50 protein-coding genes and 1 pseudogene are annotated in these 57,671 nt (G+C 61.3%); 22 read left to right on the forward strand and 29 right to left on the reverse strand.

Going from position 1 to position 57,671, the window contains the following annotated elements:
- Positions 1-26: 26 nt before the first annotated feature.
- Positions 27-1,247 carry an acyl-CoA dehydrogenase family protein gene (locus tag FNL14_RS14530; protein ID WP_181762648.1) on the reverse strand — a complete coding sequence of 407 codons (1,221 nt, stop codon included), beginning with the start codon at positions 1,245-1,247 and terminating at the stop codon, positions 27-29.
- 228 nt (positions 1,248-1,475) lie between these two features.
- Here FNL14_RS14530 and FNL14_RS14535 point away from each other — a divergent pair, with 228 nt between their 5' ends.
- Positions 1,476-3,893, forward strand: a complete 2,418-nt coding sequence (locus FNL14_RS14535; RefSeq protein WP_142061159.1) for a LuxR C-terminal-related transcriptional regulator — start codon at positions 1,476-1,478, stop codon at positions 3,891-3,893.
- Positions 3,894-4,032: 139 nt separating this feature from the next.
- Here FNL14_RS14535 and FNL14_RS14540 read toward each other — a convergent pair whose 3' ends face one another.
- Positions 4,033-4,449, reverse strand: a complete 417-nt coding sequence (locus FNL14_RS14540; RefSeq protein ID WP_255470861.1) for a nuclear transport factor 2 family protein — start codon at positions 4,447-4,449, stop codon at positions 4,033-4,035.
- A gap of 180 nt (positions 4,450-4,629) precedes the next feature.
- Between FNL14_RS14540 and istA the strand changes: the two genes are divergently transcribed.
- From istA to FNL14_RS14560, 4 genes are all read left to right on the forward strand, one after another.
- The gene (gene istA, locus FNL14_RS14545; RefSeq protein ID WP_142061163.1) at positions 4,630-5,847 is read left to right on the forward strand and encodes an IS21 family transposase; all 1,218 of its coding nucleotides are present in this window, start codon (positions 4,630-4,632) and stop codon (positions 5,845-5,847) included.
- Entirely contained in the window at positions 5,847-6,635 is a 789-nt protein-coding gene (gene istB, locus FNL14_RS14550; protein ID WP_142061165.1) for an IS21-like element helper ATPase IstB, read from the forward strand. Before istA ends, istB begins: the two co-directional genes overlap by 1 nt.
- Before the next feature lie 300 nt (positions 6,636-6,935).
- Positions 6,936-7,562 (forward strand): carboxymuconolactone decarboxylase family protein, encoded by a 627-nt coding sequence (locus FNL14_RS14555; protein ID WP_181762650.1) that lies wholly within the window; start codon positions 6,936-6,938, stop codon positions 7,560-7,562.
- 952 nt (positions 7,563-8,514) lie between these two features.
- Entirely contained in the window at positions 8,515-9,003 is a 489-nt protein-coding gene (locus FNL14_RS14560) for a thioesterase family protein (protein WP_255470851.1), read from the forward strand.
- Between the two features lie 200 nt (positions 9,004-9,203).
- On the opposite strand, the gene FNL14_RS14565 is transcribed toward FNL14_RS14560, so the two are convergent.
- The 7 genes from FNL14_RS14565 to FNL14_RS14595 all read right to left on the reverse strand — a co-directional run bounded on the left by FNL14_RS14565 (position 9,204) and on the right by FNL14_RS14595 (position 17,830).
- Positions 9,204-9,776 (reverse strand): adenylate kinase, encoded by a 573-nt coding sequence (locus FNL14_RS14565; protein ID WP_181762665.1) that lies wholly within the window; start codon positions 9,774-9,776, stop codon positions 9,204-9,206.
- Positions 9,777-10,127: 351 nt separating this feature from the next.
- Positions 10,128-11,501, reverse strand: coding sequence for an aromatic acid/H+ symport family MFS transporter (locus tag FNL14_RS14570; RefSeq protein ID WP_255470852.1), 1,374 nt, complete (start codon positions 11,499-11,501; stop codon positions 10,128-10,130).
- Between the two features lie 2 nt (positions 11,502-11,503).
- Complete coding sequence (locus FNL14_RS14575) at positions 11,504-13,894, reverse strand: bifunctional salicylyl-CoA 5-hydroxylase/oxidoreductase (protein ID WP_142061172.1); 2,391 nt, start codon at positions 13,892-13,894, stop codon at positions 11,504-11,506.
- 13 nt (positions 13,895-13,907) lie between these two features.
- Positions 13,908-15,566, reverse strand: a complete 1,659-nt coding sequence (locus FNL14_RS14580; protein ID WP_142061174.1) for an AMP-binding protein — start codon at positions 15,564-15,566, stop codon at positions 13,908-13,910.
- Positions 15,567-15,615: 49 nt separating this feature from the next.
- Positions 15,616-16,488, reverse strand: a complete 873-nt coding sequence (locus tag FNL14_RS14585; protein ID WP_142061176.1) for an acyl-CoA thioesterase II — start codon at positions 16,486-16,488, stop codon at positions 15,616-15,618.
- 5 nt (positions 16,489-16,493) lie between these two features.
- On the reverse strand, positions 16,494-16,976 hold the full coding sequence (locus FNL14_RS14590) for a cupin domain-containing protein (RefSeq protein ID WP_142061178.1): 483 nt from the start codon (positions 16,974-16,976) through the stop codon (positions 16,494-16,496).
- Positions 16,977-16,981: 5 nt separating this feature from the next.
- On the reverse strand, positions 16,982-17,830 hold the full coding sequence (locus tag FNL14_RS14595; protein WP_142061180.1) for a fumarylacetoacetate hydrolase family protein: 849 nt from the start codon (positions 17,828-17,830) through the stop codon (positions 16,982-16,984).
- A 133-nt stretch (positions 17,831-17,963) separates the two neighbouring features.
- Between FNL14_RS14595 and FNL14_RS14600 the strand changes: the two genes are divergently transcribed.
- On the forward strand, positions 17,964-18,362 hold the full coding sequence (locus tag FNL14_RS14600; protein ID WP_142061182.1) for a RidA family protein: 399 nt from the start codon (positions 17,964-17,966) through the stop codon (positions 18,360-18,362).
- 76 nt (positions 18,363-18,438) lie between these two features.
- On the opposite strand, the gene FNL14_RS14605 is transcribed toward FNL14_RS14600, so the two are convergent.
- The 8 genes and pseudogenes from FNL14_RS14605 to FNL14_RS14635 form a co-directional block, all read right to left on the reverse strand.
- The gene (locus FNL14_RS14605; RefSeq protein WP_142061184.1) at positions 18,439-19,314 is read right to left on the reverse strand and encodes a PaaX family transcriptional regulator C-terminal domain-containing protein; all 876 of its coding nucleotides are present in this window, start codon (positions 19,312-19,314) and stop codon (positions 18,439-18,441) included.
- Between the two features lie 70 nt (positions 19,315-19,384).
- Positions 19,385-21,103, reverse strand: a complete 1,719-nt coding sequence (locus FNL14_RS14610) for a thiamine pyrophosphate-binding protein (RefSeq protein WP_142061186.1) — start codon at positions 21,101-21,103, stop codon at positions 19,385-19,387.
- Between the two features lie 145 nt (positions 21,104-21,248).
- Complete coding sequence (locus FNL14_RS14615) at positions 21,249-21,974, reverse strand: LysR substrate-binding domain-containing protein (protein ID WP_255470862.1); 726 nt, start codon at positions 21,972-21,974, stop codon at positions 21,249-21,251.
- A gap of 48 nt (positions 21,975-22,022) precedes the next feature.
- Positions 22,023-22,226, reverse strand: a pseudogene (locus FNL14_RS23660) (LysR family transcriptional regulator); the annotation flags it as partial.
- Between the two features lie 32 nt (positions 22,227-22,258).
- Complete coding sequence (locus FNL14_RS14620; protein WP_255470853.1) at positions 22,259-23,854, reverse strand: ATP-dependent acyl-CoA ligase; 1,596 nt, start codon at positions 23,852-23,854, stop codon at positions 22,259-22,261.
- A complete protein-coding gene (locus tag FNL14_RS14625; RefSeq protein WP_142061191.1) occupies positions 23,851-24,168 on the reverse strand; it encodes a Zn-ribbon domain-containing OB-fold protein in 318 nt (105 codons plus the stop codon). Before FNL14_RS14625 ends, FNL14_RS14620 begins: the two co-directional genes overlap by 4 nt.
- Positions 24,165-25,304, reverse strand: a complete 1,140-nt coding sequence (locus FNL14_RS14630; protein WP_142061193.1) for a thiolase family protein — start codon at positions 25,302-25,304, stop codon at positions 24,165-24,167. The genes FNL14_RS14625 and FNL14_RS14630 overlap by 4 nt, the downstream gene beginning before the upstream one ends.
- A gap of 51 nt (positions 25,305-25,355) precedes the next feature.
- Positions 25,356-26,690, reverse strand: coding sequence for an MFS transporter (locus tag FNL14_RS14635; protein WP_142061195.1), 1,335 nt, complete (start codon positions 26,688-26,690; stop codon positions 25,356-25,358).
- A 344-nt stretch (positions 26,691-27,034) separates the two neighbouring features.
- Here FNL14_RS14635 and FNL14_RS14640 point away from each other — a divergent pair, with 344 nt between their 5' ends.
- On the forward strand, positions 27,035-27,853 hold the full coding sequence (locus tag FNL14_RS14640) for a cyclase family protein (protein WP_142061197.1): 819 nt from the start codon (positions 27,035-27,037) through the stop codon (positions 27,851-27,853).
- Between the two features lie 39 nt (positions 27,854-27,892).
- Positions 27,893-28,216 carry a hypothetical protein gene (locus FNL14_RS14645; protein WP_142061199.1) on the forward strand — a complete coding sequence of 108 codons (324 nt, stop codon included), beginning with the start codon at positions 27,893-27,895 and terminating at the stop codon, positions 28,214-28,216.
- Between the two features lie 340 nt (positions 28,217-28,556).
- On the opposite strand, the gene FNL14_RS14650 is transcribed toward FNL14_RS14645, so the two are convergent.
- The 4 genes from FNL14_RS14650 to FNL14_RS14660 form a co-directional block, all read right to left on the reverse strand.
- The gene (locus tag FNL14_RS14650; RefSeq protein WP_181762651.1) at positions 28,557-29,084 is read right to left on the reverse strand and encodes a shikimate dehydrogenase; all 528 of its coding nucleotides are present in this window, start codon (positions 29,082-29,084) and stop codon (positions 28,557-28,559) included.
- A 512-nt stretch (positions 29,085-29,596) separates the two neighbouring features.
- Positions 29,597-30,598: a malic enzyme-like NAD(P)-binding protein gene (locus FNL14_RS14655; RefSeq protein WP_220126182.1), complete on the reverse strand. Its 1,002-nt coding sequence runs from the start codon at positions 30,596-30,598 to the stop codon at positions 29,597-29,599.
- A 64-nt stretch (positions 30,599-30,662) separates the two neighbouring features.
- Positions 30,663-30,869, reverse strand: coding sequence for a hypothetical protein (locus tag FNL14_RS23335; RefSeq protein WP_181762653.1), 207 nt, complete (start codon positions 30,867-30,869; stop codon positions 30,663-30,665).
- A gap of 77 nt (positions 30,870-30,946) precedes the next feature.
- Positions 30,947-31,813: an alpha/beta fold hydrolase gene (locus FNL14_RS14660; RefSeq protein ID WP_220126183.1), complete on the reverse strand. Its 867-nt coding sequence runs from the start codon at positions 31,811-31,813 to the stop codon at positions 30,947-30,949.
- Positions 31,814-31,943: 130 nt separating this feature from the next.
- On the opposite strand from FNL14_RS14660, the gene FNL14_RS23840 reads away from it, so the two are divergent.
- Entirely contained in the window at positions 31,944-32,771 is an 828-nt protein-coding gene (locus tag FNL14_RS23840) for an IclR family transcriptional regulator (RefSeq protein WP_142061205.1), read from the forward strand.
- 80 nt (positions 32,772-32,851) lie between these two features.
- Positions 32,852-33,454 carry a nuclear transport factor 2 family protein gene (locus tag FNL14_RS14670; protein WP_142061207.1) on the forward strand — a complete coding sequence of 201 codons (603 nt, stop codon included), beginning with the start codon at positions 32,852-32,854 and terminating at the stop codon, positions 33,452-33,454.
- 341 nt (positions 33,455-33,795) lie between these two features.
- Here the strand turns inward: FNL14_RS14670 and FNL14_RS14675 are convergent, their stop codons facing one another.
- Both FNL14_RS14675 and FNL14_RS14680 read right to left on the reverse strand, forming a co-directional pair.
- The gene (locus FNL14_RS14675; RefSeq protein WP_142061209.1) at positions 33,796-35,031 is read right to left on the reverse strand and encodes an amidase; all 1,236 of its coding nucleotides are present in this window, start codon (positions 35,029-35,031) and stop codon (positions 33,796-33,798) included.
- Entirely contained in the window at positions 35,028-35,297 is a 270-nt protein-coding gene (locus FNL14_RS14680; protein ID WP_142061211.1) for a hypothetical protein, read from the reverse strand. The genes FNL14_RS14675 and FNL14_RS14680 overlap by 4 nt, the downstream gene beginning before the upstream one ends.
- A gap of 127 nt (positions 35,298-35,424) precedes the next feature.
- On the opposite strand from FNL14_RS14680, the gene FNL14_RS14685 reads away from it, so the two are divergent.
- The 6 genes from FNL14_RS14685 to FNL14_RS14710 all read left to right on the forward strand — a co-directional run bounded on the left by FNL14_RS14685 (position 35,425) and on the right by FNL14_RS14710 (position 41,391).
- The gene (locus tag FNL14_RS14685) at positions 35,425-36,561 is read left to right on the forward strand and encodes an acyl-CoA dehydrogenase family protein (protein ID WP_220126185.1); all 1,137 of its coding nucleotides are present in this window, start codon (positions 35,425-35,427) and stop codon (positions 36,559-36,561) included.
- Between the two features lie 48 nt (positions 36,562-36,609).
- Entirely contained in the window at positions 36,610-37,908 is a 1,299-nt protein-coding gene (locus FNL14_RS14690) for an aromatic ring-hydroxylating dioxygenase subunit alpha (protein WP_142061213.1), read from the forward strand.
- A complete protein-coding gene (locus FNL14_RS14695) occupies positions 37,901-38,425 on the forward strand; it encodes an aromatic-ring-hydroxylating dioxygenase subunit beta (RefSeq protein ID WP_142061215.1) in 525 nt (174 codons plus the stop codon). Before FNL14_RS14690 ends, FNL14_RS14695 begins: the two co-directional genes overlap by 8 nt.
- On the forward strand, positions 38,422-39,381 hold the full coding sequence (locus FNL14_RS14700) for a PDR/VanB family oxidoreductase (RefSeq protein ID WP_142061217.1): 960 nt from the start codon (positions 38,422-38,424) through the stop codon (positions 39,379-39,381). The genes FNL14_RS14695 and FNL14_RS14700 overlap by 4 nt, the downstream gene beginning before the upstream one ends.
- Positions 39,382-39,406: 25 nt before the next feature.
- Positions 39,407-40,612 (forward strand): flavin reductase family protein, encoded by a 1,206-nt coding sequence (locus FNL14_RS14705; RefSeq protein ID WP_142061219.1) that lies wholly within the window; start codon positions 39,407-39,409, stop codon positions 40,610-40,612.
- 254 nt (positions 40,613-40,866) lie between these two features.
- Positions 40,867-41,391, forward strand: a complete 525-nt coding sequence (locus FNL14_RS14710) for a glutathione peroxidase (protein ID WP_142061221.1) — start codon at positions 40,867-40,869, stop codon at positions 41,389-41,391.
- Positions 41,392-42,495: 1,104 nt separating this feature from the next.
- Here the strand turns inward: FNL14_RS14710 and catC are convergent.
- From catC to FNL14_RS14740, 6 genes are all read right to left on the reverse strand, one after another.
- On the reverse strand, positions 42,496-42,774 hold the full coding sequence (gene catC, locus FNL14_RS14715) for a muconolactone Delta-isomerase (RefSeq protein ID WP_142061347.1): 279 nt from the start codon (positions 42,772-42,774) through the stop codon (positions 42,496-42,498).
- Between the two features lie 16 nt (positions 42,775-42,790).
- Complete coding sequence (locus FNL14_RS14720; protein ID WP_142061223.1) at positions 42,791-43,894, reverse strand: mandelate racemase/muconate lactonizing enzyme family protein; 1,104 nt, start codon at positions 43,892-43,894, stop codon at positions 42,791-42,793.
- Between the two features lie 189 nt (positions 43,895-44,083).
- Positions 44,084-44,932, reverse strand: a complete 849-nt coding sequence (catA, locus tag FNL14_RS14725) for a catechol 1,2-dioxygenase (RefSeq protein ID WP_142061225.1) — start codon at positions 44,930-44,932, stop codon at positions 44,084-44,086.
- 225 nt (positions 44,933-45,157) lie between these two features.
- On the reverse strand, positions 45,158-45,973 hold the full coding sequence (locus tag FNL14_RS14730; protein ID WP_142061227.1) for an ABC transporter permease: 816 nt from the start codon (positions 45,971-45,973) through the stop codon (positions 45,158-45,160).
- Positions 45,970-46,791, reverse strand: a complete 822-nt coding sequence (locus FNL14_RS14735) for an ABC transporter ATP-binding protein (protein WP_220126186.1) — start codon at positions 46,789-46,791, stop codon at positions 45,970-45,972. Before FNL14_RS14735 ends, FNL14_RS14730 begins: the two co-directional genes overlap by 4 nt.
- An 11-nt stretch (positions 46,792-46,802) precedes the next feature.
- Entirely contained in the window at positions 46,803-47,780 is a 978-nt protein-coding gene (locus FNL14_RS14740) for an ABC transporter substrate-binding protein (protein WP_181762655.1), read from the reverse strand.
- Between the two features lie 275 nt (positions 47,781-48,055).
- Between FNL14_RS14740 and FNL14_RS14745 the strand changes: the two genes are divergently transcribed.
- The 6 genes from FNL14_RS14745 (at position 48,056) to mobF (ending at position 57,184) form a co-directional block, all read left to right on the forward strand.
- Positions 48,056-49,000: a zinc-binding dehydrogenase gene (locus tag FNL14_RS14745; protein WP_142061231.1), complete on the forward strand. Its 945-nt coding sequence runs from the start codon at positions 48,056-48,058 to the stop codon at positions 48,998-49,000.
- A gap of 898 nt (positions 49,001-49,898) precedes the next feature.
- Complete coding sequence (locus tag FNL14_RS14750; protein ID WP_142061234.1) at positions 49,899-50,429, forward strand: SRPBCC family protein; 531 nt, start codon at positions 49,899-49,901, stop codon at positions 50,427-50,429.
- Between the two features lie 101 nt (positions 50,430-50,530).
- Positions 50,531-51,424: an oxygenase MpaB family protein gene (locus tag FNL14_RS14755; protein ID WP_142061236.1), complete on the forward strand. Its 894-nt coding sequence runs from the start codon at positions 50,531-50,533 to the stop codon at positions 51,422-51,424.
- Complete coding sequence (locus FNL14_RS14760) at positions 51,411-51,893, forward strand: hypothetical protein (protein ID WP_142061238.1); 483 nt, start codon at positions 51,411-51,413, stop codon at positions 51,891-51,893. The genes FNL14_RS14755 and FNL14_RS14760 overlap by 14 nt, the downstream gene beginning before the upstream one ends.
- Before the next feature lie 98 nt (positions 51,894-51,991).
- Positions 51,992-52,903 (forward strand): DUF6545 domain-containing protein, encoded by a 912-nt coding sequence (locus FNL14_RS14765; protein WP_142061240.1) that lies wholly within the window; start codon positions 51,992-51,994, stop codon positions 52,901-52,903.
- Positions 52,904-53,584: 681 nt separating this feature from the next.
- Positions 53,585-57,184: a MobF family relaxase gene (mobF, locus tag FNL14_RS14775; RefSeq protein WP_142061242.1), complete on the forward strand. Its 3,600-nt coding sequence runs from the start codon at positions 53,585-53,587 to the stop codon at positions 57,182-57,184.
- Positions 57,185-57,671 lie beyond the last annotated feature (487 nt).

Raw genomic sequence — 57,671 nt, forward strand, 5'->3', positions numbered from 1 at the left:
TCGTGCTGAACTGCAGGACGTGTGCATCAGACCATCCGCCGGTTGTCCAGTGTTTGCATGCCCAAGAGGTACTCCCCGTGCATCTCGAAGCCGGCTTCGCCCAGCACTCCATGCGCCAGGATGGTGTTGATGTCGCGCAGGAGGCGTGAAAGAACGGACGTGTCCGCAATGGCCTCCGCACCAGCGTGACGGAAGGCTCGGGTGATGACTTGGTTGGCCGTCTTTCCAGCGAATGATGCGGAAGTCTGCATAAGATCAAGCAGTTCCAATTCAAGCTGGCCGCCTTGTGACACTGCGTCACGCCCGGCTTCGAGAGCCTCATGCACACGGCGATTTACGTCAAGGGCAAAGGCGCGGGCGGCACTCAGCTGGGCGTCCAACTCTCCGATTTCCCGCTGGAACCATGACGACTCCGCCAAGCTCTTAGGGGTGCCGATGTTGATACGGCTGCCTCGGCGCTTGTTGGGGGCCATCCTGATGATTTCATTTAAGGCTCGTCGGGCCGCGCCCAACACCATTCCCGGGTGCATCTGCAGGACATAGGGGACCATACCCAGCCGGGCAAGTGGTGTGTCCGTGCGCGGCGCGCTTGTCATCGGGTTAAAGACCATCGTGTCGGGAACAAATACTCCCTCGACCCTGAACGCCGTCGAACCGGTGGCCTTCATCCCCAATACGTTCCATTGGTCGAGGATCTGGACCTGGGCGACGGGGACCAATGCAGTCCGGCGTTCCACTGCATTGTCGGCGCCGTTTACCAGAAAAGCCGCGGAAACGAAGTCGGCATGGTGGATTCCGCTGACAAAGTCCCACTGGCCGGTGATTACGTACCCGCCTTCAGTCCTTTCAGCTGTCCCGGGGCGAAGCGACCCTGCTTTCAACGCCAGTGAGGAACTGAAGAGGTCCGTTGCCTGATCCGGGCTCAATTGGGTCGCCAACTGTCCGGCACCTTCCAGAAGAATGGCAGCCGTCCAAGCAGTGCTGGGGTCAATCATGCCAATCTGTTCGATGATTTCGTAGGCTGTCACGGGATCAACAACGTTGCCGCCGAGATCGTCGGGCGTCATGATTCCCAGAACACCTGCCTCCCGGAGTGCTCGGACGGCGTCAGGGGCCAGGTAGCCGAGTTGCTGGGATTCCGCAACGCTGTCTTCAAGCCTTTGGCGGATCTCCTCCACCTGAACCAGCGCGTGCTCCCGACGCTCCTGTTTTCCCGTCGGCCAACTTGTCCGGCTGGTTGCAGACATCGCAGTCATGCTGTGCCCTCTTTCGTTTATTTGTGTCTTTTCTGGACTACTTCAAATACTCCGCCGGGTGTGATGTGTATCGCATCACTGAAAGTCCGTATCTTTGGCAAATGAGTTCGCTGCAGCGGTGCTCCATGTCACAGTTGGATTGAACCGCGGACGAGAGATACGCGAGAGGCGCCCCAGGTGCCGATTCCTGACCACGCGGTTTTGCCTAGGAGAGGTGACATGCGTTTCAACGACTGGACCGTACGCGGCAGGGAAGCCGAAGTGAAGACGGTTCTTGAACTATTTGCCAGCGGGGCCCGACTGGTCTCGTTGGTTGGTCCCGGTGGCGTTGGTAAAACCGCTGTTGCCAGACGCGTTCTGGAATCAGCGGATGTGCAGCAGGGAGCGGCAACTTTCTGGTTCGACGCCGAACTCCATGCCGATAAGGAACTCGTTGCGCAGGTCGATATGATCGCCAACCTGTTCAAAGACTCTCCTGCAGTGGCAGGAGTGCCACTGCTTTTGGTATTGGATGGTGCCCCCTCCCCGTCGGATCGGCGTGAACAACGCTTGGGGGAGCTGGCAAGAGAGTTGTTGGATTCAAACGAGGATCTCCGAATCGTGACGACAAGCCGACGAGTCCTCAGGCTTCCGTTTGCACGTCCTGTTGAGATCCGTCCGTTCACCGTTCCTGCTGATCCAGCAGACTTGAACAGCGCCTTGGCCCTCGTTCAAGGCGAAGCCGCGCTGGCCATCTTTGCTGACCGTGCTACGGCTGTCGCACCGAGGTTCATGATGGATCTGCCGACAGTGATCTCCCTGCTCGCGATTTGCAGGAAGCTTGGCGGGTTGCCGTTGGCCATCCATCTAGCCTCACTGCGAAGTTCCGCATTGCCTCCGGAGGCAATCCTCGACGAACTGGACGATCCGTTCCCCCTTCTGGCGGATGACTACTCGCTTGTGGCGCCGGCACGACACCATTCGATGCAGGCCTGCATCGAATCAAATTTGGAGGCCCTCTTACCTGAGGAAGAGTCCATCCTGACAGCAATAGCTTCCTTTCCTGGTGGATGCACACTGGATACTCTTCGCGACGTTCGAATTCCTCGTAGCGACAGTGTCGACGAACAACCGATTCTCCGGATAGTTTCGGCACTTGCAGAGTGGCACTTGGTTCGACCCTCGCCGGCAAGACCATCTGGAACCCGATTCACCACCGATCCCCTGATCCAAGCCTTCGTGTCCGCGCACCGGCAATCCCCCATCACGCTCATGCGGCAGATCACGCCTAAACTCTCGGAGCAATTTGATGCACACGTCGCAGTCAAGGGTTCCGGCTGGGACGATGCAAGTGCATGGGTGGAGGATGAATATTTGAACCTTCTGAAGCTCATCCAGGATGCGCTGTTGATCAATGACACGCATTCCTCCGCCCGCGTTGTCCACGGACTCTGCCGGTACTGGCGCCATCGAGGTTTGCTGAGGGAAGGTCTCATCACTGCAGAGCATGTGTTGGCTGCTGGGGACCTGGCCGTTGAGGACGAAGCAAGGGTAATTGGTGTGGTGGGTGGCCTCCGAGCGCATGTCTCGTCCTACACGAGCGCTTACACAGAATTGGCCCGGTCGGTGGAGCTTTGGCGCCGGGTGGATGATCCGGGAAATCTTGCGGCGGCGTTGGTGACGTTTTCCGCGGCAGCGCAGGAAGTTGACGGCATTGATTCAGCCAGGGCCGCACTAGAGGAGGCAATGTCCCTCTTCGAAAAAGTGGGAGACAGATGGTCCTATGCACGCACCCTTGGACTGTTGGGTGCCGTCATGGCGAACGATCCGAAGGAGCTCGATTTTGCACGGAAGTGCCTGGAAGAAACGTCAGCGTTGCTGCTGGCTCTTGGCGACCGTGGCGCAGCTAGTTTGCCAATGGAACACCTTGGTCGGATGCTGATTGAGAGTGGGGATCTCGACCAAGCCTTTCCCGTGCTTGAATACGGGCTTAGCGAAAGCCGCAGCCTGAGAGATTCCCTTCATACGTCGGCCTACCTTAATCTCCTGGCATGGGGAGAATCCCTTATGGACCGCCCCGGCCGGGCAGCCAGCCGCTATCTGGAGAGTCTGGAGATTGCCGTGCACCTTGGCCTGAAGGCCAGAGCGGTATGGTGCTTGGAAGGACTGGAAGAAGTCTTGGGGGCCCTCCGTTCCAGCGAACTCGCGGCTCTGGCTGGGGCCTCAGCGCAGGTTCTGCGCGACGACTTGGGACTGGAGTACTGGGTTGAGTTTTGCTGCCCCCGTCGCCCTGCCAAGCCGGCGCCAGGAGCTGCATCCCGTGCTTCCCAAATAGTACAAACGGGTGGGGAAGTGTGGCCGCCGGAAGCAGTGTTGACCCGGGTACCCGCGTTCCTGTCAGATTTGGCGGACACCGGTGCCAGAGCCGTCGCTGCCAACAAACTTGAACGTCCAGCCGGACTTACTCCACGGGAAATCGAAATACTTGGTTTGCTGGCAAATGGGCTTACCAGTCGTGACATTGCAAATAACTTGGTAATTAGCATAGATACCGTCGGCCGACACATCACTAACATCTACCGCAAGATCGGCGCCCGAGGGAGATCTGACGCCACGTCATATGCATTCAGGATGAACCTCGTGCCGGACGTGGCATAAGTACAATGCCCGATACGCAAACATCCCTACAAGCCAAGATGGGCCGGGCAGCTCTTGGCCGCCCGGCCGGCAGTGCATCATCGATGTTCCGTCGGCCGGACACAGTGAGCCCTGTTCCACTCAGATGACCCGGCGAATGTCAGCGCTTGAAAACCTGTCTGGATCGGCGTGAGGCAATACGCCAAGCCCCGTCCTCGATCCTGTAATTGTCCTCGTACTCACCGACAGCAAATACTTGAGCCTCTGGCTGCCCTTCCCCTGAATGCATGAAGAGCGTATACGGGACTGTCCCTTGGATTTCTTGCCCGTTCCAGTGGAGCCGTGGTAGACCGAGAATTGTCCGGGAGATCTTGTTTTGTTCGCTTCTGGCCTGCGCGAAAGTTGCGAGCTCTGCTCTACCCCTCCTCTCGCTGCCTGCGGCCGTGAAGACGCCGTCGGTGGTGAAGAGTTCTGCAAATCCTTCGGCGATACCTCGGTCCAGCTTCCAATTGAACTCAACTGCTAGAGCTGTCACATGTGCTCGTGTCTCCTGGTCTACTTCCCCGTCTAGCTGCATCTTCAATCCAATCTTTTGATCTTTGGCCGTGACCGGTGACCGTTGCGCCACCCTACGAGCAATCTATTTGAGCGATCGATATGTCCGCTTCACAGGAATCAGTGATTTGTCGGTGACGGTCGAAAAGTGAGCCATTGTGACGGTTGAAAACTGAGCCACCTGTTCCAAACGATTGGGTGGGTGATCACAGTGGAGGATTGGGCGCTTATTCGGCGGTTGCATCTGGCCGAGGGTGAGTCGATGAGGTCGATAGCGGCGCGGTTGGGGATCTCCAGGAACACCGTCGCGAAGGCAGTCAGCGCTGACGGTCCGCCAACTTACGTTCGGGCGCCGCAGGACTCCGGGATCAGGGCTGTGGAACCGGCTATTCGTGCGCTGCTGGTGGAGAATCCGCGGATGCCGGCGACGGTGTTGGCTGAACGGGTGGGCTGGTCGGGGTCTCCGGCGTGGTTCCGGGAGAACGTTGCCAGGATCCGGCCGGAGTATGCCCCGGCTGATCCTGCTGACCGGATCTCTTACGATCCCGGGGATCAGGCGCAGTGCGATCTGTGGTTCCCGGAGGTGCGGATACCCGTCGGGGCCGGAAAGGCCAGGGTGTTGCCGGTGCTGGTGATGGTGTCGTCGCATTCGCGGTTCATCATGGCCCGGATGATCCCGTCCCGGATGACCGGGGATCTGCTGGCCGGGATGTGGGAGCTGCTCGGATCCCTGGGTGCGGTTCCGCGGCGGTTGATCTGGGACAACGAAACGGGCATCGGCCGGCGGAACAGCTACGCCGCCGGCGTCGCGGCATTCGCCGGGGTCCTCGCGACCAGGTTCGTGCAGGTCAAACCCTACGACCCGGAGAGCAAGGGCGTGGTGGAGCGGGCGAACCAGTTCCTGGAGACGTCCTTCCTTCCGGGCCGGGTCTTCGCCTCTCCCGAGGACTTCAACAGCCAGCTCGGGCAGTGGCTGCCGAAGGCCAATGCCCGGCTGGTCAGGCGGACCGGCGCCCGCCCGGTGGACCTGCTCGCTGCGGACAAAGCGGCCATGCTGGCGTTGCCACCGGTTCCGCCGGTCACGGGCTTCACCGCGCGGGTTCGGCTCCCGAGGGACTACTACGTCCGGATGGGATCCAACGACTACTCCGTCCACCCGCAGGCCATCGGCCGGTTCGTCGACATCACCGCTGACCTCGAAACCGTCACAATCAGCCTGGACGGCAGATCCGTCGGGGCCCACCCCCGGTCCTGGGGCACAGGTCTGACGATCACCGACCCCGAGCACGTCGAGGCGGCAAGGGCACTGCGGAAGGCCTTTCAAACCCCTCATCCGGTGGGCGAAACGACGGGGCTGCGGGACCTGGCGGACTACGACCGGGCGTTCGGGGTTGTCCTCGATGACGGGCGGGTCGCCTGATGCTGGCCGCTAAGGAAACCATCGGTCAGATCGAGTACTACTCCCGGGCGATGAAAGCACCCCGGATCCGTGAAGCAGCAATCCGTCTCGCCGACCAGGCCCGTGAAGGAGCCTGGACGCACGAGGAGTACCTCGCCGCTGTCCTGTCGCGGGAAGTCGCGGCCAGGGAAGCTTCCGGCGCCGAGATCAGGGCCCGGGCTGCTGGGTTCCCGGCCCGGAAAGCACTCGAGGATTTCAATTTCGATCATCAGCCCGGCCTCAAACGTGACACCATCGCGCACCTGGCCACCGGGGCGTTCCTCACCGAAGCGTCCAACATCGTCCTGCTCGGGCCACCCGGCACCGGCAAAACCCACCTCGCCACCGGGCTGGGCTTACGGGCCACCCAGCTCGGTCACCGGGTTCTGTTCGCCACCGCCATCGACTGGGTCGCCCGGCTCCAGGCAGCCCACCAGAACGGACGGCTGCCCCAGGAACTGGTGAAGCTGCGCCGCTACGGCCTGATCATCGTGGACGAAGTCGGTTATATCCCGTTCGAGCAGGACGCCGCGAACCTGTTCTTCCAACTGGTCTCATCCCGCTACGAGCAGGCCTCGCTGATCCTGACCTCGAACCTGCCCTTCGCCCGCTGGGGTGACGTCTTTGGTGATCAGGTCGTCGCCTCGGCCATGATCGACCGGATCGTCCACCACGCCGAAGTCATCACCCTCAAAGGCTCCAGCTACCGTCTTAAACACACCCAGGTCGATTCGCTGCCCTCGACAAGACCGGAAAATACGGCAGAATAACCAACGTCAAAGTGGCTCACTTTTCAGCCCACGAAATGGCTCACTTTTCGACCATCGCTGACAGTGATTTTTATTCCTCCGCCTGTCCTCCTACCGTCAACGTCTACGAAGAACGGTGATGGACGCGATTTAATTTGAAGAAAGACGGTCAGGGCTATACACATGAAGCGCCTGTCGAACGTAATTGACGATATTGGTCTCGTCATTTGGTGTGCCTCTGAACAGAACAGAGAGAGCCCAGTGGCATTCCGTGGACACACCACCCACCCACCCGACAAAACCAGGAATGGATTTTCTACCATGGATAGCACTCCCCTAAACACCCCCTGGCCGACCTCCCAACCAGGGCGCTACCAGCTGACCATGCCGGGGCAGCTCTCGGCAGATGGCAGAGCCCTATACGACAGGATCGTCGGTGGTCCGAGGGCATCACAACGGCAGCACGCGCCCATCGTCGATGCCCAAGGCCGGCTACTTGGCCCCTTTGGCCTGATGACTATCGCGCCAGCCGTTGGCGAGAGGGTTCAGTCCTTGGGAGCCGCTCTGCGCTTTGCGAGCAGCCTGCAACCACGTCTCCGGGAAATCGCTATCCTAACTATCGCAGCCCACTTCCAGAGTGAGTTTGAGTGGTTCGCGCATCAGCCTGCGGCCAGCGCGGCAGGCATCACGGAAACCCAACTGAACCAGCTGATGGAGGGACTCATCCCCGATGGTCTGACGTCCGATGAGACTGCCGCGGCCACCGCGATCCAAACGATGTTGCAGAACCACACGCTCACAGACGACGAGTACTATAGCGCCATTGAGGCACTCGGTGAGCCATTACTTGCCGAACTGGTATGGCTGTGCGGTTACTACTCCATGCTCGCGTTGTCGCTAAATGTTTTCGCGCCAGCCAACCCACTGACTAACCAGGCACAGTTTTAGAGCTCACCAGGTGACGGCAGCCAAGGCGAATGGCCAAGACGCGCCCTGGCGCTGGATCTCCGGTCTGGTTTTTAGACACCTGACGACCGCAAGAGGTGACATGGCCCGCCCCTTCGCCGAGCGTCTTCCATCAAGACCCGATTCTTCGGACTATTTTGATAGTTCTCGGGTACCGCAGCTCGGTTTCCTGCCCCTCCAACTGTCAGGGTGGGATCTGAGAACATCATGAGCGACCGTCAACAATGCGGAACTTCGCGCTATTCTGACGCCAGACCGGCACCCGCAAGTTGCCCGTGCTCTCCCGCCACCCTGGTCCACGCTGCTCTAGGGCGAGGCGACCTCCGAGAAACCTTAATGGGCAAGGCGTGCCGGGAACCCTCACACGGCTACTGCTTCCTGGCATTACTCGATAGCTACTTGACCCAATATCCGTTATCGGTGTTTCAAAATGGGCGGGGGAAGCTGCCGGAATAAGGAAGAGTAGGGGTCTCTCTTAACCACAGCCCACCGACTACGGCGCAGCAGCAAAACCAGCGCCTGCCTTTATAACGCCAGGCCTCGCTTGGCTTGCGGCGGCCGCGACGCCGGACAAGTCCCTCCAAGATACCTGTCATGCCGCGGTCGGGATGAAGAATTAACCTACGTAAAATTCAGACCAACCCACGGCGTAGTGACCGGGATCGTACCTCCGGACACAGATCGGAACTCTTCGTCGAGTAGAGTGCCGATGCACAGTTCCTGCGAAATTTCCTTGGTCTCCTCAGAGTGTGAATCAGACATCTTTGTCTCCTAGCGAAGGGTCACTTGTAGTGTCCGCCATGCGTGCACCTTACTACAGGTTATATTGGTTTTATGACGACCGTAAATAGTCCGGTATAGATTGTTATAGAGGTAAATTTACGAACGTCACGATTCTGCTATATTTGAGACCCGACACCAAGAGGAGTCTGCCGTGGATCGTCTATCCCGAACAAACCCCCGTGCCAGCGTAGATCGCACTGTTGAGTGGGTGGACACGGATGCTTCCGGGCACCAGCACAATTCGGCGGTGATGCGCTGGGTGGAGTCCGCCGAGGCAGAGCTGTTCCTTCATACCCTCAAGCTGCCTGACTACTTCCCGAGTGTTCCCCGCGTTCATCAAGAGATCCACTTCAAGGCCAAGTTGTGGTTCGGGCAGAGGATTACGGCGGCGGTAGGCATCTCCAAGCTGGGTAGGACGTCCATGACCTACGCCTTTGAGGTTTACGGGCATCAGCACGATGGCCTCGCAGGGGGCGTGGCCGCTTTCGGAACAGTAACAGTGGCTCATGTACCGCCGGGCTCGGCCAAAGCTCAGCCCTGGCCGGTCGCCGTCGTCCAGGCCGTAGCACTCCCACAGCGGCCAGAGACTGAGGCTCACTCCCGGGCAGGCAATCCAGGACATGTTGACCCGAAAAATTAGCGTAAGGAAACCCGTGAAAGTGCTGGCTCATGTGAAGCCACCACTTTCACGGTGCTAATGTCCCGCATTAGGGCACTTCCGCCGCCGGCGGATTTCCGTCCTGGGGCCAGAATCAGCTGCCCTGAGCCGCGGCCCCGGAAAGTCGATCCTTCCGCCAATGGCCATGGCGCCGATTCCTGCCATTGCCGGAGGGAACAGTATTAAGCGACCCCGACAAACCTGCTTAAGGAATAGAGCACGCGCTCGGTGACTTCGTCGATGCCGCCGCTGCCATGGACTTGGGTCAGGATGCCGCGCTGGGCATACCTTGCGGCAACGGCTTCGGTCAGCTCGTTGTAGAGGTCCAAGCGGTGGCGGATGACGGCTTCGTGGTCGTCAGAACGCCCCGTTTCCTTCGCCCGACCGAGCAGGCGGGCAACGAGCTCTTCATCGTCGGCCGTCAGCACCAGGACGACGTCGAGCTTCCGGTCGCATTCCGCGAGGATTAGGTCCAGATAGTCCACCTGGGCAACGGTCCGGGGGTACCCGTCCAGCATAAAGCCGCTTTCTACGTCGGCCTCACTGATGCGGTCGCGCACCATCTTGTTGGTGACGCTGTCAGGAACGAAGTCACCGCCGTCCAGGTACTTCTGGGCTGTCAGGCCAAGAGGGGTCTGGCCCTTTACGTTGGCACGGAAGATGGCGCCTGTGGAGACGGCAACTATGCCAAGATGCTCAGAGATCCGCTCCGCCTGGGTTCCCTTGCCGGAACCGGGAGGTCCAATGATCAACATTCTGGTCATGACAAGACCCCTTTGAGGTTGTTAATGGTGCTGCAGAAATGGTCCTGCCAGGCAGACTCTGCACAGCCCTGACGACAGTGGTCGGCGCGGGGCTGTGGAGTGGGTTCTCCCGCCAGAACGTGCGCCGTGGGTGACTGTGTCGAACGTGACCATCGTGCCGGCGTTCGATTTGCGTCGTCAGGAGCTCCACGAGATTAGCCCCAATTTTTGCTGGTGGACCGGAGTGTCGGTATCCACGGACTCCACGGTCCGTTCAACGCTGCCTGCGGAAAATGCATGTCCGGGCTTCTGATGCGCTCCCGGAAGGCACTCCCCGACATCTCGCTGTGACCCTACATGCTCCTAGCGGGCGCCGATCCCGGCGACCTCTTCGTCCGCATCGCCATCGGCAGCAGTGGAAGGGACCAGCGCCTCGGGTTGCGGCTTGGGAATCATCGCCACCGCCGCGGCTGCAAGCACCGCGAATCCGGCGAAGACCGCAAAATTGGCCTCGAACGGCAGCTTCGAACCGGCAATCCAGCCGCCGATCAACGGGCCGGAGATGGCGCCCAGCCTGGCGAAGCTCAGGGCCCAGCCGGTGGCAGTGCCACGGACCTTTGCCGGGTAGTAGTCGGCGATGTAGCCGGTCAGAACCAACGAGGTGGAGATGGAACCAACACCTGCGAAGGCGACGAACAGCAGGTTGACCACCATGGTGTTCGGGAAGACCAGCAGCATGATGCCCAGGCCGCCAAGGATGTAGAACACCACCAGGATGAGCTTCTTGCCATACTTGTCCGCAGCGCGGCCGAGGAGGAGGCCGCCGATGGCCGAAGCAAGGCTGAACACCAGCAGGAAGGTAAGGGAGGAGCCGAGATCATACCCGGCCTTCTTCATGATGCTCGGCAGCCAGGTATTAAGGCCGTAAACGAGGACCAGCCCGCAGAACAGCGAAATCCAGAAGAAGACGGTAGACCGAAGATACTTTTGGGAGAACATGGTGGTGATGGTCCTCCACCAAGGTTCTGCCACTGCACCCGCCGTGGCCGGTGCCGGCGCAGCCACCGGCGCATAATCAGTGATCCTAAGCCTCGCCGCCAGCGCCTTCGCTTCGGACCTGCGGCCCTTGGACTCGAGATATTCCAGGGATTCGGGCAGAAGCTTCCAGATCAAGGGAAGGAGTACCACGGGTGCGGCACCGATGGCGATGACCGCACGCCAGCCGCCCAGTGGCAGGACGAACAAGGCCGCCAGGGCGGCTGCCACGATGCCCAGCGAGTACCCGGAGTACATCAGGCCGTAGTTGTAGGACCGCTTGTTGGGAGCGGAGTACTCGATGGTCAGCGCCGCTGCCACGGGAATAATGCCGCCCATGCCCAGGCCGCCGATCAGGCGGAAGAGCCCGAACAGTTCGGGGGTGGGCGCCCACGCTGCGCCTGCCTGCGTCAGCGTGAAGATGGCCATGGAGGCCAGCAGCATCTTCTTCCGGCCGACGAGGTCGCTGAGAGTGCCGATGAACAGGGCACCGATCAGCATTCCAACCAGCGCGTAGGACCCGAGGCCGCCGAGGGCGAGCGGGCTGAGGTTCCATTCCCTGTACTCGGCAAGGGCGGGAAGGACGGCGCCGAGGACCCCGACGTCGTAGCCCTCAGCGAGGATGGCGAGCCAGCAGCAGAAGAGTACGACGCCGGTGCTGCGCTTGGGCACGTTCCAGTTTTTTACGGGTGCGGCGGCCATGGCTACTTCACCAGGACCGATGCAGCGGCTGAGGCGGGGGTCCAGCGAAGATGGGAAGTGGAGGTTGCGGCATCTGGTTCCTTCAGGAGGGAGAGGCGGGGGCGCACGGCGTCGGTGCGGGAGCTCGGCGGCTTGCGGCGGCCCGCCCGGAACTGCGGGATCCACTGTGCGCCGGGTCCCTGGTAATCCTGCTCGGCGGCGGCGTGCAGTGTCCACTGGGGGTCGAAGAGGTGGGTGCGGCCCAGGGCGATGAGGTCGGCGCGGCCGGCGAGCAGGATGGAGTTGACGTCGTCGTAGCTGGAAATGGCCCCGACGGCGATCACGGCCACGCCTGCCGGAGCGGCCACTTCCTGGCGGATGCGGTCAGCAAACGGCGTTTGGTAGCTGCGGCCGAAAGCGGGCTTTTCCTCCTTGGCCACCTGGCCGGTGGAGACGTCCAGGCCGGCGGCTCCGTGCGCCACGAAGGCGCGCGCAATCTCCACAGAATCGTCGGACGTGTTGCCGCCCTCGATCCAGTCCGTCGCGGAGATGCGCACCGTCACTGGCTTGCCTGCAGGCCAGGCCGCGCGGACGGCGTCGAACACTTCCAGGGGGAACCGCAGCCGGTTCTCCAGGCTGCCGCCGTACTCGTCGGACCGCCGGTTGGACACCGGCGAGAGGAATGAGGACAGCAGGTAGCCGTGGGCGGCGTGGACCTCGAGGAGGTCGAATCCTGCTTCGTCGGCCCGGCGGGCCGCGGCGACGAACTCTTCCTTGATAGCGTCGAGCCCGGCGCGGTCCAGTTCCAGGGGGATCTGGTTCCGGGGGCCGTAGGCGACGGCGGAGGGGCCCACGGCCTGCCAGTTTCCGGTTTCCAGTGGTTCGTCGATGCCTTCCCACATGAGCTTGGTGGATCCCTTGCGGCCTGAGTGGCCGATCTGGGCACCGATCTTGGCGGTGGACTGGCTGTGGACGAAGTCCACGATCTCCTTCCAGCTGTCCCGCTGGTTGTCCGTGTACAGGCCCGTGCAGCCGGGGGTGATCCGGCCGGCCTCGGAGACGCAAACCATTTCGGTCATCACCAGGCCGGCACCGCCCAGGGCCTTGGAGCCCAGGTGGACCTTGTGGAAGTCGCCGGGGATACCGTCAACGGCGGAGTACATGTCCATCGGAGAGACCACAACCCGGTTCTTCAGTTCCAGTCCGCCGATGCGGAAGGGCTGGAACATGGCCGGCGCTGCCTGGGTGAGCCCTTGGGATTCTGCGAAATGCCGCTCCACATCGGCAGCGAATTCGGGATCGCGCAGGCGCAGGTTCTCCTGGGTGATGCGGCGGCTGCGGGTCAGCAGGTTGAACGCAAACTGGGTGGGGTCCTGGTCCCTGTACTGGCCGATCCGCTCGAACCACTCCAGGGATGCCTGCGCGGCCCGCTGGGTGGATTCGACCACGGGACGGCGCTCGGCCTCATAGGCGGAAAGGGCCGATTCCAGGTCAGGGTGTTCGTGCAGGCAGGCAGCCAGGGCGAGGGAGTCTTCCATGGCCAGCTTCGTGCCGGAGCCGATGGAGAAGTGGGCGGTGTGGGCGGCGTCGCCCAGCAGCACCACGTTGTCCTTGCGCCAGCTGCGGTTGCGGACTGTGTTGAAGTTCAGCCACTTTGAGTTGTTGGAGAGGACCTCGTAGCCGTCCAGTTCCTCGGCGAAGATGGCGCGGACCTTGGCGATGGCCTTTTCATCCGAGACGCCGGGGGGAAAGACGTCGCCGGCGGTCTCGTCGAAGCCGGCAGCGTGCCACACGTCCTCGTGCATTTCGACGATGAATGTGGATCCTTCGTCTGAGTAGGGGTAGCCGTGGATCTGCATAACACCCCATTCGGTGTCCTTCACAAAGAACTTGAAGGCCTCGAACACCTGGTCTGTTCCGAGCCACATGTACTTGTTGGTGCGCGGGTCCAGGTCCGGGCCGAAGGCTTCGGCATACTTTGCCCTGATCTGGGAGTTGACGCCGTCGGCGGCCAGCACCAGGTCAAAGTTGGCTTCGAGTTCCTCGATGGCGGGGGCCATGGTCTGGAACCGCAGGTCCACGTTCAGCTCGGCGCAGCGGCGCTGCAGCAGTTCGAGCAGTTCTTTGCGGCTCATGGCTGCGAACCCCTGGCCGCCCACACTGATCATCTGCCCGGCGAAGTGGACGTCGATGTCGGACCAGCGGGCGAACCGGCGGCTCATGTATTCGGCCACCACGGGGTCGGCGTTGCCGATTCCGCCGAGCGTCTCGTCTGAAAAGACGACGCCGAACCCGAAGGTGTCGTTTGCTGCGTTGCGTTCCCAGAGGGTGATCTCGTGGGACGGGTCCAGCTGCTTCATCAGGGCTGCGAAGTACAGGCCGCCGGGGCCGCCTCCAACGATTGCGATTTTCATGATGTGCTCCTTTTTATGCCTGGCTCTGGCCGGCGGCGGTGAGTTCTTGGGTTTCGCCCGCGATGATCTCGCGGAGCTTGAAGTGCTGGAGCTTGCCGCTGGGATTGCGGGGCAGCTCGGTTACGAAGCGGAGGTCGCGGGGATATTTGTACGGCGCGATGGACGCCTTCACGAAGTCCTGGATTTCCTTGCGCTTGGCGGCGTCGCCGATGACGCCGTCGCAAAGCACTACAAAGGCGCATACCAGGGTGCCGCGCTCGGGGTCGGAACGGCCGATGACCGCGCTCTCGGCGACGTCCGGGTGCTGGTCGATGGCCGCTTCGACCTCCGGGGCGCCGATGTTGTAGCCGGACGAGACAATCATGTCGTCCGAGCGCGCCTGGTAGGTGAAGTAGCCGTCCTCGTCCATGGAGAACGTGTCTCCGGTGACGTTCCAGCCCTTGAGCACGTACTTGGACTGGCGCGGATCGTCGAGGTACCGGCATCCAGTGGGGCCGATGACCGCCAGGCGCCCGTGGTTCCCGGGACCGAGTTCGTTGCCATCGTCGTCAAGGATGGTGGCCCGGTAGCCAGGGACAGCCCGGCCCGTGGTGCCGGGGCGGATATCGTCACCGGCTGCCGAAATGAAGACGTGCAGCATTTCGGTGGCACCGATGCCGTTGACCAGCCGGATGCCCGTGGCGTCGCGGACAGCTTCCCAGGTTTCCTTGGAGAGGTGTTCCCCGGCAGAGACACCGACACGAAGGCCGCGAAGAAGTTCGCCGCGGCCCTGCTTGAGGATGGCACGGTAGGCGGTGGGAGCGGTGAAGAGGACAGTGGCGCCGGCAGCCGCCGCGTACTCGGCCAGCTCCACGGGGCCGGCTTTCTCCGTGAGCAGGGAGGAGGCGCCGAACCGCAGCGGAAAAATCACCAGTCCGCCCAAGCCAAAGGTAAACGCCAGGGGTGGCGAACCGGCAAAGACGTCGTCGGCGGTGGGCTGCAAAATGTACCGCGCGAACGTGTCCGCGTTGGCCAGCACATCCCGGTGAAAATGCATGGTCACCTTCGGCACGCCGGTGGTTCCCGACGTCGGTCCCAGGATCGCCACGTCGTCCGCGGCGGTGTCCACCGCTTGGAACTTGCCGTTTTTGGCGGCACAGCGGACGGTGAGGTCCCCGCCGTCGGACCCTCCATACGGCACAACGGTGAGGGTCCCGGCCGCGGCAACCGCGAGCTCGTCCACAAAGCGGTGATCGCAAATGGCCACCACAGGCTGGGTGAGCTGGATCAGCGTGGCAACCTCGCCTGAGCGCAGCATGGGCATGGTGGTGACCACCACTGCCCCGGCCTTCAGCACCCCCAGCCAGGCGGCAACAATCCACGGATTGTTGGGACCGCGCAGCAGCACCCGGTTTCCGGGCAGGACGCCAAGGTCTTCCGTGAGGACCTGGGCTACCTGGTTGGCGCGCTGCTGAAGTTCGCCGTAGGTCCAGACGGTGCCGTCCGGAGTCCGCAGGGCAGGCCTGTCCGTACCGTGTTCAGCGACCGCGTTGTCGATGAGTGCAACGGCGGCGTTAAGCCGTTCCGGGTACTGCAGTTCCGGGAGGGTGAATTCAAGCGCCGGCCAGGTGTCGGCGGGCGGCAGGTGGTCGCGGGTGAACGTGTCCACGTGGGCCGATGGCGTCATGCTCATGGCCGTCCTTTCAGTGGTGCGTCGGCAGGTGGTCGGGGTGGATGGCATGTCATCCGCCGGGACGGATCATGCCCTCTTGGGCGACGGTGGCAAGGAGCCGTCCCTGGCGGTCGAAGAAGCGGCCCATGGCCAGGCCCCTGTTGCTTTGGCCGGACACGGCTTCCTGTGCGTAGAGGATCCATTCGTCCGCACGGCCGTCGCGGTGGAACCACATCGAGTGGTCCAGGCTGGCGGTGGCGAGTCCGGGGCTTGACCAGTGGAGCCCGTTGACCCTCAGGAGCGGTTCCAGGATGGTGTAGTCGCAGACATAGGCAAGGGCGGAGCGGTGGAGGTCTGCGTCGTCGGGCAGGGCGTCGAAGGCCTTGACCCAGATGACCTGGTGGGGAACGGGGCCGCCCTCCAAGTCAACGTAGACCGGTCCCGGTACATGCCGCATGTCAAAGCTGCGCCCGGCGGACCAATAGTCGGCGGCAGCCCCGTCGGTCCCCTCCAAGGCTTCAGCTGCACTGCGCAGTGACTCAGGCTCGACGCCGGCGGGAGCCTCGGGCTGGAAGTCCGGGCCGTCCTCGGGCACCTGGAATGAACCCATCGCGGCGTAGACAGCCTTGCCGTTCTGGAATCCACGGACGGTCCGGGTGGAGTACCCCCGTCCGTCACGCAGCCGTTCCACTTCGTAGCGGATGGTTGCCCCGACGTCGACGGGCCGCATGAAGTAGCTGTGCATTGAGTGCAGCGCCCTGTCTGCATCGACTGACCGCATCATTGCCGCGGCCGCCTGCGCCACCATGTCCCCGCCGTAGGCCTTGGGCCAGGGCACGTACTGGGTGGCTGCCTCGTAGGCTTCGTCGTAGACCTCGGCCGGAGCGGGCGTCAGCTCGATGGCCCGCAGGAACGTCTCCGAGGTGAGGGTGCCCGTGATCATGGCGGTCAGGCCCTGCGGTAGCCGGCGAGGGACTCGTCGGCGACGTCGTCGAGGTTGACCACAAGGTTCTCCGGGGTGCGGGCGGTCAGCCACACGAGTTCCTCGGTGACGGACATGTTTGCCTCCACATGGGGCATGAATGGCGGGACGAAGACCCAGTCGCCGGCCTTCATGTCGAGGAATTCCTGGAAGTGTTCCCCGAAGTAGATGCGGCCGTGGCCGCGCAGCACGTAGCCGCCGGTTTCAGCTTCGCCGTGGTGGTGCGGAAGCGAGCGGTACCCCGGGGTGTTGGACACCTGGCCGAACCAGATCTTGGTGGCAGGTGTGTGCTGGATGCTGACGCCCGAGACGCGGATGCAGTCACCTGACTGGGCGGTGTTCGTGTCCTCGTGACCGGCCCGGGTCACCACGGGGACTACCTTGCCGTCGGCCTGGGCGTAGATGGAGTTGTCGCCTTCGAGGCGATAGTCGGTGGCTGTCTGGTTCATTGCGGTCACTCCTTGGTTGATGTTGGACGGATGCGGACCACGTTTTCAAGGCGTCCGATTCCTGTGATTTCGGTGGTGAGCACGTCGCCGTCGTTCAGGAACCGGGGCGGTGTCATGCCCATGCCCACTCCCCCGGGTGTTCCTGTCAGGACGAGGTCGCCCGGGCGCAGGGTTGTGAACTGGGAGATGTAGGAAAGAAGTCTTGCCGGGCCGAACACCAGCGTTCCCGTATTGCCCTTCTGGACGACGTCGCCGTTGACGTAGCCAACGACGTCGAACGTTTCGCCGGCCTCGTCTGCCGTGACCAGGACGGGTCCCACCGGGGTGGTGGCGTCGAATGACTTGCCCTGGAACCACTGCAGTGACCGGTTTTGCCAGTCGCGCATGGAGACGTCATTGGCGACCGTATAGCCTGCTATTGACGCTGCTGCCTCATCCTCGTCCGCCCGGAACAGTTCTGAACCGACGACGACGGCCAGCTCGGCTTCCCAGTCGACGCGGTCGCTTCCGTGGACCTCAATGGTGTCGGTTGCTCCCACCAGGGTATCGGCGTACTTGGCGAACAGGGTGGGGTACAGGGGAAGTTCCCTGCCCATCTCCTGGATGTGGTCCGCGTAGTTCAATCCGCAGCAGATGACCTTGCCGGCGCGGGGAAGAAGGGGGGCGTAGTCAACGTCCGCCGTTTCAATCACCACCGGATCAGCTGCGGCTGCCTCACGAACCACATCCCGCCAGTCCGCCCGTGCCAGCAGTTCCCCGACGTCGGAGGCCGGGAGCGCGAGGTAGGCGTCGGCAGCCGTGGCGAGTGCCGCCGTCGTTCCCTGTCCGGCTGTGCGCAAGGTGGCGAGTTTCATTGATTCTGTCCCTTCGAGATGATGTGTCGACTTTTTTACGATCGTCACATATGCTCAACGTAGCACGGCGGAATTGATCTGCACAGAGCCTTTCCGGAACTTTTTTCAGACGCCACACAGCAGGAGGAACAGCATGGGCCACAAGACGATCAACCCGGAATCCCTTCCCAAACCGTCCGGGTTCGCGCACGGAGTTCTCGCCGGGAACACGGTGTTCCTGGGCGGTCAGACGGCGCTGGACAAGGACATGAAGATCGTCCCCGGCGGCATCGTGGAGCAGTTCACGCAGGCCTTCTCCAACGTCCTCACCACGCTCCGCGAGGCCGGTGGCCAGCCTGACGACCTGGTCAACGTGACCATCTTCCTCACCGACGTGGAGGACTACATGGCCCATGGACGCGAAATTGGCCGGATCTGGCGTGACATGGCGGGTTCGCAATACCCGGCCATGGCAGGCATCGGCGTCACCCGGCTATGGCAGGAAGAGGCGTTGATCGAGATCCAGGCCATCGCCGTGATCAGCGAACGCTGACCCGGGAAAGCAAAAGAGGATCCGGCCGACCACTTGGCCGGCCGGATCCTCCTGAGGTTCCCGGGCCTTTGGTTTTCTAGGCTGCTTCCGCTTCCTCCACCAGGGACATGGCGTACAGCTCTGCCAGCGGAGCGATCAGGCGGTGCACGCTGAAGAAGATCCGGCGCGCCTCGGGCCCCTGCCAGCCCGCCGGCAGGTACTCAAGAGGCAGGCCGGGGTCACGGTAGGGCAAGCGCCGCCACAGGGTCAGCATGGGCACGTAATAGCGGAAAGCGTCCCGGCGAAGCTCCTCCGAGGAAGAGGCCAGCGCCTTCTCGGGATCATCCCCCACCAGCGCCGTCCAGTCCTCCAGCGATCCGCCGTACGTGTCCATAAACTCGGAGATCTGCGACTCCAACGCCTCCAGGTCCCACCATTGGGCAACCTTCGCCCGCATGTCTGACTCCGACGAGTAGTCCCCGGTGAAAAACTCCACGTACTCGTCCAGCCCCCGCGATTCGAGCCGCTGCCTTGCGCCCTCCCGCACTCCGGAGGGAGCGATCCAGACACCCGCCCCCATGGAACCAAAACCCAGCCTCGTCAGCTCGGTGCGCAACTGGTGCCGCCTGTCCCGCATCGACTCCGGCACGGAAAAGATGGCCAGGACCCACGGGGCTCCGGTGGCTGCACGGTAGGGGGCGAAGATGCGTTCATCGCCCTCACTCACCAGCTTCAGTGAACGCTCGGAGAGCTCGTACCTGGCCACTCCCCCGTTCTTGACGCTCGTCAGGACGCCTTTGGCCTTCAGCCGCGAGACGGCCGAGCGGACGCCTGGCGCATCGTGGCCCAGCTCGCCCAGCATCTGGATCAGCACCGAAATGGGAAGCTGGCCGCCGCCGCGGCGCCCGTAGAGACCGTAGATCGTCAGGATGAGCTGCTGCTGGGGCAGGGGAGGAACAGGCACAGCAAGCATTCGGCCGGGTCTCGATTCTGTCAGGGTCACAGTCCTTCCAAGCATATTTCAAAGACTTGCCAACCCATTTTTAGTGACCCTTGAACGCTTCGGCAAGCCACCATGCACCACCGTCGGAAGCAATGCGGGCATCGATAACCAGCGGCATTTCCCGGGGCCCTGCAAGCCATTCCTCGACGCCGGCAAGGTCTCCCGCCGTACGGACCGTGAGCGCGGCAGCCCCATATCCGCGGGCGATCGAGGCGATATCCACCTGCGGAAACCGTACGACATCCAGGTCCTCGTCGTCGGCGTCGAAGTGATGGACCTCGGCACCGTAGGCGGAATCGTTGTAGACGATCGCCACCAGCGGGATTCTCTCGCGGACCAGCGTCTCCAGTTCAGCGATGGCCATAAGGAAACCTCCGTCGCCCGCTCCCAGGACGGGCAGCCGGTCAGGCCGGGCCTTGGCAGCACCAATGGCCGTGTACAATCCGAGGCCGATTGACTGGAACGCCTGGGTAAAGCAGAAACCGAACTCATCCGGCACGGACAAGTAGGTACTGGGATAGCCCATGAAGTTGCCGGAATCGACGGACACAATTCGCTCGGCCGGAAGGATCCGGTCAAGTTCCCGGCTCAGCACGCGGGGATCGATGGCCTCGGCGGTGGACAAATCCTCTGTTTGCTCCGTATTCCACCGCGCGTGGCGTGCGATGCGTTCCGCCATTTCCGGGGTCCGGAGTCCTACCTGGTTGTGGCCGAGCGACCGGAGCCTGGCCAGCACAGCCGCTGCTGTTTCGGCGCTGTCGCCCAGCACTCCGAGGTCAATGGGCCGGTTGGCTCCAAGGGCGCGGTCCTCAACGTCCACCTGGACTACTTTGGCCGTGGCACCGATCAGCGAACCGTGGCGCATGGTCCACATGTTCAGGGCACACCCCCACCCCACAATCAGGTCCGCTTCGGAAATGGTCGCGGCAGTAAACGGTGAGGAAAAGCCGCCGGAGATGCCCAGGTTGAACGGGTCGCCCTGGAACAGGCCATGCCCGACCGCGGAGGTTGCCACAAGTGCCCCCGAAGCCTCCGCAAGTGCCGCGATTTCCGGCCCTGCCGTGCGGCCACCGCGGCCGGCCACGAAGACCGGTCGCCGGGCGCTTCGAAGGAGCTGTGTCAGCTCGTCAACGGCCGCATCCGAGGGCGCGAACCGCTGCGGCGGAACCAGTGGCCCCGGCACGGAAGTGCCATCCGGCGCGGGCGCCGCCTGGACATCCGTGGGCAGGGACAGCACCACCGTCCGGCGCTCGTTGACCGCCGTCCGGTACGCCCGGACGGTGTCGGCAACGGCGCTGTGGGGTGAATGGATCCGCTCGGCCACCGCGCCGACACTGCGGGCCAGTGCGTCCTGGTCGATTCTGAAGTTTGAACCTACGGCGGAAGCGGCCGTATCGGCAGTGACGACGATCATGGGCGTGCGGCTCTTGGCGGCTTCGCCGATTCCGGTCACCGCGTTGGTCAGCCCGCAGCCCTGATGCGTGGAGACGACGCCCACTTTTCCGGACATCCGCCCGTAGGCATCGGCCATTGTGGCAGCACCGCCTTCATGACGGGCCGCGGTGTATGGCACTCCGGCCCGGCGCAACGCATTGGTCACCACAAAATTCCCGCTGCCCACCACGCCGAAGATGTGGCCCACGCCGAGCCGGGCGAGCGTATATCCGACGAGTTCGCTGACATTGGTGGCTGCAAGGGCAGCCGAATCGTCTTGGGTAACCACGTCACTGCCTCCCAACCTGCTGGTGATAACAGTCATTGTCTCTTCTCCTCCTGGGGACAGTGCGCGGAAGGGATAGCCGGCGACGTCGATGGCGCGGGCAAGGTTCCGCTCTATAATGATGGTATAGCTCAAACTTTACGAGCGTCAAGAACCTGAAACATGATGGGAGCCGGGTGCGCCCTCAGAGGGCGGCATCGTGAGGCGGCACTGCTGCGGGGACGGTGACGAGGAGTTCGCGCCGGATCTCCTCGCCCACCTCGCGGAGTTTCCCGGCGAGCAGTTCGGCGTTGGGCGCCAGTGGCCTGTCCGAGTGGAGCAGGATGCCAACCTGCTGGGCGAGTCCGGCGAGGTGGAGCTCGAGCATCTGCAGGCCCGGTTCCGCCACGGCCATGGACTCCGGCATCAGGGCGAGGAATCCGGCCTCTGCCACGAGCGTGCGCAAGGTGGCAGGGGTTCCGGATTCCACCCGCTGGCCGGGAGGGGTCAGGCCGGCGCTGCGAAAGTTCTCCTCGAGTTCGTCACGCAACGGCGTATGCGCCAGCGGCACTACCCAGGGGTACCGGACGAGGTCCTTCAGTGCGACCTCCGCAAGGGCATGCACGGGATGGCTGCGTGCGGCAACAACCCGGAATTCCTCCCGATACAAGGGGACAAGCCGCAGCCGGGATGTACTGGGATGCTCAGTAACCCGGCCGACGAGCAGGTCGAGATCGCCGTTTCCCAGCTCCTGTATAAGGGCTTCTGGCGGCGCCTCCCGGAGCAGCACCTCCACCCGTGGCCTGTCAGCCGTGAAGCGGGCCACGGCCCGCGGGATCAGCAGGTTCGCGCCGGTAACGTGGGCACCCACCCGGACCACTCCTGCTTCCGGATCGGTCAGCTCATCCACCCGGCGGCGCAATGTACCCACGTGACCGACAATTGCCTTAGCATGCTCGAGACACACCTGCCCGGCCGGTGTGGGTACCATGCCGCGTCCGGTCCGCTCGAACAGCGGCGCTCCGACCGCTTGCTCGGCTTCCCGTAAGGCCCGACTCAAGGCCGGCTGCGTCAAATACAGTTCTTCCGCAGCCCGGACCAGGCTCCCTTGTTCTGCAATTGCAAGCACGATCACAAGATGACGCAGCTTCAAATGGGTGGTCAGCAGCGCCCGCAGGTCCATCTCTTTATCCTACGGGCTCGCCCTCCAGGCAATCAGCGCGCAGCGGCCGCAGCGGTCTGGCGTGGAATCGCGACTTCCCGGTCCCACTGGGCTGCCTCGCGGCCGGCCGCCTTGAGCACCTGCTTGCGTACCTTGCCGTTCTCGGTCTGGGGCAGTTGATCCACCACGCGCAGGAAGCGCGGGATGGCAAACGACGCCAGACGCGGACCGCAGAAATCACACAACTCGGTGAAATCGACCGGCTCCCGCAGGATGAGTGCTGCCATGACCTCATCCTCCCCCAACTCCGAATCGACGGCATATACGGCGGCGTCCTGGATGGCAGGATGCTGCCGCAACACCTGCTCAACTTCCACGGAGGAGATATTCTCGCCGCGGCGGCGGATAACATCCTTGATCCGATCAACGAAGCGCACCCATCCGTCCTCGTCAAGGACAACCCGGTCTCCGCTGTGGAACCACAGGTCCTGCCAGGCCTTCGTTGTTGCGTCGGCCATGGCATGATATCCGGTAGCCATGGCGTAGGGCTGGTCGCTGCGGATCAACAGCTCCCCGGGCACGCCGGCGGGAACGGGCACGCCGTCGGAGTCCACCACCCGGATGGAGAATCCGGGCCGCAGCCTGCCTACATAGCCCGGGCGCCACTGATCCGGAGCTGATCCAATTACGGAGTTCGTCTCCGTGGAGCCGTAACCATCCAGCAGCAGCACTCCAAACCGCTCCCGGAAAGGTTCAACCAGCCGGGCAGGGGTTGCCGGAGAGAGCGCCAGCCGGATCCCGTGGTCCCGATCACCGGGCCCCGGATCCTTGCCGGCGAGTATCCCCACCATGGCCCCCAGAAGATACGTCACCGTGGCTCCTGCAGAAGAGGCGTCAGCCCAAAACCGCGATGCGGAGAACCGCGGGCCCAGAACATACTCGGCGCCGCTTTCGATGGCCTGCATGAAGGCGTTGAGAGCGTTCGTGTGGAACAGCGGCAGGCAGGTGTACAGGACGTCATCCGGCCGGAGCCCCAGCTGGTCTGACATGTTGACCGCCCACCAGTAAAACTGGCCTTGCGGGCACAGCACACCCTTGGAAACCCCAGTGGTTCCTGATGTGTACAGGATGGCTGCAGTGTCGGCCGGAGCGCTGACCACTGCCGGCACGGCAGGCCCCGGTTCCGGCAGCGGTTGCACCTCGAAGGGGGCATCGAGTTCGGGAGCAGGTCCGTCAATGACCCAGACTGCGGCGAGGCCAGCTGGCGCCACCGCGGCGATGTGAGGCAGCAGTTCGGCTTCGACCACAGCCAGTTCGGCCTGGGAGTTCTCCAGCACGTGCCGCAGCTGTTCCCCGCGGCTGGCTGTATTCACAGGCACGGCCACGGCACCAATCCAGGCACAGCCGAGGATCAGGTCCAGCAGCTCCGGCCGGTTGGAGGACATCAGTGCCACTGTCTGTCCGCGCTCGATTCCGGCGCTGCGCAGCATTCCTCCTGCAGTGGCGGCGGCGTCAACCATTGCCTGGCTGTCGCGGCGTACGTTGCCGCAGCGGAACAGGGGTGCCGTGGGAGATTTCCGGGCGCGTTCAAGCAGCATCTCCGGGATGGTCAGCGGACGCTGGCGCCGTTCAGCGAGTGTCGTAGTCATGAGTGGTCCTCATTCACGGTTGAGTGGACAGGTATGTAGGCGTGGACGCCGGAAGTGGTGTTGGGGTCATTGGTCAGGGGCACATTTTGGCCCGTTTCGGCGCCGGGGCCGGTCAGGCGGGCGATGACCCTTGGCCCGCCGTCGATGCTCAAGGTTGCCAGGACAACACCGTCAGAGAGGGTGGTGGTTTCCTCCAGCGTCCCGTGTCCCACTGCAACTGTTGAGAAGCTGTCCCCGCCACAGAAAGGACAAAAGAGGCGGGCCGGGAAGAGGAGGGTGCTGCAGCTCCGGCACTCCTGAACTATGGCGCTCATGACGCAGCCTCCAGCACCGACATGGTGGCACAGGCGCCATAGCGGTACAGGACCATGCCATATCCGCTGACCACAGCATGGCGGGCGGAAACCTGACGTTCTCCTGCAGCGCCCATCAGCTGGCGGGCTGCCTCAACGAGCCCGTGCATCCCGCCGGCGGCTCCTGCCTGTCCCGCGGAGAGCTGACCTCCGGAGGTATTGACCGGCAGGTCCCGGGTGGCAATGCGCCGCTTGATGAAACCCGCAGGGTGATCATCAGCCGGCAGAACGCCGAGGTCCGCCAGCTGCGCCACCACCATGGAGGGGTAATCGTCGTAGACGCAGGCGAGGCCGATATCCGCCGGGCCGATTCCGGCTTCTTCCCATCCTGCACGGGCGCACGACCGGAGGCCGGTTTCCAGCCCGCCACCGGACTGCTGGTCTGCATTGTAGGACGCCCGCACCGTGAGCACCTTTGCACGGGGTGTGCCGTTGCCCGGGTCAGCCACGAGGACGACGGCGTCGGCTCCGGTTACCGGAGGCACGCAGTCGTAGCGACCCAAGGGCGTGGCGACGGCCGGCGCATTGAGGTATTCGTCCATGGTGAGGGCTTTCCGGTAGACAGCCCCGGGATTGTCCACGGCCCATTCGCGTTGGGCGATAACGATTCGTCCGTAATCTTCACGGGTAAGTCCGAGCGCCTCCATCTGCCGGGTGGTGAGCATCGCAAACAGGGCGTTGGGTCCCTTCATCGGCAGTGGCGCAAGGTGGTCCTGGGTCGCACGGTTGTAGCTGGCAACCAGCCGTGAGAATGCCGGACCGTCCATCAGGTCCCCTGCAGCAAGAACGATGACTTTGGCATCACCGGCCTCGATCGCCCGCACCGCATGCTGGAGCATGCCGCCGGCACTTGCCCCGCCGTTCGTATCCTGCATCAGCCAGGTCAGGCGAAGGCCCATCCGCCAGGCCAAGTCAATGGCATGGTCGGGGTTAAGCGTGAAGCTGGAGACCGCGAACCCGTCAACGTCACCCGGGGTGAGACCTGCTTCTCGCAATGCGTTGCGGACGGCACGAGCGATAACCTGGGATGTTTCCGTCCCCGGTTGGGGGTGGCGGGTGTAAGGCGATTGACCTGTTCCGATAATGGAGACCGTCACTTCGGTCCTTTCTGGGGTGACTGCAAGCAAAGAGCGGGACGAAACGGACGATTAGGAGACAGTCTCAGCCGGCTGGCCCATTTCCTGACGCTGATCATCATGCTTTTTCCGGCCGCGCGCAGCAGCCACCGCTATCAGGGTCACCAGCACCATGCCAGTGAGGTACAGCGACACCGGCGCGGAGGAGTTGAAGTTCAACAGCAGGGCCGTGGCGATCATGGGGGCTACCCCGCCGGCGAACACGGCAGCGATTTCGTGGGCAATCGCCATGCCGGAGTACCGGACTTCGGCGGAGAACAGCTCATGGAAGAACGCAGGCTGGGTTCCGATCATGGCACCGTGGCAAACACCGTTGGCGATAAGGAAGGCAAGGATCACCACCACAGGGGTGTTGGCATCGATCATTGCAAAGAACGGGAAGGCCATCACACCCATACCCACGGCACCAAAGGCGTACACGGGGCGCCGGCCGATGCGGTCAGAGAGGTATCCGAAGAAGATATAAGCGCCGAACGAGACCAGCATCGACACCGCCACGGCCAGGAGCAACAGCCCCTTGTCTACTCCTACGTGGACGCCGTAGACGATCGAGAAGGAAAGGAAGATGTACGAGCCGCCGTTTTCAGCGACGCGAAGGCCCATAGCAATGAGGATTTCGCGGGGATGGGCCCTTATCGCATCCAGCGCGGGGACACGGCGCTCGGGACGGCTCTCGCGGACTTCGGTGAACTCTTTGGATTCGGGAAGCTTGAGGCGGATGTAGGCGCCCACACCCAACAGAACGATGCTGACGAGGAACGGCAGACGCCAACCCCATGCCAGGAACTCCGGTTCGGGCATCAACTGGACCAGGAAGAAGGCCAGGGAAGACAGCACGAAGCCGAGCGAGATGCCGCCCTGGCTGAAGGCTGCGAGCATGCCCCGGCGTGAGTTGCCGCTGTTTTCGCTGATTATCAGAACGCCGCCCCCCCATTCGCCGCCGGCGGCGATGCCCTGAAGGATTCGAAGGACGATGAGCAACACTGGCGCCCACACCCCAACCTGGGCGTAAGTGGGCAGCAAGCCCATCAGCATGGTGCTGATCCCCATGATTGTCAGTGTCATGACCAGCGACTGCTTGCGCCCCAGCTTGTCTCCGATGTGGCCGAAAATTATTCCACCCAAGGGGCGGGCGGCGAACCCGACAGCGAATCCGGCAAAAGCCGCCATGGTGCCCACGAGCGGGTCTGTGTCGGCCGGGAAGAACAAACGGCCAAAAACGATGGCCGAGGCCGTGGCGTACAAGAAGAAGTCGTACCACTCGAGCGCATTGCCGACGAGTGAGGCAACAACGTACTTGCGGACCCCGGGACGTTGTCCCTGCGATGGGGTTTGGGGATGTGACATTGTTGCTCCTTAGTGCTGCTGAAACTGTGGCAATTGACGGCCAGCCCGATTTCACGTCCCGGCCTTGTCCCTGCTGATCTGGCGTGCGCCCCCCGCGAGCGGGTTGGTAAATGTGACGGGCGTTACGTTGATTTATTTCAGTGTCCCTCCCGGGGCGGGCCCCGTCGAATGCCTATATCGCCAGGGTCTATGCAGGTTCCGGTAAGGCAGTCGGATATGCGGCAGTAGGTGTTCCGGACCAGACAGGGCGGTGCTAACGTCGCAGCCATTGGCCCTTGCGTACGCGCCGCGGGCAGCCACGCAATCCTCTGGCCTCCGCTGGGGTGAACACTTTAGGAGCTCTCATGGAACTAAACGCTGTGAATGACGCCCGGCAGGTTGGCTTGGCCCGCCTGCTTGGTGATCTTGGCACCAAACGAACCGGCGTAGTGGACCTCACTACTCCGCTCTCGGCCGCCACGCCCACACTGGAGTTACCGGCACCGTTTGCGAATCTCATTGATTTCTCGCTCGAGGAGGTCTCCGCGTACAACGAGCCAGGGCCCTACTGGAAGCACCACAACATTCATACGGGTGAGCACATCGGCACTCATCTGGACGCCCCGGTGCATTGGGCCACCGGGCGCGACGGCAAGGACGTCGCCCAGATCGAGCCAGCCCGGTTAGTAGGCCCGGCCCTTGTCCTGGACGTCACTGCAGAGGCAGCCTCCGACCCCGACTTCCTGCTGGACGTTCACCACATCCGCGCATGGGAGTCGGAGTATGGATCCCTGCCAGAGGGTGGCTGGCTCCTCGTTCGTACCGGGTGGGACAACCGCTCTCAAGACCGTAAACGCTTCCTGAACAAGGATGAACAGGGCAACCCCCACTCCCCCGGATTTACAGTCGAATGCGCCCAATGGATTGCAGAAGAATCCGGGTTGTCCGGAATCGGCGTGGAGACGGTCGGCATTGACGCCGGCGCAGCCGCCGGACAACAGCCCCCCTTCCCGGCCCATCACTTCCTGCTGGGAAATGATAAGTATGGCATCACTTCGCTGCGGAATCTGGCGCAGCTTCCGCCAGTCGGCGCAGCGCTCATCGTGGCCCCGTTGCCGATCGTCGGCGGAACCGGCAGCCCGGCCCGCGTGCTCGCCCTAGTTGACGCAAACCAGATGCATTGATCAGGAGGACACCGGGGGCGTTCAGTGGCGTGGGCTGACATGAAGAAGCCCGGCGCCGGGCTGCTGCCCCAAGCGGACCGTGCTCTGGAGTGGATCCGTGACTATGGAGACAAGGACGGCGACGGTTTCATCGAGTACGAGCGCCTCAATCCCCAAGGGCTGATCAACCAAGGCTGGAAGGTCGCTGGTGTGGTTAGTTCCGTACTCGATGACGAGTTGATCAATGACGGTCGCCTTCTTGTCCAGATGTCAGGCTGCAGCACAACCCAACCTGACTCGGAGCGGCCTGACGTGGGAGGACTCGGCCTGTGGGGTGGAGCTCTGGATTGTTCTCCGACGTCCGGCCAGTTTTACATCAGGTGACATGGCCGCCCACTGCCCAAAATAGACTTCATAAGGTGTGCAACTCCATTGACTTTCCGTGTTTTCGAACTTCCGGCGACTGTCAGGGTGGATTCTGAGAACATCATGGAGCCACTGTCAGGGAAGCGGAATTTCGCTCTATTCTGATGCCAGCGCGTGAGAGCGGCGCGTGCCCTCTCCGAGAAATGCAAATTAGGACGATCGCCCGAAACGAGTAGGCCACCACTATCGGGGTGGCCACCCGAGGCCGGCTTCGGGCTGTCATGCCGCAAGGATCTTTATCGGTTGAGGGATGCCTTGGGTCCACTCACAACCACCTCATCGTCACGGAGGCCTTTCTTCATAAGGGCAATTGCGCTGTTGTGCGCAGTTCTTCGGCTGTCGCAGTGCCGAATCCGAAGAACTCGAGGTAAGCGGGGATCATCTCGAACAGCATGTCGCTGCCCACTTGAACTGTGCATCCCTTCTGCTTGGCGGCCTGCAGGAATGGGGTCATTCCGGCCTTCAGCACGACGTCCCCGACATAGGAGCCGGGGGTGATCCGGTCGATGTCGACAGGCACGGGGTCACCGTCCTTCATGCCGAGCGGGGTGGCGTTGACGATCAGGTCGTAGCCCTCGGGATCTTTGGACCCCATGGCGATCTGCACGTCAGGGTAGTGCGCGCTGATGCGCTGGGCGAGCGTTTCGGAGGCGCCTGTATCGGGGTCGAACAAGCCGATGCCGGCAAGTCCGAGGCCGGCCAGTGAGGCGGCGATCGGCGAGCCCACGCTGCCGTTGCCGACGACCAGGGCCCGCTTGCCGTGAGGGTCGAATCCTTTGCGCAGGGCGCCGCGGACGAAGCCTGCTCCGTCGAACTGCTCGGCCAACAGTGATCCGTCATCTCGCCTGAGGACGGCATTGGTGGCACCGGCGATCTGGCAGTTGGGCTGTGTCCCCGTCCGAGGTCTGAAGCGGGATCCGGACGGCGAGCACGGAGCGCATGTGACTGGCGGTCATGGCTGCGATGAATCTTGGCCACTTGGTCTCCGCCCGTGTGTCCACGACTTCGGCGGCCCGTCCTGTCAGCGCAGCCTTGATGCAGGGGCCCTCGTTGGTCGCATACTGGACCTCATCCAACGCCGCCGTCTCCGGGTCACTGCTGGCAATCGTCATCGGACGGCGCTTCCGCCACACCGTCACACTGCAGTGCGCCGACTCTTCCCCATTGGCAAATTCCGCGCCCGCAATCTACACCAGGCCCTGCAGGAAAACGCGGAGGTCGGCGCTGTCAAGGAGCGCCTCGATGAGGGCGCCGAGGCCCGCGCCGGTCAGCCCGTCATTCATCAGTTCCTCCAGTTGGGAAGATATTGCCTCGAAGGTATGGGCCTCACAGTTTGCGCTAGGGATTAGGTGAGTTGGACAGCTGGCATCCTTTGGGCAGGAGAATTGTTGGCTCCAACGATCTGCGCGCGGTAGTTTCAACAGCTCTTGCCACCGCGCGGGTTACGTCGCGGTCCTGCCGGTCCGGGACTACCTGATCACGCCACAGGTGCTTCTCCGCGGCAATGTCGGCTATGGCACCCGCTGCCGCGATCTTCATGTCCAACGTGATGCACTTAGATCCGCCGTCAAGGGCACCCTGAAATGTGCCTGGGAACGCGAGAAACTTGTTGATCCGAGTGGAAAACACGGGCTTCCCGGCCCCATCTGTCGGCTCCCTGGAGGGTGCAACCCAGGGATGCGACGGAACGAGTTCAAGAACAACGGCCTCGCGGGCCAGCCCTTCAAGGTGCAGTTTAGTCATTGCCTCACCATCTGATGCGATAACGGCGTCTGCTCCGTTGACCGCTTCCTTCAATCCGCCTGTCCGATTACCCGGGTTGGTGAGCCATGCTAAATCATCCTGCACGGCATTCAACTCACTACGGTCCCGGGAAACAATGCCTTGGGAGTCCACGAGAATAATGTCGGCGGTGCCCCGGGCGAGGAGAAGCTCAGCTATCCCCGTGCAAGCGGGGCCATCTCCTGCTACGACCACTTTGAGTTGCCCAACTTTTCGGCCCCTCAATCGAGCAGCATTAATCAGCGCAGCATAGGCAACGATGGCAGATCCGTGTTGCTCATTATGCATAACGGGAATTTGCAGTTCGTTATTCAAGATAGTTTCTATCTCATAGCATCGTGAGGCCGAAATGCTGTCGAGACAAATGGCATCAACGTGGTGACTGATCTGCTTTACACTGTCGACGAACTCAACCAGATTTTGACTCCCAAAAGTTATCGGGAGCAGTTGCAATTCACCACAAACCCAGGAGCGGGCTTGCCTTGCCGCCTTGCCGGGCCCGGAGTCGCCGCTCCGTGCGCCGGGGCCACTGATGCGCGACCGCCTGTCGCTGACCACCGCCACCTTTCGCAGGTTTCTATCGCGGTCAGTGGAGTGGCACCCCGAGACAGCCCAGCCATTCTCAAGAAGGCCCCCCCCCTGCCTCCATCCGCACGAAGGGTTTGGGAATGCCTCGGCGATGTTCATGCATGGCCCACGATTCTTTCACTTTCTCGGCTTTCACTTTGCTCTCAAGGGCTATCGGTAGTCCTACATCTGGATTACGGAAGATGTAGAACTTCTGTTCCAGAAGACCGTTTGGACTTGGTTGACCGGCTTCTTCTGCCAACGCGCCTTCTTCATCGCAGACATCTGGAGCTCATCGGCGGATCTTGTCGGCATCTCGAGTGGATTTCTCTGGTTGCCTCAAAGGGCTAAAGAATCTAGGAAATGCTCGATCGCGGCAACTACTTCGGCACTCTTTTGCTCCATAAGAGGGATCCGACCACCTTCAACTTCCACGATCTGAACAGATTTTGCGTTTGAATATGCGGCCGCGATCTTGTGGGTGTGCGGGTAAGAGACCGGGTCTTCAGTGGGGGCGAGCAACAGGATTGGAGCTGTGACGAGCCCAACGCGGTTTTCCATGACATACCGTGCGCAAGCACGGTGGCCCTCGGCTGGGTCGACGCCTGGCGCCAGCGCATCCCGAATGAAGCGGTCCAGGAGATCAGGCCGCCCCTCCGGATAGAAGGAGTACCGCTTCGCCCACAGTTGCTTGAGATGCTCACCGTCCTCCTGCCCGGTGACCACGTCTACGCCTTTGCCCGGGGACGTGCTTTCGCTCATTTGGCGGGTGGTGCGAAAAAGCGAATCGGCGAAGGCCCCGGCTGACAGGACTGACGCCGAGACGCGGTCAGGCAAGGCGGCAGCAACCTCGGAGGCCACAAACATTCCTGTGTGATGACCGACTAAAGTGAAGCGCTCCAATTGAAGGGCGTCGGCGAGTGCGATCACACCAGCTGCGTACTGCTCAATGGTCTGAGGGCAGCCTGGCGCGGGTTTGGCGGACATGCCGAATCCGTACATGTCCATCGCTATCACCCTGCGTTTCGCCGCCAGCAGTGGGTGCACCTCGCGGAACTCATCAAGAGAACGCGGCGTCTGGTGAAGCAGGATCACAGCTTCACCTTCACCTGCCTCGGCGTAATGCAACTGACCGAGTGGCGTCTCGGCGTACCCGTAGCGGAGTGTTACTTCGGACATGGATTTCCCTTCGATGTTTGCTGTCAAGCATCGCCCTGCTGTTACTGCTCTACACAGCGAGTGGTCCGCTCACCGGACCGCTCGCGTAGGATCCGTGGTTAAATAATGAACAATCTGGATAGCGGCTCGAACCGCTGCGCCATCATGGACTAGGAGAATGCAAGTGAGTACTGTGCAGCGAAACGTCCAAGCACCGGGACGGCCGGACGTCAGTCAGCCCGACTCTGTACTCTCGAAGGCACATCTGTTGCTGAGCGCGTTTAGGCAGGGTGTTTCGACGCTGGGGTTAACGGAGCTTAGCCGCCGTTCCGGCGTCTCTAAAGCCAGCGCGCACCGGCTTGCTACGGAACTGGTGGAACTGGGCTATCTCACGCGGACTCTTGGCGGCTACCAGTTGGGTTTGCAAGTGTTCGAATTGGGTCGAATGGTCCCCGGTCCAGCGATCCTCCGCGACGTAGCGCGACCAGCAATGCAGGATCTCCGGGTTGTGACTCGTGGAATCGTGCACCTCGCGGTCCCTGAGGGTGGCGAGTGTGTGTATCTCGACCGAATCGCTGGACGGAACGAAGTCGTGGTCATCAGTTCCGTAAGTGACCGTGTCCCGTTTCATACGACCGCGTCAGGTCGTATCTTCCTGGCACACTCGGATCCGGGCACGATAGATCAGCTTGACACCGCCGGTCTGGCGGCACTCGGTGCGCGCAACCAAGCTGAGGCTACCGCTATATTGGCGGGGATCCGGACGCGTCGCTATGCGGAAGAGCGATCGACATGCTTCCGGGGGGCCAAGGCGCTGGCAGTTCCGGTTGTCTACCCGGATTCGGAGCAGGTGGTTGCAGCAATCTCTGTCACTGTGCCTCTTGAGCGTCGTGACGAGCAGGATTTGTTGCGCGCTCTGTGGGCAACGTCGAGCGATATCAGGGGGGGTCTCCTGCGGACGTACGACGACAGCATGCCGTATCAGTCAACGAAAAGCCACCACTAGCTGTCAGGCGAAATCAAAGGCCAATCCGCCCAACGGACCAGGCACTTCCGTTCGACCCACACGGTAGGGAGAGTGGGGGCATGGACGAAAAAGCCACCACCATCGACACCCTCGTCAAGCGCATCGAGATCCTTGAGGCTGAAGCGGAAATCCGTTTGATACAGGCCCGCTACATGTTCCTCTGCGACACGCCATGTCCGGAGTTCGGGGTGGAAAGCGATCAGCAGCGTATCGAACTAATACTCGACCTGTACACCGAGGATGCGGTGTGGGAGGGGGTAGGCGAATACTACGAAAACCAGTTCGGCCGTTGCGTCGGGAAGGAAGAGCTGCGCGCTCATCTGAACCGGTTCTGGGCATCCGACCAGGACCCGAAACTCCTGCTGAACGCGCACTTTCTGACCTCAGAGCAGATCCACGTTCACGGCGACGAAGCGGACGGGCAGTGGATCCACTTTCAACCGTGGCTCTTCACAGACGGAACGTCTCTGATCCGGAGCAGTCGACTCAACAACGCCTTCCGCAAGGTCGACGGCGTGTGGAAGATCGCCCGAACCCGTACAGAGAACGTCGCGATCGTCGACCTTCCGAAGTTCTTCGCCACGAGCTACCCCGGCACGTCTGTGCTCATGAAGCCTGCGGAAACGAACCAAAGCACCAACCCCATCCAAGTAGACGCATAACCGGTTGCACCTCTACCGGAGCTGGGCGAAAAACGGCCAACAAGCGCCGATATAGGCCAGCAGCCGCTCAGACCTTCATGGTTCCCGCGACGATGAAGGCAGCTTGACCCAGGAAACGTGCACCCTTCTCTAACCGTATCGGCGACGACGAGGTGTTCCGGCCGTGGACACCCGCCCTGGTCCCGGTGCCCCTGATGCCAGTGAGCCGGCAGACGACGGCTGAGCCTGCGTGCTGGCGCTGCTGCAGGACCAACCGCAGACGGAGTTCGACAATGATGTCTCATTACTGGTGAAGAGGGTTCGCAACAATGGCCGCCAGGTTTGTCTGGAAGGGACGAGTCTTAGAGGTGCCGCTCAGCCCACGCCGCTGCACGCAGCGCCTGGATTTCGGTTGCGGCAACAACCTGGAATCCCAGGGGAAGGCCGCTGGCGTTGCGGAGGCCCGGGACGGCGACGGCAGCCAACCCCAAAGCCTGCCAGGCGCGGCTCAGGACAGGATCTCCGGTGTTTGTGGTTCCGAGCGGTGCAGACCCAGGGGCGGCGGGACCGATAATGGCATCGTGATGCGCAAGTACTCGGTCAACGTTCCGGCGCGCGTCGGTCACCAATCGTCTTGCTTCCGTGTAATGTGCCTCGGGCATCGAGGATCCGGTCGTGAGGAGGGTAGCAAGGGGTTCACTGAGCTGGTCGATGTGTTCAAGTTCCGCGGCGCGTTCCCGCGAAGCTTCATAAGCCATGACAACCCGGTGGGCGGCCGTCACGTCGGCGATCAGCGCCTCATCCGGAAAGGGGTGGATTTGTGCTCCATTTTCGGAGAACGAAGCGCACGCGGCGGACATGGCCGTGCTCATCTCATCGGTGACCACCCCTAGCGGGTCGGCGGTCCAGAAGGCAATCCGTGGTGCCATCATTTTCCCCGGCAGATCTGGTTCCCCGCTGAGGGCCGACCACGCCAGTGAAAGGTCGGACGCAGTGGCGGCGAATATGCCATGTGCATCCAGGCTCGAGCTGAGGCCAACCACGCCAGTGAGTGGAAACTGCCCGTTTTTCATGACCAGTGAGGCCACGCCGCAGTATGACGCGGGTCGGGTGACCGATCCGGCGGTTTGTGATCCGATTGCGATCGGTACCTGGCCTGCAGCCACCGCCGCTGCAGAGCCGCTGGAGGATCCCCCTGGTGTGTGATCGAGATTGGCCGGATTCCGGGTGGGGCCGGGCTTAAAATAGGCAAACTCGGTAGTTACCGTCTTGCCCACTGGGATGGCCCCTGCAGACCGCCAGGCTTCGACGATCGTTGCGTCCTTCAGTGCCGGCTTGGCCGCTGTGCGTAGGACTGAGCCGCACCGGGTGGGCATGCCTGCGAGATCGATGATGTCTTTCACCCCCATGGGGACACCTCGGAGCGGCCCGACGCCAGTAATTGCGGGGGTCGGCACTAGATCGACCCAAGCCTGCACAGCGGAGTCAGTCTCACGGATGCGGTTCAGTGCCCGTTGCGTTCCTTCTTCGGGACTTGTACGGTGCGCCGCCAAGTCCGCCACGAATTCTCGAAGGGACCACGGCTGCAGTAGGTTCATTCGTCACCCCAGGCTGCGTCCGCTTCCCAGTAGTCCATGCCATTGGCGCTCTTCAGGTGACGCCACTCCGAGGTCCGTAGGAGGGTGGGCTCAACAGTTGCTGTCACCTCGTCCGCAGCATCGGGACCATCAGCCGGCACCCCCCAGTGAACCCAGTTCAGTTCGAGGCCGCTTGCCTCCCGCACGAAGAGGTCAACATGTTTCCACCCGTAGCCGTAGGTGTCGTTGTAGCAAGTGAGGGTCATATGAGGTCGCGGATCAGCCATAGACCCATGCCATCGCAAATCTGCTTGCTGCACGAGCCAGTGGTTCGCTCAGCGGTCCAACCCCTGCGCTTGATCGGCCCTGATGCCTAACCATGGGGTTATCAGATTGCGAACGAGGAGGACCACCATGGGCAGCATGCGTACATCGTCGAAGGAGGAGATGTGGGATGCGGTTCTTGCAGAGCTCGCAGAGCGTCGTCAGGAATTCCATGTTCTTGGCTACGTACCACGCGATTTCATCGAGAAGTTTTTTCCGCTGGGGCTCTACCGTGCCGCGACTCCAATACAATTCGGCGGGGTCGTTATGCCTCCTGCGGACTTCCTGAGGAGCATCGAACGCATAGGCCGGATTGACGGCTCTACTGCCTGGGTCGTGGCGTTTGCGTCGAGCAACACCTATTGCGGGGCCCTTCCGCTCGAAACGCAGGCCGAAATCTACAAGAACGGCCCTGACGTTGTCTTCACTGGCGGCCTGTTCCCCATGCAGAAGGCTGAACGCACTCCTGGAGGTTTCCGGGCCACTGGTCGCTGGAAATTTGCCAGCGGATCCATGGCTGCGGACTACATCAGCGTAGGGCTGCTTGACGATTCCGCAGGGGGCAAACCTCGAGCTGCGGTGCTTCCCGCCGACAAGGTCAAAATCGTTCAGGACTGGGACGTGAGCGGTATGCGCGCCTCCGGCTCGTTCGACACCGTCGTCGAAGACCTTGAGATTCCCCTGGAATGGACCTTCATCCGCGGGGGCGAGTCACTCATTGACGAGCCGCTTTTCCGTTACCCGCTCATCGGATACCAGGCTCAATGCCATGCGGCCATTGGTCTCGGAGTCGCCCAGGGTGCTCTTGATTACGCGCAGTCTGCCGGCTCATACCGGGGAATCACAGGGGCCCCGCCGGTGGGGGAACGCGCCTACTATCGCGTCGAGTTCGCTAAGGCATTCGTTGCTCTCCAGTCAGCACGTTCATACCTCCTTGATGTCGCGGAGGAAGTGTGGGAAACGGTGAGCAAAGGGCAGGAAGTGACCGACGATCAGAAGGCCCGCGTCCGGCTTAGCGCCGTCAACGTGTCAGATACCGCGAGCCAGGTGGTGCACGACGTAGCGAAGGTCTCCGGCGCTGCAGTCATCAACAACTCGCATCCACTGCATCCGATACGGATGGATGCCCAAGTCCCGCAGCTGCACGCATCACTCAGCCAGCACATGTACGACGACGCAGGCGCCGTACTACTGGGTTTGCAGGCCACCACTCCCGGATTCCTGTGACATCAAATCCTGTTGCCCACCACCCATCAACACTGGAGCACTAAGACCATGACCATTGAATTCACCTCAGAGAACATTCATGACGTACATCCAGCAGACCTTGTCCAGGCTGACCGTGTGGCCGCACGGGTCTATACCGACCCGGAAATCTTTGAACTCGAGATGAAAAACATCTTCGAGAAGACTTGGATCTGGGTCGCGCATGAGAGCGAGCTTCCCAGTCCCGGCAGCTTCAAATCGACTTACGTCGGCCGGAACCCGGTCATCGTCACCCGGGACCGCAAGGGGACCTTCAACACTTTGGTCAACCGGTGCCGCCACCGTGGCGCCAGCCTCTGCGAACAGCGCACAGGAAAGTCCAATGGATTCACCTGTCCCTACCACGCCTGGTCTTACGGCCTTGACGGAAAGCTTCGTGGCATCCCATACCCCGAGGGATACGAGGGGGTTATCAAAAAGGAGGAGATGAGCCTGCAGAAGCTTCGTACCGAGAGCTACCGCGGCATCATCTTCGCGACATTCAATGCCGAAGCAGAGCCCCTCGAGGAGTTCCTCGGCGACGCCAAGGTCTGGATAGACCGCTTCCTGCAACAGGGTGGCGACTACCCGATCAAGGTCATTGGAACCCACCGCTTCAAATACAGCGGCAACTGGAAGATCCAGCTGGAGAACACGAGCGACGGATACCATTTCCCCATCGTGCACCGATCCTGGATGGCCACGGTTGACGCGGAAACAGCCAACATGCTCAGCTTCATGACCGACCCCGCCTCGACGTGCCACGACCTGGGAAATGGCCACTCCGTCATGCACATGGTGCCCGAGCACATGGATCTGGGCGCCGACGACGGAACCGAACCGCTCCAACCGCGCTTTGACGACCTGGTCGCCGAACTGAAAGCGGCCGGCGTTGACGACAGTCAGATTCGAAAACAAGTACACGCCATGCACGGCACAGGTTCGAACCTCGTTCTCTTTCCCAACATCGGGCTCTCTTCAGCGTTTTTCCGCGTGCTGCGGCCAATCAGCGCGAACGAGACGATCATCGAACACCTTGCCATCGGCCCCGACGCGCCACCTGAAATCGCCGGCCCGGTGAGCCGTGAACGGCTGCGCGTCCACGAACATTTCCAAGGCCCGTTCGGCTTCGGTACCCCCGATGATGCAGAGGGATGGGACCGCGTGCAGCGAGGAGCGCAAGCATCTCCGGAGATGCCGATCTTGGTCAACCGAGGGCTGAACCGTGAGGTCAGCACTTCCGAAGGCTGGCCCACCTCACACAGCACCGACGAAACCGGCATGCGAGCCGCCTACCAGATGTGGAAGAAGATGATTAGCAATGACTGAAGCCGTAACGATTTCAACCCCGCTGAACACCCCAATCGACGACGCCCGGGTCGTGCGGGCGATCCAGCTGATTTGGCGCGAAGCCGACCTGCTTGACCGCAAGGATTACATCACCTGGAACGAGCTGTACGCCGACGAAGGCATCTACGTCATCCCCGTGGATTCAGAGACTGATGATTTCGACAACAACCTCAACATGGTTTATGACGATGCCCGCATGCGAGCTCTCCGTGTGCAGCGTCTGGTGGAGGGTTATGCGATTTCAGCAGTGGACTCAGCGCGGACAGTTCGTACGGTGTCGAGGTTCGTCCCCGGGGAGGTAAGCGAAGATATCGTTTCCCTTCGCGCCGGCCAAGTGCTGGTGGCACACAAGCGGGGCAACTATGACCTGTGGGCCGCCGATGTCGACTACGTTATCCGGCTGGGACAGACTCCCGTTGATGACCGCATCGTCCGCAAAGCCATCCGCCTAATCGACGCCGGGGACGTGGTGCCGGCTGCCGGATTCCTCCTATGAGGGACGTACTGGTCGTTGAGGTCGCGGAGATCCTCCACGAAGCCGAGGAGATCCGCTCACTGCGGTTGAGAAAGCTCAACGGGGCTCCCTTTACGGCCTTTGAAGCCGGGGCCCATGTAGACGTCGCCGGCCCGACCGGGATTGTGCGCCAATATTCGCTGGCCTCCGACCCTCGCGACTCCTCTTCAATCATGATCGCCATCAAGCGCGAGTCAGCTTCGCGAGGCGGGTCCGAGGCGCTGCACCAACTTCGGGTAGGCGATCACCTCAGGATTGGCAAGCCCCGGAATCTGCTCTCGATCGCCCCCAACGCTGACCGCCACCTGCTCGTTGCAGGGGGCATCGGTGTCACTCCCCTACTCAGCATGTCCTATGAGTTGCACAGCCGCGGCGAAGAGTTTGCCCTCCACTACTTTGCACGGTCAAGGGACCAGCTTGCCTTCGCAGACTTCCTGGAGAACCGTGCGGAGTTCCGTGACCGAGTCACGATTCACCTCGGCACTCCGCGCACGCAGCTTCCTGCAACGCTGTCCTCTATAGGGGAAGGCCTCACGGGATCCAGCCACGTGTACACGTGTGGCCCCAGCGGTTTCATGGCCAAGGTGGCCGAAACCTTCACGCCGGTGGTCGGCACCGACCACGTCCACATCGAACACTTCGCTGCCGAGGAGACTGAAACTTCGAGCAACCGGGCCTTCGATGTCCAACTCGATACTGGTGAGTCCTTTGAGATACCGGCGGATCGTTCGATTCTGTCTGTCCTTGAGGAAAACGGGATCGAAGTTTTCAAGTCGTGTGAAGAAGGTGTCTGCGGATCGTGCGTATCCGGGCTACTGGAAGGAGTTCCCGACCACCGCGACCACTGTCTTTCCGAGGCGGATAAAGCGGCGGGGAAGGACATTGCGCTCTGCGTCTCCCGCGCACTGTCGGACAAGCTTGTCATCGAACTCTATTAAGCCTGAACAAAGAAGGACAGTCAGAATGCGCAGCCAGAAAGAGCGGACAGATACTCCTCCAAGGGATCACCCGGAGCGGAAGTCGCAGTGGCGTCAGGTTCTCGGAAAGTACCCCACCGGCGTCACGATCATCACAACGGTCGATGAGGCCGGACAACCAGTCGGGATGATTGTCGGGACGTTTACGTCGGTCTCCGAAGATCCTCCACTGGTCGGTTTCCTGCCTCAAAAAACCTCATTTACCTATGCCAAAATTGAGAGTGCTGGTCGCTTCCGCGCGTCGGTCCTCGGGGCTGGACATGAAGAGCTGTGCCGCGCATTTTTCCACGCGGCACCCAATGACCGTTTCGCCGGCGAGGAGTGGGAATTCGACGAGGGCGGCATCCCCAGGCTGAAGGACGCTGTTGCCTGGTTTGACGCCACCGTCCACAACATCCACCCTGCCGGTGACCACGTGATGGTTCTTGGCGAGGTAACGGACTTCGGGCTGGGTCCTCGAACAGGTGGACTGCCATTGGTCTTCCTCAACGGCGGGTATGGTTCATTCACGATCCCCCGGCAGGATTTCAACCTCGACAACCTGGGCGGCCAGTTGCGCCTCGCGACAAGCCTCGGGGATGAGGTTGAGGAGTTATCTCACAGCTTGGGACTGGAGTGCTCCATCTCAACGGTAGTTCAGGACACTGTGGTCGTGCTGACGGCATCTGATAGCCGATCACCGTACGTCGGCACTTACTTTCCCTTCGTCGCTCCAATCGATCCCGGCTTCGCGGCCTGGTCAACGCCCGCACTGCACCGCACGTGGACCGAAGGCTCCCGACATCTGAGAGGGCGGGTAGATGCGGCGCTGATCGAGGAAATCCTGACGCTCGTGCGGAAAAACGGCTATGCAATTTCCTTTGGACATACGAGAAGTGAGCAATTCAGCGCAGCCTTTTCGTCAGCTAAAGGCGACTGGGGCACGCTTTCGCCCGTTTGGGATTCCCTCGTGTCCGCCTATGAGGAATACTGCCGGCACCCCGAACCTGCAGCCCATGCAACCCTGATCCAAGTACCAGTCTTTGGACAAGACCAATGCGTGGCCTTCGAAATCGTGGTGAGCGGATTCGGACCTGGCGCCACCAGGGAACGCTTCCGGGAAATCGTATCGCGCACCCTTGATTGCGCGGCCCGGCTAACGGATAAGATCGGCGGCCGCGCCCCTAGCGATTACTCTATCCAGTTGCCCTAAAGGCAATGAACCGCACAAGCATAGGCCCCGGTCCGCACCAATACGGCGGCTTTCCACTAGGCCTTGGAGTCAAGTAGCAGTCGCTAGTGCTGGGCCGGTTTCGGGGTCATCGTGCTCCTGCGTAAACGAATACTTACCTGCCCACACCCCGCTCCTTCCCATGCGCGGGTTGCCGGAGCTGCTCAACGCCATGTGGACGTGGTGGCCACAGACCTTCACTCCACTTTCAGACGAACGATTTGCGAGGAAGCACCATGACCGCTCTGCACTCCATTCCCCTGACCCTCATCGACGGATCGGCCACTGATTTCGGCCGCTTCAAGGGCGAGGTGGTGCTGGTGGTAAACGTCGCCTCCCGGTGTGGTTTCACCCCGCAGTACGCCGGGATGGAGGCGCTGCACAACAAGTTCCGGGAGCAGGGCTTCACTGTCCTTGGAGTTCCTTGTAACCAGTTTGCCGGGCAGGAACCAGCCGCCGACACCGAAATCGCCGAATTCTGCGAACGCAACTTCGGTGTGACGTTTCCGCTGACCACCAAGGCCGATGTCCATGGCGGGAATCAGCACCCGCTCTATGCTGAGCTGACAAAATTCCGGTCCACTGGACTCCCGGAGCAGGTGCAATGGAACTTTGAGAAGTTTCTGGTCACTCGCGACGGGGCCGTCGCGGCACGTTTTGCCTCCGCTGTGGCGCCGGATTCCCCCGAGATCATCGAAGCTGTCCGGGCCGCTTTGAACGAGCCAGGGCAGAACCCCAGTGCAGGCTCCTATAGCTCTTGAGGAAAGAACCCGCATCCGGCGGCGAGACTCGCGGCGTTCCATTATGAGCCTCTACGAAGGCCTCACTTGGAACGGGTAAAGGTTCCCCGGGCACGGGCTACGCCCCCCTTCTCACGCCGGCCTGAAACTGTGGACGTGGATGGGCCCAGCAGCAGCACTGGGAGGGCTCCCAAAACGCAGGCAAAACAGTCCGTTAGGAAACTCGTCAAGCAATCACGTGGGTAATGAACCGGTACCGGCCGGGGTCAACGATGAGCAGCTGTAGTAAAAGCAAAAACAATCGGGGACCCCGGCTGCATCGGGTTCTCCCGCGCTGTATAAATTGTCGGCTCGGCCAGCTCCCCCTACGTGGTGTTAGATCCGGACCCAAAGAGCGTCAGAACAGGGCCCATCACCATTCCAGGACCCTGCCAAGGCCAAGACGCAGATCCCGCACAGAGGCGCCAATGCCAACGGTCACTCGCGTTTGTCCGCTCCCACTACCGGCTTCATTCGTTCACCCAGCGTCTACTCGATGTGATCCGTGTGTTCGTGGCGACATGGCGGGGGTCGGGACTCCAGCATCCACTACTTCCTCGTGAAGCCGGGCAACATTCGGCTGGATGGCGATGTGGGCGGAGGTGCGGTAATGGACACCGGCTATTGTGGGTGAACGACCCCGCATCGATCTGCAAACCGTCTTCGTGCCGTCGTTCTCCCCGGTGGTGCCAAGGGCACCCTGGTTTCCGTCTCCGGGACCGGATCCGCCAAAGTGCGGCCCCTCTATCAGGGTGAATCCCATTCGTTTGTATGTGCAGTAGGCGACGGAGCGGTCCCGGATCTCTATGCGGGAACCACGGGTTTAGAAGGTTTCTCCAACTCGGCAGGGCGTCCAAGGCATGCAACAGACAGTTGCGTGAAGGTTTACCGCACCGGCGACGACGAGCGGGGAGCGACCGTCCGGCAAGAGTCGGGGTACGTGGCTGCTGCCGAGCTCTGGTCGGCAGAGAGATAACTGAGGGAGCACCAGCCGCTGCTCTACCGGAAAAGGAAATCCGCTTTCGGGGTGATCTGGCTGCCTCACTTCGGCCAGGCCTAACCTGGCTGATGCAGGTAGACTCCGGCCTATTTGACGTCCGATGGGTGCTTTGCGAGCGGCACCACCGTGATGTCCATATAGGGGAACAGCGGAAGATTTTGCAGGACCTCGTGGAGTTCATCGTTCGAATCGACGTCGAAGATGGAGTAGTTGGCGTACTCCCCCACTACGCGCCAGATTTCCGGCCACTTGCCGGTGCGCTGCAGATCCTGGGAATAGGCCTTTTCCCGGGCCTTGACTTCGGCGGCTTCGGCCGGCGCCAGGTTCTCGGGCAGTTTGACGTCCATGTGGACCAGGTACTTCATGGTGTCCTCCCAATGGTTAGCGGTCAGTGCGGTAATGGTCCAGCTTGTCCTCGTCAATGGCAGTGCCTACGCCCGGTTCCTCGGGAACGCGGATGCGTCCGCCGGTGATGGCCAACGGCTCGGCCAGAAGATCGTCGGACATGTCCAAGTAGTTGGACAGTTCTGCTGCGCGTTTTGCCGTATGTGCGAAGGCTGCGCCGAAGGCAACGGACGCGACCGTACCCACTTGGGTGTCGATCTGGTTCCCAATGTAGACATCGATACCCATGCCCTCAGCCATCCCGACGATTTTGGCGGCCTCCGTAAAACCGGAGCGCGCTGTCTTCACTGCCAGGAGGTTTGCGCCGCCGGTCAGGATTTCCCGCGCTGCTTCACCGAGGTTGGCAGCGGATTCATCAGCAGCGATGGGAATGGGCGCATTTTCCACCAGGCGGCGGCGGCCCAGTACTTCGCGGGCGTCGTCAGGTTCCTCGAGGAACTGCAGGCCCAGATCGGCCGTGCGCCGCAATACCTCGGCCGCCTCGTTGGCGGACCAGCCGCGGTTGGCGTCCATGTAGAGCTCGGCGTCCGCGCCGAGCCCTTCCCTTAGGACTCGGGCGGCTTCGATGTCAAGGTGGAGCGGGTTGCGTCCGGTTTTAAGCTTGAATGTGTTGATGCCATATGTCCCTCGAAATTCCAAGGCCAATGCCAGCAGTTCCTCCGCTGGTTTGAAGCCGAGCATGTGGGAAACCCGCAACGAGTCGGAGTAGCCGCCCAGGAGTTTCGTCACGGGCTGTCCAAGCGTTTTGCCGATAGCGTCCCAGACCGCGATATCAACGGCGCCCTTGGCTGTCTGGTTGTGGACCGTCCGGTGAAGTGTTGTCTGCATCTTCTCGCGGTCGAAAATGTCCACGCCGACCAGCTGAGGGGCGAAAACGTCTTCCACGATGGCAACAATCGATTTTTGCGTTTCACCGTATGTGTAGGGGCGCGGCGGCGTGTCCGCGGTGCCCACTGCCCCGTCGTCCGTGCGCAGCCGGATCAGGACATGGTCTGCCTCGTGCACGGAACCGGATGCGAAGTGCAGCGGTTGGAGGTACGGGATTGAGTAGGGTATCGCCTCAATGGATGCGATCTTCATCGTTCAGGAAGCCTTTCATCAGGCAACAGATGTGGACCCTGGCAGGCGGAAACGGGTGCACCGCGGGATCGGCGTCTTGGGGAAACCACATTCGCGGGCGCCAAAGAAGTTCCGTTTGGCGGGTACGACAAGGTGAAGCCTCGCGAGGAGGCTTCACCTTGTCAGGAGCGTTTTGGTCTTCCCTGTCTATCAGTCCTCGGGGTCGAGGATGAAGTCGTAGGTCACTTCGCGGCCGTTTCCTCCAGCGCGTTCCGTCGGCACAAGGATCAGCTCGGGCTTTACGGCCGAAGCGATGTCGTCATCAACATGTTGATCACCCGGGAAGTACAGCTGTGTGGTGATGAGCTGGTGTCCCGGCGCCGAAACCTTGACGTGGAGGTGGGCTGGGCGCCACGCATGCCAGCCCGCTGCTGAGATGAGTGCTCCGCAGGCGCCGTCGGTGGGAATCTGGTAGGGCGCTGGCTGCACAGTGCTGATCTGAAATTTGCCCTGTTCATCCGCAACGATAGAGCCGCGAAGGTTCCACTCCGGCAGGCCGGGGGCGAACTGGGAGTAGAAGCCGCGGTCATCGGCATGCCACAGCTCGATCAGGGCACCAAGGAGCGGTTCGCCGGCCGTATTACGGACCTGTCCCTGCAACAACAGCGCGGTGCCCGGCTCATCTTCTCGCATCGGAAGGGTTGCCGGTGTGCGCAGGGTCGGCGCGTTGGGAATGTAGTAGGGACCCTCGATAGTGCCCTTCGAGCCGTGGCGATTGGCATTGGCTACTTCCTCCACCGAATGCTCGACCCAGACATCCAAGAACAGCGGCCACTCGCCGTCTTCCCCCACCTGTATAAGCCAAGCCTTGAATGCGTTGTATTCGTCGTAGCTCACTCTTTCTTCAAGGACCGTTTCATTAATCGCTTTAATGACGCGCCCTGCGAGAGTAGCAACGCGTTCTTGGCTTGCGTCAGCCGCGAACTTCTTGTTTTCTCTGAAGCGCGCGGTTGCTCCAGCTCCCGAAGCTGCTGCGGTCGCTTGGGTTTCGGTCGTCATGTTGACTCCTTTGTCGCTGCACGCTCGGCGTGCCTTTTTCGATGCCCGCCAACTCAATTCTGGCGGCGGATAGAGGATAGATCTGACATTTTGCGCGCTGGCATACCTGCGCGGTTTATTCAGCACGCGGGACGGGATTACTTGGATAGGAACACCACGAAATGCCGGTCCCGCAGCGCCGACTGACTTGATTTGCAGCCAAACACAAGCGGGCTGGTACAGCGATTAGATCTTTGCCTTATACTTCGCGAGAGGATTGACCAGCAACCGCAGGGCACGGTCGAAGAAGAATCCCAGGACTCCCAGAGTGATGATGCCGACAAATGTCCAATCGATACGGCCGTAGTTGCGGGAGGTCCATATCAGGACGCCTAGCCCTTGATCAGCGGCGACCATTTCAGCGGAAACGATGGTCAGGAAGCTGTTTCCCAGTGCCAGGCGCGCGCCCGTGACGATATGCGGAACAGCGGACGGAAGGACAATGGAATAAAGCGTCTGGAAACGGCTTGCACCCAAACTGGCTGCCGCCCGGAGCTTCGTCCCATCCGTTGCTACTGCGCCAGCCATTGTATTAATAACCACAACGAATACGGAAGTATAGAAAATCAGGAGAATCTGAGATATGTCGCCGAGACCGAACCAAACGACGGCAAGCGTCACGAATGCGATCGGAGGGATAAAGCGAAAGAACTCAATATAAGGCTCGGCGAATTCGCGAATTATTCTCACACGTCCCATAAGCAGCCCCAACGGTGCGCCAACGGCAACGCCGAGCAGCCATCCGAGGATAATCCGATAGCTTGAAGCGGTGATTGCCTCCCAGAGCGTCCCATCAGTCAGAAGCTCCAAAGCTGCTTCTGCCGTCTTGACGGGGGAAGCAACCAGGGCCGGCCCGAACTGCAGAGACAGAAGTTGCCAAATGACCAACCCGGCCAAGATAGACATACAAGGGATTGCAAGCTTGCGAAATTGAAAACCATACCGCGCACTCGGTCGTGCGATCGGCGGCGTAGCCCGTTGGGCCACCTGTACCTGCGTCATGAATTCTCCTTAGCGAGCCCCTGGTTACGGAGCGCTGCTCGCACTTCTTCGCCAATATCTGAACGGAGCTTCTTGTGCAACTCGATTGCCCCTGCCGAGGTCTCGTCCCTCGGCCGGGGAAGATCCACCTCATAGCTGGACTTGATTTTCGCTTTCGGTCCCGCAGACATAACCAGGATCCGGTCGGCGAGTAAAATTGCCTCGTCAATATCGTGCGTGACGAAAACTATGGTGCAACCGCTTTGCTGCCATATCCGATCCAATTCGGTCTGCATAATGTGACGCGTTTGGGCGTCCAACGCGCCGAAAGGTTCATCCATAAGGACCACTCGTGGTTCGTTGGCGAGGACCCGGGCGATCTGCGCTCTTTGGCGCATCCCTCCGGAAAGCTGCGAAGGAAATTTATCCGAGGCTCCCGTCAAACCCACCAACTCAAGGTGCCGCTCTGATATTCGACGCCGTTCCGAAGAAGCCACGCCCCGCATCTTGGCGCCGTACTCGACATTCTGCCGGATGGTGAGCCAGTCGAATAGCGCCTCGGTCCCCTGAAAGACCATGCCCGTTTCCGGGCTCGGTCCATTAACCGGTTGGCCGTCAATGAGGAGGGAACCACCCTTGATCTTGTCAAAACCGGCCACAGCGGTAATGAGCGTCGACTTCCCACACCCACTTGGACCGAGAAGGCAGATAAACTCGCCGGGCGCCGCGGCAAAATCAACGCCATCAACCACCATGAAGTTTCCGAAGCCTAGTTGGACTCCTTCGGCGGCAAGGGCCGCTCCTGCCTTCGTCGGAAGGGTTTCTGTTTCGGGCATCATACTGACCTCAATCACTTCACATTTTCCGAATACCAGGACGGGATGAAGATTGTCTTCAACGCTGGTGCTTGTTTCAAGGTTCCGGCCTTGACGAAGAAGTCGGCCTGCTGTGCTACGGCGCTGTAATCTGATTCTTTGTAAGCTCGGGCGCCATAGTTCACAATCGCCATATCCTTTTCGCTCTGGTTTTTATCGCCCCCGGTCGCTTTAGCAATAGCAGCAGAGGCCTTTTCAGGTTCGCTCCGAATGAAGTCCGAAGCCTGTTGCAGGACCTTCGCGATCGTTACCACTTCGGTTGCATTCTGGTCAATCCACCCCTGGCTGCCTGCCATGACCTGCATGATCGGCTGACCGAAGGATCCGCTGTCCTTCAGGACTGTCAGCCCCATCGCGACTCCTCGGCTAGGCCAGGGCTCCCAAAGCACGAACGCGTCCACATCGCCTTTCTGGGCGAGGCTGGGAAGGGTCGCCGGGTCGCTGGAAACGAACTTAATATTCGCGGGATCGATGCCTTCAGATTGCAGATAAGCGTGGGCGAGAAAAGTACTCAACCCTGGAACTACGCCGAAGGTCTTGATGTCAGCGGCCGCTTTGATGGCCGGCCGTGCGACTACCTTCGTGTAGGAACCTGAATCCAAGTAAACAAATGGGGCGCGCAGATCCGGGTTTTCCGCTGCAACCGAAAGAAGCGTCGTCGGACTGGAGCCCGCGAGCTGGACCTCTTTGCCGGCAATTGCTTGGATCGCGTCGCCGCCAGCGGCGAATTTCCTGATCTTGACGTTCAGGCCGGCCTTCTTGAAGAGCCCCTGGGCATCCGCTACAAAAAACTGCCCATAAGTGGCATCGGCACCTACGCCGATAGTAATTTGGTTGGTCGAGCCGGATGTGCCAGAGCTAGCCCCATCCGCACCACTGGCGCACCCGGCAAGCAAAAATATGGCAAGAGCACCAAAGAGCATCTTTAGCACCCAACGATGACGTGTCTGCATGGGTTCAATTCCTTTGTCTGGGCCAGCCCAGCGCTGACCTGAGCGGGGCATAGGAATCAAGGTCCTCCTCGATCCCTGTTGAACTCAACACACAGGTTCGCTGAGCGGACCAAACAGCTGGGCCGGAGCCTTTTGTGACGGGGATAACCACTCAGAGGCGGCTGGTGGCAGTCACCCGGAGATGGCGGGTCCGCTCAACGAACCGAGGCGCCCAATCCTTCAGTCGGACGATGCAGGCTATGAGAACCCTTACTCCTAGCGTGAGAGGCTTTTCCATGCGCGCCGCCCTGATTCACGAGTGGAACACTCCCCCCCTCATTAGCGATGTTGCCGAACCGCACCGTCTTCCCGGCGAGACTCTCGTCCAAATTGATGCTGCAGCGGTAGGCCACCTTGACATCACCGTGGCAACCGGCGAGTTCACCCTGCAGCCGCCACTGCCCTATGTCCCAGGCGTGGAGGGATCAGGGACTGTGCTTGAATCGGACACGTTCGAGCCCGGGACTCAAGTAATTCTCCGGGACGGAACGATAGGCGTGGACCGTAACGGCACCTGGCGCGAACGGGCCGCTGTTCCTGACGCTGCGCTGACTCCACTCAGAATTCGTGTAAATCCGAGCGTCGCGGCGACCTTCTTTGTCCCGACTGCAACTGCTTACATCGCCCTGCACGACCTCGGAAGCCTCAAAAACGGCCAGACCGTCATCATTTCTGGCGCTACCGGAGCCGTGGGCTCAATGGCCGTCCAACTCGCGCTTCAAGCGGGCGCAAACGTGATCGCACTCGTCTCACGGTCCTCACGTCTGGCGCACCTGCCCGACGGCGTACGTGGGATAACAGCAGATGATGCGGCAGCGTCCGCCCTTCTCGCAGCCGAACGACCGGCCGACCTGCTCTTAGACACTATCGGCGGCTCCGACCTAAGCCAACGAATCAAATGGGTAAGGACAGGAGGAAGGGCAATTTGCGTGGGATACACAGCCGGCGCGAAATTCACTATCGATCTACCAAACTGGTTACTCACTGACGTCAGCATCGTGCCCCTGAGTCTGATAAGCAAGCAAGCACGCGCCAAGGAAGTCATAGCGCAGCTGTTACCCAAGATCGCCGATGAAACTATCCGCGTCGATTTCACCGAGTTCCCGTTCGAACAGACAGCAGACGCACTCCACCTGCTCATGAGCAGGGAAATTCGTGGACGGGCTGTAATCCGCTTTTAACCATGGGCCGGCCTGCTAGGCCCGGTACCAGTACTTACCCTCGGAGGAGCCACGGGTCGCCTGCCCCATGCGGAATCATTCGTCCAGATTCTTTGGACCTTTTCGACTGTTCTCAATGACCGCACCGCCGGTTACGTCCGACGCCGCTATGCGTAGGGCCCATAACTTGAAAGGAAGTAAGCCATCTTGGACCTACCAAAATACCTTGCCCTCTTGTTCGATCAGCAGACTTTGGACTTCGCCGCTTGGGAGAAGGAACTCTCACGCAGTAGGGTCACGTTGACATCGTCAGCATGGGCTGGCTGGTATGACGAAGACAGTTAGCGCAACTCCTGCAGTGCGGCCTCTCCGTGGGGAAACAGCGATTCGATGTAGCTCCCGCCAGCCCACGTGTTAAGCCGGGGCTTCAGAATCTACCCGTCCCGCTTTGATGTGATGCCTCCGGCGTTTCGCGGCTGAGCATTCGATGGTGAGGGCGGCAGCACTACAGCGGCGTATGGCTGACCTACACCCCAACCTGACATTAGGCAGCCGTGCGAATTTCGTCAGAATAGAGTCAGGAGATCGATTTCTGCACATGCCCTGTGGAAACCCTTAGATGTCAAACTGACGAGGGCCAGACGCGATTTTCATCCGTTTTAGGGTGGGACGAACGTGTGGACCTAAGCCGAAGCGGACCAGACTCCTGGACCCTACGTACTCTCCGAGGTGCCCGAGGGCTGGGCTGGAGCCAGCGGGGTCTGCGTTTGGCACTCGGGGTGAAGATCAGTTGTTGGAATACGCCCGAGTCTTGCGCCTTGAACAGGGAAGGAATAATTCGCCTCTGCCGGCGCCTCCGTCGTGGCTATTTCGTTGGCAAGTTGAGCCCCCACCAGCAGGAAGGTGTCAAGATAACAACATGCAGTCACGGCTCTTCGACCTCAGTTCCACCTGGCACCTCCCCGCGACCACTGCACAAGTGTGGGCCATCATCGCCGACATCGACATGAGCTGGCCGCAGTGGTGGCCGCATTGCACTTTCGCTGCCCCGTTGACCCGCAGAGAGACCACGAGTAGCTCGACCGAGGACATCCTTAAGGCAACCACCGCGTACCTCAGGTTCAAAGCCATTTTGGGTTACTCCCTCACCATCAGCATCCACCCAACTGATGTCGTCGCGCTGCGCAAGATAGATTTTGACGCCGGCGGCGACCTCCAGGGCAGTGGGCGTGTAACACTGATTCCCGAAGAACAAGGCCAAGCAACGCGTATGGACATCGAGTGGAGGGTGCGCCCCACTCAGCGCTGGATGAATCTGCTGACACCTGTCGCAGGGCCAGCCTTTACCGCAGCCCATGCCCTGTTGATGCGCCAAGGTGAAAGCGGGCTGATAAGTGCCTTAGCAAAGGCGGACAGAAACAGTCCTGTCGACCCGTCTACACCACTCTAGGCACCCGTTCGAGACAGTCTTAGTATGGAACCAGCCGAGTTGGGGGATCCGCGATGAACCCCCTTTCGAGCACTGCTGGAACACAAAAGACGGGGGAAACGATGAGCATTCACGCCAGTCTCTCGGCCAGCCTCCGCCGCCAAGAAACCCCGCCCCCAGAAGATTGGGAAACCACCTTCCGGAATATGGTCCTTTACGACCTCGCAGCGGACATGGAGCTTGGCTTCTTCCTCTCCTATTACAGAAACTTCGCCATTCCAAGCATCGCAGCCACTCTTCACGCCAACGGCGAAATTCAGGAACGCCCTATGAAGCGCTCCTACGACACGGCAATTGTCATCTATGAGCTTGTCTCCAATGGCTTGGACAGCGACCGGGGGAGGCCACTGGTCACCTTGCTCAATCGGGTCCACCGGCATGTCCCCGGAAGCAATGATGACTTCCTTTACGTCCTGCTCACGCTGTTGGTAGTCCCGATCCGATGGTGCCAGCAGCATGCCTGGCGTCCGCCGACGAGTGCAGAGCTCGCTGCTGCCTCGCGCTTTTTCGCTGAGTTGGGTTCTCGCATGAACATCGCCGGTATGCCCGCCAACTACGCTGAAGCCGAGCGATTCTTCGACAGCTACGAATCAACGCACGTCGCTCAGTCAGCTAAAGGCCAAGACTTGATGGACGCCACCGTTCAGGTGTTCCGAAACCGGCTGCCACGCCCACTACGCCCCTTCGCGGGAAGAATCATCAGCACGATGCTTGAGGATGACCGTCTTGTCGATGCCCTAGGACTTCCTCAGTCCGGATGGGTTTCTAGAGCAGCACTCGGAGGAGGACTGCGCATTCGCAATACCTTCCGCCGGCGTCGACCCCTGCAACAGAAGCCGCACTTCACTCCGGGCAAATCCGGCTCATCGTTGTACCCGGACGGATACTCCTTGAGTCAGATCGGCCCGATCAACGTTCCCCGCCCGCAAAACGGCAAAAGCAATGAACTATCGTGAAGCCCGAAGAATAGCGCGCAGGGCGGAGCATGGCTTCGGCCTACCGAGAGACGCCACTCTTCAGTTCATCCAGGACAAGCTGGAGTCACAGCGGGGCAGGGACATACAGGTCGATGAACTTCCCGGCTTGTCGGGAACTGAACTATGCGGCATCTGGCTGGTTTGTGCCGACCGCGACCTAGTCTTGCACGCGCCAGTGAAATCTTCCTGGCACCGGCAGCAGATAATCCTGCACGAGTTCAGTCACATGATTCTCCACCATGACCTACAAAGGGTCGGCCAAGAACTGGCGACTACCCTCCTGCCCAACCTCGACGTGGACATAGTCCGAGTGCTTGGCCGCAGCAGCTACACCGATGACGCCGAGCTGACGGCAGAAATCCTGGCTGACCAGCTCGCAACACGAATTATCAACAGCGATGTCGGTGCCCCGGCAGAGCCCTTAGCTTTTCGCCGGGTTTTCGGCTGATGGAGGTAATGCCGGCCGCCGCTCTTTGGATTCTTACTGTTTTGCGCCTCCCGGCCGCATTCGATCCAGACCGCGGAAGCGTATTTCGTGCCACTATCTTGGCCGCAATTGCCTGCACGCTTTACGTCCCCGCCGTTTACTACGCGGTCGATCCCTTGCTCGGGGGGCACAACCGCGTAGGGTTGGTCACCTTGTTGTCGTTGCTCCTCGGGTTCTGGCAGTTTCGCAGCGCGATACTGCAAGCCGCGGTTTCGGACGCCAAAGTACGACGGCGGCAACTCGCCTTGGGCCAGCGGGTCACCTTTGTGGTGTGCACGGCGGTTACGGCGGGTTTTCTCGGAAGCCGCGTAGAGGAGACAGATCCCAACCTCCCCTTGACCTACGGTGACCAACTAGGGATGGCAGTCTTCCTTTGGGCGGGATCAGCCCTCATCATGTGGGTCTGTCTCGATATAGCCCGGGTTTGCCGCAGCCACGTTCCCCATATGCGGGCCCGTACATTCCGGTCGGCATTCACCCTCATCGCCGGTGGTTGTATCCTGTTTGCCCTGGTCCTGGTCGACCGGCTGCTCTACGGGATCGTGTCCGGGGCCGAGGACGCTGACAGCCCCGCTGCCGCCGCACTGAACAGCTTCTACTGGATAGGCGAGACCTGCGCCGTTCTACTTGTCAGTCTCGGGCTACTCCTCCCCCGCCTTGCAGGCCATCCTACACAGGACCTCTTCGGCCTACGTTTGAGGATGCTTCTCATGGAGGTCAGGCCCATCTGGAACAACGTAGCCTACCGCCGACGCGAGCTCGTCTTGCGGGATCGGCGCGCGACCCTATTTCTATTCTTCTGCCGCCACGTCGAAACCCAGCTTCATCGGCGCCTCGTGGAGATTCGCGATTGCGAGATGGCTAACCCCCAAGTGCGGGAACAGCTCAGCGCACACGATGCATCAGTCATCGAGCGCGGCGAACGTGCCCTTGAGCACCGAAAGAAGGCTTCCCAGCCATATAGGCAGTAGTGCGCGACTCGTCCAAACGCCGGGCGCATGCATGCCATCACCTAGACCAAGCATCCGGACAGTCAACGAATCCTTTACTGCCCACAACAGGCTCACGCCGACCGTCCATCGACTCCCTCAATCCTTCACACCTCTGGCATCCAAGGCCCTCAGCGTGAGAGCTGCCCACGTCGGGTCATGTCGGGAGACGGTATCGCACAAATGAACACACATGACCACCAAGAAATGCGAAGAGTGCCCCGAGAGCTTCAAGTCTTCCCGTCAGACACAGCGCTTCTGCTCAACGCGCTGTGCCAACAGGCAACGGGACCGCCGCCGACGTCGTGCTGGCAGCACCCCTGCCCTGTCACCGAACGCAGACTCGCCAGCCACTGACATCGCGGCCCAGTTGAAAGCAACGAAGCGAGAACTAGAGTCTAAGAAGAGGTCGTGCCAACGGCACCGGGAAGTACTCCAGTCCAAGCTCCGCTCCCAAGCCAGCGAAATCGATCGGCTCAGCGCAGAAAACTCCGAGCAGAGAGCCAGCAACAACCTCCTCCAGTCAGAGGTCGCCCGCCTCAAACGTGCTCAAAGAATCAATGTCCAGGACCTGGCACATATCTCTGCCTGGCTGGTCTCCCTTGCTGAGGCAAAAGGCGTCGCGCTCGATCGAGCAGCCCTCGAAATATTCCGCCGCCGCGGATGGGATCCATCGAGGCGCCTGACTGGAGCGCCGCGGCTATGACCATGTCCATAGCGCGGCTCTCTGCACAAGCAGGCCTGCGCTACCTGTTCAAGACGACCATGATGGACGACCTCTCCACTTCTCCCCCGGACGCAACCACCTACTACATGATGGCCGGCACTCCGGAAGGCCGATGGATGGGCAGTGGGCTCAAAGGGATCAACAGAACTCCCGCTGAGCGGGTCTCCGAGACGGACGCGAAAGCAGTCTTCGACTTAGCAATCCACCCCGACACGGGCGACCCGTTGGGCCGCCCCCATAGCCAGCCCACCGCCGTCGACACCAAGACCGGCCCGCCCATGTTGAGGCACGCCGTCGTCGGCTTCGACCTAACCTTCAGCGTGCCGAAGTCGGTGTCCGTCTTATGGGCACTAAGCCCTCGCAGCATCCAGGACCGCATCCTTCGAACTCATCACGACGCCGTCGAGCAAACTCTTGCCTGGCTCGAAGAGAATGTCATCCACACCCGCGCGGGACGGAACGGAGTGGCCCACCTCGGCACAATGGGCGCCATCGCGGCAGCCTTCGACCACTGGGAATCCCGCACCGGCGACCCACAGCTTCACACGCACCTGGTCATAGCCAACCGCATCCAGCGCATCACCGACGGAGCTTGGGTCACCCTCGATTCCCGCACCCTGTACAAGGCCGCCGTCGCCGCCAGCGAACACTACAACGGACTCCTCTTTGACGCCCTCCACGGGCAGCTCGGAAGCGACACCGATATCCGCAACCCCGTCACCAGCACCCAGAACCCGGGCCAGCAGCTAACAGGCATAGATGAAGAACTCATCCGCGAATTTTCAAACCGGTCCCGTCTCATCAATGTGGAAACTGACCGCCTCGTCGCCGAATGGGTCACCGATCACGGTCATCCCCCAACTTCCGCAACGATTATCAAGCTCCGTCAGAAGGCCACGCTAACCACCCGTATTCCCAAGGCCGAATTGCCCACACCTCTTCATCAACTCTCGGGCCAATGGCGGGGTCGAGCGATCGGTAAAGGTTTCCAACCGGCCGACGTCCTCGCTGCCACCATCAACCGCTCCCGGGTTTCCCCCTTTACGTTTACGGATCTCCCTTTTGATTGGATCGATGCCGTCGCAACCCTTGCCCGTGAACGCGTCGCCGGCAAACGCTCAACCTGGAACCGTTGGAACCTTCTTGCCGAAGCCGAACGGGTCTGCGCACAGATACGTTGCGTATCGCCTTTAGACCGGAATGCACTGATGGATGCCGTCGCCACCGCCGCCGAACATCAGTCCGTGGCACTGAACGAGTACCGGTACGCCGCCCCAGCAGACGCCGGACCCGACCTCAGGGTCAGGCGAGGCAGTGTCTTCGACTTCCAAGGATCGCGAATCTACACGGATACCTCTACGCTCGCCTGCGAGGACGCGATCATCATGGCAAGAAACGACGACGGCGGCCCAGTAGTCCGCGCGGACGTCATCATGGACGTGATTGACCTGGTCCATCAGTCCGGGAGGCCTGCGCTGCACTCCGACCAGCGCGCCGCCGTCGGGAGCGTCCTTCTGAGCGGCAATCGCCTCGACGCCATCGTCGGACCAGCCGGCACGGGAAAGACCACGACTTTGGGCACGGTCAAAGCGATATGGGAAGCCGAGCACGGCGCAGGCAGCGTCATAGGACTTGCCCCTGCAGCGGCGAGTGCGGAAGTGCTGGGGCGCGAACTCGCTATGGCTACAGAAAACGTCACGAAATGGCTGCACGAGTCGGAGGGCAGAGGGGCAAGTTCACGAGCCGAACGCTTCATGGACGTTCAGACCAGCCTGACCAGCGGTCATGCCGGCGAGCGTTGGACCCTCGCACTCGCGCAGGAAGCTGCCCGGCTCGCTGCAATTCAGCAGCAATGGTGCTTTCGCTCGGACCAGCTCGTCATCATCGATGAAGCTTCCATGGTCTCGACGTTCCAACTCGCTGCCCTTGTCCAGCAGGCACAGGAGGCAGGGGCGAAGATCCTCCTGGTCGGTGACCCCGGCCAGCTGGACGCGATCGACGCCGGCGGAGTCCTCGGATGGCTGGACCGCCAAGGAAAGACGACCCGGCTCAGCAGCATCTGGAGATTCCATGAGAAGTGGGAGGGCGCATCATCCCTGAAGCTGCGGAATGGAGACTACTCAGCGATCAAAGACTATGAGCAGCACCGCCGGATCAGGCACGGTACCTACTTGGACATGGTCGATCAGGCATATCTGGCTTGGCAGGCCGATATGCTGGCGGGCAAGTCCTCCATCCTTATCGCAGCCGACAATGACACCGTCGGCATGCTCAACGAACGCGCCCAAGCCGACCTCGTGGCGAAGGGTCAGGTGGACCCCGAGCTGAGCGTCCTGCTCAACGATGGTCTTTATGCCGGTTCCGGGGACACCATCATTGCCCGGGGAAATAATCGCAGGCTCGTAGACGGTCAAGGTGACTTCGTCAGAAATGGGACACTGTTCGACGTCGAAAGCGTCAGTAGGCGGGATGGATCGCTTCTGGCGGTGCGGCGCGAAACAGGAGCGAGGGTGGTACTCCCCCGCACCTACCTCGAGTCGAGCGTTGAGTTAGGCTACGCAACGACCGCACACCGCTCGCAGGGCATCACAGTTGACACCGGTCACACCGTGGTCACCCACGGCCGGCTCACCCGCGAGCTCCTCTACGTAAGCATGACCCGGGGCCGTTTCGGCAACTTTGCCTACGTCAGTGAAGGCGATGACTCGGAGCATCCCGCCGTTGATCCCTCCCTGCAGCTGTCGTGGCGAAGCATTCTGGGCGAGGTGCTGGCTGCGGAAGGTGCGGAGCGGACCGCCCATGAGGTCCGCGACGCAGAGCGCAGAAAGGCAGACAGCCTTGAGCGGCTTTACGCAGAGTACGACTACTTGGCGCAGATTGCAGCCGCTCAAAGCCTCGCGCAATGCTTAAACGGGCAGGACGGCGGATCATCACTTGAACTCGAAAAGTCACCTTCGTGGGGCGCTGCCGTGGCAGCGTGGCGAAAGGCCGTCGCCATCAGCCGTCAGGGCGCTGAACGTGTCCTGGAGCAGACACTCCGAGATACGGCAGGTGCAAACGATCCCGCAGCTGTACTCAGCATGCGGTTGCGCCGCTCTCTAAGGGGAATGCCGACGGCGACATCGAACCCTTCGGACGAGGCCCTGGCAATCTCCCGTCCCGACTTAGCGGAGATAGTCGATCAGGTCCGCGAACGTATCCGGAAGCGGACGGAGGCCGTCACCATGGCCGCCATAATGCAGGATTTCGAGTGGAAAAACAGCCTGATCGATTTCCTCGGTAGCGGCGGAAGTTCCGGGCAACTGATCCGAGACATCGCTTTGTTCAGGGACAGGTGGGGGCTCTCGGACTCTCCCCTACCATTGGGGGCGCCGCCGTCCGACCACGAATGGGAACAACGGGGTCACAGGGAAAGACTTCAAAACGCAATCGACGCCGCTCAGAATGCTCTGAGTACACTTCCGCCAAGGTCCAGTTCAGAGAACATGACTCATCCCCAGCAAGTCGTCCTTACCAGCGCTGGCTGGCAGCTTTAAGCTGGATGAAGAGGCATGACGATGGTCGTAAACCCGACGGTGAAACCCAGAGTTGTGACACCTGGGCTGGTATGGGCCAGCGCAGGTGTCCTGGTTACCCTCGTCCTTTTTCTTGTATTTGTCGTTGTGGCCGGGCCTCCCTCCTTGTGGGAAGTAGTTGTCAGCGGTCTCCTCCTGGCGGCCGCGTTGCTTCTAGCCGCGCTATGGCGGAAACGGGTCAACCAACGCAATACCTGGCTTCTCGACGCAACGGAAAGATGGAGGTCCTTCGACAATGCCAAGCTGGCAAGCGGGACGACCACAGAGGTAACACTTCTCAGCGTTGATGCAGTACAACCCACGGGTTCGTGGGTCACCATCAGATGGGATCGCTTTGACCATGTTCAGTCGGCTTGGATAGAGGCCCTGCCAGATCCGCTCTGGCCTGGATCTGTCTTGCTCATATCACCCGACCGCGCGCAGGTTATGCCCGGTGCACCGTGGCCGG

It is taken from the genome of Pseudarthrobacter sp. B4EP4b, from assembly GCF_006680095.1.
Lineage (GTDB): Bacteria > Actinomycetota > Actinomycetes > Actinomycetales > Micrococcaceae > Arthrobacter.

Coding starts and splice junctions, on each gene's coding strand:
- FNL14_RS14670 (WP_142061207.1), top strand. CDS start 32,852: ATGGACGAAAAAGCCACCACCATCGACACCCTCGTCAAGCGCATCGAG.
- FNL14_RS14585 (WP_142061176.1), bottom strand. CDS start 16,488: ATGATCACGGGCACCCTCACCTCGGAGACGTTCCTGCGGGCCATCGAG.
- FNL14_RS14575 (WP_142061172.1), bottom strand. CDS start 13,894: ATGAAAATCGCAATCGTTGGAGGCGGCCCCGGCGGCCTGTACTTCGCA.
- FNL14_RS14605 (WP_142061184.1), bottom strand. CDS start 19,314: ATGCTTGCTGTGCCTGTTCCTCCCCTGCCCCAGCAGCAGCTCATCCTG.
- FNL14_RS14730 (WP_142061227.1), bottom strand. CDS start 45,973: ATGACGCAGGTACAGGTGGCCCAACGGGCTACGCCGCCGATCGCACGA.
- FNL14_RS14760 (WP_142061238.1), top strand. CDS start 51,411: ATGAACTATCGTGAAGCCCGAAGAATAGCGCGCAGGGCGGAGCATGGC.
- FNL14_RS14635 (WP_142061195.1), bottom strand. CDS start 26,690: ATGTCACATCCCCAAACCCCATCGCAGGGACAACGTCCCGGGGTCCGC.
- FNL14_RS23840 (WP_142061205.1), top strand. CDS start 31,944: ATGCAAGTGAGTACTGTGCAGCGAAACGTCCAAGCACCGGGACGGCCG.
- FNL14_RS14565 (WP_181762665.1), bottom strand. CDS start 9,776: ATGTTGATCATTGGACCTCCCGGTTCCGGCAAGGGAACCCAGGCGGAG.
- FNL14_RS14745 (WP_142061231.1), top strand. CDS start 48,056: ATGCGCGCCGCCCTGATTCACGAGTGGAACACTCCCCCCCTCATTAGC.
- FNL14_RS14570 (WP_255470852.1), bottom strand. CDS start 11,501: ATGGCCGCCGCACCCGTAAAAAACTGGAACGTGCCCAAGCGCAGCACC.
- istB (WP_142061165.1), top strand. CDS start 5,847: ATGCTGGCCGCTAAGGAAACCATCGGTCAGATCGAGTACTACTCCCGG.
- FNL14_RS14535 (WP_142061159.1), top strand. CDS start 1,476: ATGCGTTTCAACGACTGGACCGTACGCGGCAGGGAAGCCGAAGTGAAG.
- FNL14_RS14620 (WP_255470853.1), bottom strand. CDS start 23,854: ATGACTACGACACTCGCTGAACGGCGCCAGCGTCCGCTGACCATCCCG.
- catC (WP_142061347.1), bottom strand. CDS start 42,774: ATGAAGTACCTGGTCCACATGGACGTCAAACTGCCCGAGAACCTGGCG.
- FNL14_RS14580 (WP_142061174.1), bottom strand. CDS start 15,566: ATGAGCATGACGCCATCGGCCCACGTGGACACGTTCACCCGCGACCAC.
- FNL14_RS14680 (WP_142061211.1), bottom strand. CDS start 35,297: ATGGCTGATCCGCGACCTCATATGACCCTCACTTGCTACAACGACACC.
- FNL14_RS14700 (WP_142061217.1), top strand. CDS start 38,422: ATGAGGGACGTACTGGTCGTTGAGGTCGCGGAGATCCTCCACGAAGCC.
- FNL14_RS14645 (WP_142061199.1), top strand. CDS start 27,893: ATGAAGAAGCCCGGCGCCGGGCTGCTGCCCCAAGCGGACCGTGCTCTG.
- FNL14_RS14530 (WP_181762648.1), bottom strand. CDS start 1,247: ATGTCTGCAACCAGCCGGACAAGTTGGCCGACGGGAAAACAGGAGCGT.
- FNL14_RS14720 (WP_142061223.1), bottom strand. CDS start 43,894: ATGAAGATCGCATCCATTGAGGCGATACCCTACTCAATCCCGTACCTC.
- FNL14_RS14555 (WP_181762650.1), top strand. CDS start 6,936: ATGGATAGCACTCCCCTAAACACCCCCTGGCCGACCTCCCAACCAGGG.
- FNL14_RS14735 (WP_220126186.1), bottom strand. CDS start 46,791: ATGATGCCCGAAACAGAAACCCTTCCGACGAAGGCAGGAGCGGCCCTT.
- FNL14_RS14675 (WP_142061209.1), bottom strand. CDS start 35,031: ATGAACCTACTGCAGCCGTGGTCCCTTCGAGAATTCGTGGCGGACTTG.
- FNL14_RS14595 (WP_142061180.1), bottom strand. CDS start 17,830: ATGAAACTCGCCACCTTGCGCACAGCCGGACAGGGAACGACGGCGGCA.
- FNL14_RS14540 (WP_255470861.1), bottom strand. CDS start 4,449: ATGCAGCTAGACGGGGAAGTAGACCAGGAGACACGAGCACATGTGACA.
- FNL14_RS14610 (WP_142061186.1), bottom strand. CDS start 21,103: ATGACTGTTATCACCAGCAGGTTGGGAGGCAGTGACGTGGTTACCCAA.
- FNL14_RS14590 (WP_142061178.1), bottom strand. CDS start 16,976: ATGAACCAGACAGCCACCGACTATCGCCTCGAAGGCGACAACTCCATC.
- FNL14_RS14625 (WP_142061191.1), bottom strand. CDS start 24,168: ATGAGCGCCATAGTTCAGGAGTGCCGGAGCTGCAGCACCCTCCTCTTC.
- catA (WP_142061225.1), bottom strand. CDS start 44,932: ATGACGACCGAAACCCAAGCGACCGCAGCAGCTTCGGGAGCTGGAGCA.
- FNL14_RS14750 (WP_142061234.1), top strand. CDS start 49,899: ATGCAGTCACGGCTCTTCGACCTCAGTTCCACCTGGCACCTCCCCGCG.
- FNL14_RS14600 (WP_142061182.1), top strand. CDS start 17,964: ATGGGCCACAAGACGATCAACCCGGAATCCCTTCCCAAACCGTCCGGG.
- FNL14_RS14740 (WP_181762655.1), bottom strand. CDS start 47,780: ATGCAGACACGTCATCGTTGGGTGCTAAAGATGCTCTTTGGTGCTCTT.
- FNL14_RS14755 (WP_142061236.1), top strand. CDS start 50,531: ATGAGCATTCACGCCAGTCTCTCGGCCAGCCTCCGCCGCCAAGAAACC.
- FNL14_RS14640 (WP_142061197.1), top strand. CDS start 27,035: ATGGAACTAAACGCTGTGAATGACGCCCGGCAGGTTGGCTTGGCCCGC.
- mobF (WP_142061242.1), top strand. CDS start 53,585: ATGGGATCCATCGAGGCGCCTGACTGGAGCGCCGCGGCTATGACCATG.
- FNL14_RS14705 (WP_142061219.1), top strand. CDS start 39,407: ATGCGCAGCCAGAAAGAGCGGACAGATACTCCTCCAAGGGATCACCCG.
- FNL14_RS14710 (WP_142061221.1), top strand. CDS start 40,867: ATGACCGCTCTGCACTCCATTCCCCTGACCCTCATCGACGGATCGGCC.
- FNL14_RS14690 (WP_142061213.1), top strand. CDS start 36,610: ATGACCATTGAATTCACCTCAGAGAACATTCATGACGTACATCCAGCA.
- FNL14_RS14685 (WP_220126185.1), top strand. CDS start 35,425: ATGGGCAGCATGCGTACATCGTCGAAGGAGGAGATGTGGGATGCGGTT.
- FNL14_RS14695 (WP_142061215.1), top strand. CDS start 37,901: ATGACTGAAGCCGTAACGATTTCAACCCCGCTGAACACCCCAATCGAC.